The 57,671-nt window shown below is 37.9% G+C and carries 45 protein-coding genes and 1 tRNA gene (1 of these 46 only partly in view); 21 read left to right on the forward strand and 25 right to left on the reverse strand.

The window, feature by feature from the left end:
* Positions 1 to 857 carry the start of a methyl-accepting chemotaxis protein gene (locus H4J56_RS10940; protein WP_182230597.1) on the reverse strand. 1,171 nt of this gene lie to the left of the window's left edge, so only the first 857 of its 2,028 coding nucleotides appear in the window; its start codon is at positions 855 to 857; its stop codon lies off the left edge, out of view.
* An 825-nt stretch (positions 858 to 1,682) separates the two neighbouring features.
* On the opposite strand from H4J56_RS10940, the gene polA reads away from it, so the two are divergent.
* The gene (gene polA, locus H4J56_RS10945) at positions 1,683 to 4,442 is read left to right on the forward strand and encodes a DNA polymerase I (RefSeq protein ID WP_182215334.1); all 2,760 of its coding nucleotides are present in this window, start codon (positions 1,683 to 1,685) and stop codon (positions 4,440 to 4,442) included.
* Between the two features lie 301 nt (positions 4,443 to 4,743).
* Here the strand turns inward: polA and H4J56_RS10950 are convergent, their stop codons facing one another.
* Positions 4,744 to 4,926, reverse strand: coding sequence for a hypothetical protein (locus tag H4J56_RS10950; protein ID WP_220465239.1), 183 nt, complete (start codon positions 4,924 to 4,926; stop codon positions 4,744 to 4,746).
* 23 nt (positions 4,927 to 4,949) lie between these two features.
* A complete protein-coding gene (locus H4J56_RS10955; RefSeq protein ID WP_070375218.1) occupies positions 4,950 to 5,816 on the reverse strand; it encodes an SPFH domain-containing protein in 867 nt (288 codons plus the stop codon).
* Positions 5,817 to 6,427: 611 nt separating this feature from the next.
* Here H4J56_RS10955 and H4J56_RS10960 point away from each other — a divergent pair.
* The 3 genes from H4J56_RS10960 (at position 6,428) to H4J56_RS10970 (ending at position 11,724) form a co-directional block, all read left to right on the forward strand.
* Complete coding sequence (locus H4J56_RS10960) at positions 6,428 to 9,205, forward strand: pitrilysin family protein (protein WP_182215394.1); 2,778 nt, start codon at positions 6,428 to 6,430, stop codon at positions 9,203 to 9,205.
* 307 nt (positions 9,206 to 9,512) lie between these two features.
* The gene (gene greB / locus H4J56_RS10965) at positions 9,513 to 9,986 is read left to right on the forward strand and encodes a transcription elongation factor GreB (RefSeq protein WP_182242017.1); all 474 of its coding nucleotides are present in this window, start codon (positions 9,513 to 9,515) and stop codon (positions 9,984 to 9,986) included.
* Positions 9,987 to 10,188: 202 nt separating this feature from the next.
* Positions 10,189 to 11,724: a PAS domain-containing methyl-accepting chemotaxis protein gene (locus tag H4J56_RS10970; RefSeq protein WP_182215337.1), complete on the forward strand. Its 1,536-nt coding sequence runs from the start codon at positions 10,189 to 10,191 to the stop codon at positions 11,722 to 11,724.
* Between the two features lie 222 nt (positions 11,725 to 11,946).
* Here H4J56_RS10970 and H4J56_RS10975 read toward each other — a convergent pair whose 3' ends face one another.
* Together H4J56_RS10975 and H4J56_RS10980 are read right to left on the reverse strand one after the other, a co-directional pair.
* A complete protein-coding gene (locus H4J56_RS10975) occupies positions 11,947 to 14,223 on the reverse strand; it encodes an EAL domain-containing protein (RefSeq protein ID WP_182215339.1) in 2,277 nt (758 codons plus the stop codon).
* Between the two features lie 88 nt (positions 14,224 to 14,311).
* Positions 14,312 to 15,169, reverse strand: coding sequence for a peptidylprolyl isomerase (locus H4J56_RS10980; RefSeq protein ID WP_182215340.1), 858 nt, complete (start codon positions 15,167 to 15,169; stop codon positions 14,312 to 14,314).
* Between the two features lie 115 nt (positions 15,170 to 15,284).
* Here H4J56_RS10980 and H4J56_RS10985 point away from each other — a divergent pair, with 115 nt between their 5' ends.
* Positions 15,285 to 15,995, forward strand: a complete 711-nt coding sequence (locus H4J56_RS10985) for a DUF445 family protein (RefSeq protein WP_182215342.1) — start codon at positions 15,285 to 15,287, stop codon at positions 15,993 to 15,995.
* Between the two features lie 256 nt (positions 15,996 to 16,251).
* Positions 16,252 to 17,439 carry an amino acid aminotransferase gene (locus H4J56_RS10990; protein WP_182172491.1) on the forward strand — a complete coding sequence of 396 codons (1,188 nt, stop codon included), beginning with the start codon at positions 16,252 to 16,254 and terminating at the stop codon, positions 17,437 to 17,439.
* A 121-nt stretch (positions 17,440 to 17,560) separates the two neighbouring features.
* Here the strand turns inward: H4J56_RS10990 and H4J56_RS10995 are convergent, their stop codons facing one another.
* Entirely contained in the window at positions 17,561 to 18,172 is a 612-nt protein-coding gene (locus H4J56_RS10995; protein ID WP_182215344.1) for a DUF952 domain-containing protein, read from the reverse strand.
* Between the two features lie 213 nt (positions 18,173 to 18,385).
* On the opposite strand from H4J56_RS10995, the gene glpE reads away from it, so the two are divergent.
* A complete protein-coding gene (gene glpE / locus H4J56_RS11000; protein ID WP_083277969.1) occupies positions 18,386 to 18,715 on the forward strand; it encodes a thiosulfate sulfurtransferase GlpE in 330 nt (109 codons plus the stop codon).
* A gap of 13 nt (positions 18,716 to 18,728) precedes the next feature.
* Complete coding sequence (gene glpG / locus H4J56_RS11005) at positions 18,729 to 19,601, forward strand: rhomboid family intramembrane serine protease GlpG (protein WP_182215345.1); 873 nt, start codon at positions 18,729 to 18,731, stop codon at positions 19,599 to 19,601.
* Positions 19,602 to 19,942: 341 nt separating this feature from the next.
* On the opposite strand, the gene H4J56_RS11010 is transcribed toward glpG, so the two are convergent.
* Positions 19,943 to 20,335, reverse strand: a complete 393-nt coding sequence (locus tag H4J56_RS11010) for a flagellar basal body-associated protein FliL (protein WP_182215347.1) — start codon at positions 20,333 to 20,335, stop codon at positions 19,943 to 19,945.
* A 308-nt stretch (positions 20,336 to 20,643) separates the two neighbouring features.
* On the opposite strand from H4J56_RS11010, the gene H4J56_RS11015 reads away from it, so the two are divergent.
* Positions 20,644 to 21,252 carry a chorismate lyase gene (locus tag H4J56_RS11015; RefSeq protein WP_182259315.1) on the forward strand — a complete coding sequence of 203 codons (609 nt, stop codon included), beginning with the start codon at positions 20,644 to 20,646 and terminating at the stop codon, positions 21,250 to 21,252.
* Positions 21,253 to 21,289: 37 nt separating this feature from the next.
* The gene (gene ubiA, locus H4J56_RS11020; RefSeq protein WP_182215350.1) at positions 21,290 to 22,153 is read left to right on the forward strand and encodes a 4-hydroxybenzoate octaprenyltransferase; all 864 of its coding nucleotides are present in this window, start codon (positions 21,290 to 21,292) and stop codon (positions 22,151 to 22,153) included.
* A 103-nt stretch (positions 22,154 to 22,256) separates the two neighbouring features.
* Here the strand turns inward: ubiA and plsB are convergent, their stop codons facing one another.
* Positions 22,257 to 24,698: a glycerol-3-phosphate 1-O-acyltransferase PlsB gene (gene plsB, locus H4J56_RS11025; RefSeq protein WP_182245004.1), complete on the reverse strand. Its 2,442-nt coding sequence runs from the start codon at positions 24,696 to 24,698 to the stop codon at positions 22,257 to 22,259.
* A gap of 138 nt (positions 24,699 to 24,836) precedes the next feature.
* Here plsB and H4J56_RS11030 point away from each other — a divergent pair, with 138 nt between their 5' ends.
* The 3 genes from H4J56_RS11030 to H4J56_RS11040 all read left to right on the forward strand — a co-directional run bounded on the left by H4J56_RS11030 (position 24,837) and on the right by H4J56_RS11040 (position 26,898).
* Complete coding sequence (locus H4J56_RS11030) at positions 24,837 to 25,310, forward strand: NYN domain-containing protein (protein WP_182221539.1); 474 nt, start codon at positions 24,837 to 24,839, stop codon at positions 25,308 to 25,310.
* A 174-nt stretch (positions 25,311 to 25,484) separates the two neighbouring features.
* The gene (locus H4J56_RS11035) at positions 25,485 to 26,483 is read left to right on the forward strand and encodes a WD40 repeat domain-containing protein (RefSeq protein ID WP_182221439.1); all 999 of its coding nucleotides are present in this window, start codon (positions 25,485 to 25,487) and stop codon (positions 26,481 to 26,483) included.
* Positions 26,484 to 26,514: 31 nt separating this feature from the next.
* The gene (locus H4J56_RS11040; RefSeq protein ID WP_182221440.1) at positions 26,515 to 26,898 is read left to right on the forward strand and encodes a PAS domain-containing protein; all 384 of its coding nucleotides are present in this window, start codon (positions 26,515 to 26,517) and stop codon (positions 26,896 to 26,898) included.
* Positions 26,899 to 26,940: 42 nt separating this feature from the next.
* Here H4J56_RS11040 and H4J56_RS19910 read toward each other — a convergent pair whose 3' ends face one another.
* Positions 26,941 to 27,471: a type II secretion system protein gene (locus H4J56_RS19910; protein WP_182221441.1), complete on the reverse strand. Its 531-nt coding sequence runs from the start codon at positions 27,469 to 27,471 to the stop codon at positions 26,941 to 26,943.
* 259 nt (positions 27,472 to 27,730) lie between these two features.
* On the reverse strand, positions 27,731 to 29,173 hold the full coding sequence (locus tag H4J56_RS11050) for a response regulator (protein WP_182221442.1): 1,443 nt from the start codon (positions 29,171 to 29,173) through the stop codon (positions 27,731 to 27,733).
* A 286-nt stretch (positions 29,174 to 29,459) separates the two neighbouring features.
* Here H4J56_RS11050 and H4J56_RS11055 point away from each other — a divergent pair, with 286 nt between their 5' ends.
* Genes H4J56_RS11055 through H4J56_RS11065 form a run of 3 tightly spaced genes read left to right on the forward strand, consistent with a single transcriptional unit; the run spans position 29,460 to position 31,378 of the window.
* Complete coding sequence (locus tag H4J56_RS11055; RefSeq protein WP_182215360.1) at positions 29,460 to 30,068, forward strand: energy transducer TonB; 609 nt, start codon at positions 29,460 to 29,462, stop codon at positions 30,066 to 30,068.
* A gap of 9 nt (positions 30,069 to 30,077) precedes the next feature.
* The gene (locus H4J56_RS11060) at positions 30,078 to 30,674 is read left to right on the forward strand and encodes a sigma-70 family RNA polymerase sigma factor (RefSeq protein ID WP_182221443.1); all 597 of its coding nucleotides are present in this window, start codon (positions 30,078 to 30,080) and stop codon (positions 30,672 to 30,674) included.
* A complete protein-coding gene (locus H4J56_RS11065; RefSeq protein ID WP_182221444.1) occupies positions 30,671 to 31,378 on the forward strand; it encodes an energy transducer TonB in 708 nt (235 codons plus the stop codon). Before H4J56_RS11060 ends, H4J56_RS11065 begins: the two co-directional genes overlap by 4 nt.
* A gap of 150 nt (positions 31,379 to 31,528) precedes the next feature.
* Here H4J56_RS11065 and H4J56_RS11070 read toward each other — a convergent pair whose 3' ends face one another.
* Entirely contained in the window at positions 31,529 to 33,862 is a 2,334-nt protein-coding gene (locus H4J56_RS11070) for a fatty acid cis/trans isomerase (RefSeq protein ID WP_182221445.1), read from the reverse strand.
* A 354-nt stretch (positions 33,863 to 34,216) separates the two neighbouring features.
* Between H4J56_RS11070 and H4J56_RS11075 the strand changes: the two genes are divergently transcribed.
* Positions 34,217 to 34,624 (forward strand): GFA family protein, encoded by a 408-nt coding sequence (locus tag H4J56_RS11075; RefSeq protein ID WP_182215367.1) that lies wholly within the window; start codon positions 34,217 to 34,219, stop codon positions 34,622 to 34,624.
* A gap of 77 nt (positions 34,625 to 34,701) precedes the next feature.
* On the opposite strand, the gene H4J56_RS11080 is transcribed toward H4J56_RS11075, so the two are convergent.
* The 6 genes from H4J56_RS11080 to H4J56_RS11105 form a co-directional block, all read right to left on the reverse strand.
* A complete protein-coding gene (locus tag H4J56_RS11080) occupies positions 34,702 to 35,760 on the reverse strand; it encodes a WD40 repeat domain-containing protein (protein ID WP_182221446.1) in 1,059 nt (352 codons plus the stop codon).
* 13 nt (positions 35,761 to 35,773) lie between these two features.
* The gene (locus H4J56_RS11085; RefSeq protein ID WP_182215370.1) at positions 35,774 to 36,517 is read right to left on the reverse strand and encodes a S9 family peptidase; all 744 of its coding nucleotides are present in this window, start codon (positions 36,515 to 36,517) and stop codon (positions 35,774 to 35,776) included.
* A 149-nt stretch (positions 36,518 to 36,666) separates the two neighbouring features.
* A complete protein-coding gene (locus H4J56_RS11090; protein WP_182215372.1) occupies positions 36,667 to 37,311 on the reverse strand; it encodes an NTP transferase domain-containing protein in 645 nt (214 codons plus the stop codon).
* A 24-nt stretch (positions 37,312 to 37,335) separates the two neighbouring features.
* On the reverse strand, positions 37,336 to 38,358 hold the full coding sequence (locus tag H4J56_RS11095; protein ID WP_182215373.1) for an XdhC family protein: 1,023 nt from the start codon (positions 38,356 to 38,358) through the stop codon (positions 37,336 to 37,338).
* A gap of 90 nt (positions 38,359 to 38,448) precedes the next feature.
* Complete coding sequence (locus H4J56_RS11100) at positions 38,449 to 40,626, reverse strand: xanthine dehydrogenase family protein molybdopterin-binding subunit (protein WP_182215375.1); 2,178 nt, start codon at positions 40,624 to 40,626, stop codon at positions 38,449 to 38,451.
* A 1-nt stretch (position 40,627) separates the two neighbouring features.
* Positions 40,628 to 41,095 (reverse strand): (2Fe-2S)-binding protein, encoded by a 468-nt coding sequence (locus H4J56_RS11105; RefSeq protein WP_259364808.1) that lies wholly within the window; start codon positions 41,093 to 41,095, stop codon positions 40,628 to 40,630.
* A gap of 211 nt (positions 41,096 to 41,306) precedes the next feature.
* Between H4J56_RS11105 and H4J56_RS11110 the strand changes: the two genes are divergently transcribed.
* Together H4J56_RS11110 and H4J56_RS11115 are read left to right on the forward strand one after the other, a co-directional pair.
* Positions 41,307 to 42,290: an ABC transporter substrate-binding protein gene (locus tag H4J56_RS11110; protein ID WP_182259316.1), complete on the forward strand. Its 984-nt coding sequence runs from the start codon at positions 41,307 to 41,309 to the stop codon at positions 42,288 to 42,290.
* Between the two features lie 5 nt (positions 42,291 to 42,295).
* Positions 42,296 to 44,701, forward strand: coding sequence for an ATP-binding protein (locus H4J56_RS11115; RefSeq protein ID WP_182221447.1), 2,406 nt, complete (start codon positions 42,296 to 42,298; stop codon positions 44,699 to 44,701).
* A gap of 75 nt (positions 44,702 to 44,776) precedes the next feature.
* On the opposite strand, the gene H4J56_RS11120 is transcribed toward H4J56_RS11115, so the two are convergent.
* From H4J56_RS11120 to H4J56_RS11130, 3 genes are all read right to left on the reverse strand, one after another.
* Positions 44,777 to 45,814, reverse strand: a complete 1,038-nt coding sequence (locus tag H4J56_RS11120) for a GGDEF domain-containing protein (RefSeq protein ID WP_259368185.1) — start codon at positions 45,812 to 45,814, stop codon at positions 44,777 to 44,779.
* A gap of 117 nt (positions 45,815 to 45,931) precedes the next feature.
* Positions 45,932 to 47,941 (reverse strand): tetratricopeptide repeat-containing sulfotransferase family protein, encoded by a 2,010-nt coding sequence (locus H4J56_RS11125; protein WP_182259317.1) that lies wholly within the window; start codon positions 47,939 to 47,941, stop codon positions 45,932 to 45,934.
* A 130-nt stretch (positions 47,942 to 48,071) separates the two neighbouring features.
* Positions 48,072 to 50,726 carry a TonB-dependent receptor gene (locus H4J56_RS11130; RefSeq protein ID WP_182230588.1) on the reverse strand — a complete coding sequence of 885 codons (2,655 nt, stop codon included), beginning with the start codon at positions 50,724 to 50,726 and terminating at the stop codon, positions 48,072 to 48,074.
* A gap of 255 nt (positions 50,727 to 50,981) precedes the next feature.
* Between H4J56_RS11130 and H4J56_RS11135 the strand changes: the two genes are divergently transcribed.
* On the forward strand, positions 50,982 to 52,937 hold the full coding sequence (locus H4J56_RS11135; protein WP_182215383.1) for a choline BCCT transporter BetT: 1,956 nt from the start codon (positions 50,982 to 50,984) through the stop codon (positions 52,935 to 52,937).
* Between the two features lie 32 nt (positions 52,938 to 52,969).
* Here H4J56_RS11135 and H4J56_RS11140 read toward each other — a convergent pair whose 3' ends face one another.
* On the reverse strand, positions 52,970 to 53,473 hold the full coding sequence (locus H4J56_RS11140) for a MarR family winged helix-turn-helix transcriptional regulator (RefSeq protein ID WP_070375187.1): 504 nt from the start codon (positions 53,471 to 53,473) through the stop codon (positions 52,970 to 52,972).
* Between the two features lie 385 nt (positions 53,474 to 53,858).
* A tRNA-His gene (locus H4J56_RS11145) sits at positions 53,859 to 53,934 on the reverse strand.
* 234 nt (positions 53,935 to 54,168) lie between these two features.
* Between H4J56_RS11145 and H4J56_RS11150 the strand changes: the two genes are divergently transcribed.
* Entirely contained in the window at positions 54,169 to 54,726 is a 558-nt protein-coding gene (locus tag H4J56_RS11150; protein WP_182180442.1) for a DUF1285 domain-containing protein, read from the forward strand.
* A 49-nt stretch (positions 54,727 to 54,775) separates the two neighbouring features.
* Here the strand turns inward: H4J56_RS11150 and hemN are convergent, their stop codons facing one another.
* The 3 genes from hemN to yihI form a co-directional block, all read right to left on the reverse strand.
* Entirely contained in the window at positions 54,776 to 56,146 is a 1,371-nt protein-coding gene (gene hemN, locus H4J56_RS11155) for an oxygen-independent coproporphyrinogen III oxidase (protein WP_182221450.1), read from the reverse strand.
* 168 nt (positions 56,147 to 56,314) lie between these two features.
* Entirely contained in the window at positions 56,315 to 56,806 is a 492-nt protein-coding gene (locus H4J56_RS11160) for a DUF2489 domain-containing protein (protein WP_182244371.1), read from the reverse strand.
* A gap of 9 nt (positions 56,807 to 56,815) precedes the next feature.
* Positions 56,816 to 57,403 (reverse strand): Der GTPase-activating protein YihI, encoded by a 588-nt coding sequence (gene yihI / locus H4J56_RS11165; RefSeq protein WP_182244370.1) that lies wholly within the window; start codon positions 57,401 to 57,403, stop codon positions 56,816 to 56,818.
* Between the last annotated feature and the right edge of the window lie 268 nt (positions 57,404 to 57,671).

Here is a 57,671-nt window from a genome sequence, read left to right on the forward strand (position 1 = left end):
GCAGAAAGATAAGCTTCTTTTGCTTGATATTGTAGATTAATTGTTTGTAGTTGTAGTTGGTATAAACGACCTGGTTGTTGAATTGATTCTTGCATCAGCGTCAAGTTCTGCTTAAAGTCATTTAACAGTTCATTAGCATTAAGTGGCTCAGCTTGCTGGACTAAATAAGCAAAATTAGTTTCAATATTATTGATTAAAAAAATCATATCATCTTGGTGTTTAGTCACTAAGTCTGTTGATTCTATTCGGTCAAGCCCTGACATAGTGTTTTTTAAGCTAAAAAGTGAGTCATCAATGCGCGTACCTGTACCAATAACTTCATCAAGTAACTTCTCCTGACCCGTCGCTTCAATAATTTCTAAATCAAGCATATAGGTGCTTGCTTGATAACGCGCATTTTCAAAAGTTTTATAGTCAGCTTGGAAGTCTCTTTTTGCTTGCTGATGCCCTATTTTAGCTGAGAACATTGCTTGAATATCGGTTGAGTATTGTTGATATTGGACTTGTGCTTCTTCAAGAGCCGATTGCATTTTTGCTTGCTTAGTCACTTTCAGGCGTAATAGCTGAACAGTTGCTTGGTAATCTTTTTGTAGATGATTAAACTGCTCTAAACTTTCCTGTAACTCATTAGCATCGGATTGTGTATAAGCGACAGCCGCTTGCTTCATCATTTTCAGCAATTGAACTTGTAACGTGCCACTTTGTTTTTGCACAGGAACGGCTAATGTTTCAACATTATTATTGGCGTCAGAAATTTTACTTAATGAATAGTAAAAAAAGCTACTTGCCGTTAATAATAATAATCCAATCGTAGTAAAACCAAAGATGATTTTTTGTTTTATGGTGAGATTCAGCATTAATTAAGCCTTGTGTTACGTTGCTCATCCTTTAATTGTAATCCGATATTTACTTAATGTGATAAAGGTGTGCATTTATTATTAAAATGTCTTAGATAAAAGCGTTTTACCTAACAATTAAACCAAATTAAATTAAAGGGTGACCTACTGGCCTAAAAGACATCCATATCTTAAGTTTAATTACAGTATCACGGTAATCTTCTCTACTCAATAAAGGTATGACCAGATGGCTTAGCTAAAAACCTCCCGTAACAACATTAAAAATTAAATATTAATTATAAAAATAAAGCAAGAATAATAAAGCAATATTTTTGATGATTTATTTTTTGGTTATTTGAGCTTTTATTCAAATTAAAGATAAATTAATTCAGCTTTTTTTATCTTTAAAATCGCGCTAAGTCTTACTGTTATTCGCTTATGTTTTTTAGTTATTTAAAGCCGAAATATACCACTAAAAATAATTTAATAATTGTCTGGTATTGAGAGAAAATTCTGGTACTCTCTTACCTCGTTTATTTGAGCAGCACAAAAAACACACAATTAATAAGATGCTGAAAACGTACAGGATAAATTTTTATCCACATAAATAAAAATAATAATAAATATGTGAAAAAGGAATTTCAAACTACCTTTTCTCAATAAAAATAAGATGTTACCTACAAATTTACCGTAATAGCCATTTGGTTGTTATGGTTTTCTACGTTGTTTTCAACATACTTATCCACAATTTTTACGATCTTTTGCGACTAATTTTATAGATTAAGTGGAGAGAATGTACTGAGTATGGCATCCTTAGCCAAATTTCACTTCTAGTCACATATCATCATGACAAATTCTGCTTTATCGCCACTCATTTTAGTAGATGGTTCTTCGTACTTATTCCGTGCTTATCATGTTCCATATTTACAAGCATTATCGACAAAAGATGGTCAACCTACCGGTGCGATTACTGGCGTGTTAAACATGCTAAAAAGTCTGAAAAAAAATTATCCAAATGGCAATGTTATTGTGATATTTGATGCGAAAGGAAAGACCTTTCGTAATGACATGTATCCTGAATATAAAGCGAATCGTCCACCAATGCCCGACGATCTTCGTACTCAAATTGCACCAATCCATGAAATTGTTGCCGCTATGGGTTTACCGCTATTGGTGATTGATGGCGTCGAAGCCGATGACGTTATTGGTACTTTGGCAGAACAAGCGAGTAAAGCGGGTATCGATACCGTTATATCAACTGGCGATAAAGACATGGCGCAACTCGTTGATAAGCATGTCACGCTTATTAATACCATGACCGATGTAAAAATGGATGTTGATGGTGTTATTGAAAAGTTTGGTGTCCGCCCAGATCAAATTATTGATTACCTCGCGTTAATGGGTGATAAAGTCGATAATATTCCAGGGGTTAATAAGTGTGGTCCCAAAACAGCAGTAAAATGGTTGCTTGAGCACGAAAATTTAGAAAATGTGATTGCTAATGCCGGAAACGTAAAAGGTAAGATTGGTGAGTATTTACGTGAAGCACTTGAGTTTTTACCCCTCTCTTATGAATTAGCAACCATTAAACTTGATGTACCGCTTGAGCAAACCGCTGATCAATTACAGCCAGGCGTTGCCGATGTTGAAAAATTAACTGAGCTATACACTCGATTTGAATTGCGCCGGTTATTAGCAGACTTACAAAATGGTGAATCTGCTATTGCGGGTTCACCCGGACAGCAAACCTCAAGTGTTGACTCGATTGTAGAAGAAACACCTGCAGCAGATGATATTGAAACTGACTATCAAATTATTTTTAGCGAAGCTGAGTTTACTTCATGGCTGACTAAATTAAAAAATGCTGATCTCTTTGCCTTTGATACCGAAACAACCAGTGTCGATTATATGAAAGCAGAGTTAGTGGGTTTATCGTTTTCTGTCGAAGCTGGAACTGCCGCTTATGTGCCGCTTATGCATGATTATCCTGATGCGCCCAAACAGCTCGACCGTGACTGGGTCTTGGCACAATTAAAACCACTTCTCGAAGATAAAAATCAAGCAAAAGTCGGTCAGAACTTAAAGTATGATGTTAACGTGCTTTCACGTTACGATATTGAAATGCAAGGTATTACTTTTGATACCATGATCGAGTCTTATTGTTTAAACAGTGTTGCGACTCGCCACAATATGGACGCATTAGCGACTAAATATTTAGGCTACAAGACGGTCAGTTTTGAAGAAGTTGCTGGCAAGGGCGCTAAAAAATTAACTTTCAACCAAATTGAAATTGAAAAAGCGGGATATTATGCCGCCGAAGATGCCGATATTACCTTGCGCTTGCACCAAGCCATTTATGCTAAGTTAGAAAAAAATAAAGATCAATTATCAGTATTTACCGACATTGAAATGCCTTTGTTACCTATTTTAGCGCGTATGGAGCAACACGGTGTACTAATCGATTCTGATTTGTTGAATGAACAAAGCCATGCACTTGGTATGCGCTTACAAGAATTAGAAATTCAAGCACACGATATTGCCGGACAAACGTTTAACTTATCATCACCCAAGCAACTACAAAAAATATTGTTTGAAGAGTTAAAAATTCCGGTTATTAAGAAAACGCCCAAAGGTGCACCTTCAACCGCAGAAGAAGTGTTACAAGAGCTGGCGTTAGATTACCCTTTACCGAAAGTTATTTTAGAAAACCGAGGATTGAGTAAGTTAAAATCGACTTACACTGACAAGCTTCCTTTGTTAGTGTGCAAGTTAGGTCGAGTACATACCTCTTATCAACAAGCCGTTGCGGCAACAGGGCGTTTATCTTCGACCGATCCAAATCTTCAAAATATCCCAATTCGTAGTGAAGAGGGTCGAAAAATTCGCTTAGCTTTTATTGCGCCCAAAGATCATAAAATTGTCGCGATAGATTATTCTCAAATAGAACTGCGTATTATGGCGCATTTATCTGATGATCCAGGATTAGTCTCTGCCTTTTCAGAAGGGCGAGATGTGCATAAAGCAACAGCGGCTGAGATATTTGGTGTCGATTTGGCCGAGGTAACGGTTGATCAACGCCGTAGCGCTAAAGCAGTAAACTTTGGTTTGATTTACGGAATGTCAGCGTTTGGTTTAGCAAAACAACTTGATGTGCCTCGCCATCGCGCGCAAGAGTATATGGATAAGTATTTTGAACGTTACCCTAATGTTATGGCTTACATGGAGGACACGCGTCAGCAAGCTGCAGAGCAAGGTTTTGTGGAAACATGCTTCGGTCGTCGTTTATATTTACCTGATATTAAAGCTAAAAATGCGATGCGTAGAAAAGGCGCTGAACGTGCCGCTATTAATGCACCTATGCAAGGCACTGCCGCTGATATCATTAAAAAAGCGATGTTAGCTGTAGATGAATGGATACAAATCCAGCAAGACCCACGTATTCAAATGACAATGCAAGTACACGATGAGTTGATATTTGAAATTCATCAAGACATCGTTGATGAAACAACGGCGAAGCTTGTTGAAATTATGAATGATGCGGTGAAGTTAAAAGTCCCCCTCATTGCTGAGGCAGGTATTGGTGATAACTGGGAGCAGGCGCATTAACTATGCAATATTATTTTTTGGTGGTTTTAAAACTAAAATGTAATTTAATTACATAAAGCGCTTTACAAAAGTAGAATGATTACTCTATAATGTAGTTGTTCTTTTGTGAACGCTTGTTGTAATAATTTGTATATTCAAGCTCTCCTCATAGCTTATAAGCCGATGGCATTGTCATCGGTATTTTTTTGTCTAAAATTTGATAACTATATCTTATGTAATTATATTTCAGTATATGAATGATCGACACCACTTAATAACGTATCACTGTCGATCATCCGTTTACGGGTATTTAAAAACAAGATTAACTTTTAGGATCAATAATAGCCTCTATCGGTTTAGGCTTAGTTCGGCCAGACTTTCTTAAGGCATCACGCAGCACGTACTCTATTTGCGCGTTTAAACTGCGTAATTCATCATCAGACCAGCGTTGCATGGCAGAAAGAATTTCTTCATTAATGCGAAGAGGATATGCTTTTTTTGCCACAATATTTCTCACTCAATTGACGATTAGTATAAGCTGCCGGTATTTACTACAGGTTGTGCCGCTTCGTCGCTACATAGAACAACTAATAAGTTACTCACCATAGCGGCTTTTCTTTCTGCATCAAGTTCTACAATTTGACGCTCTTCTAATTTTGTTAATGCCATTTCTACCATACCGACAGCACCTTCGACTATGGTTCTACGTGCAGCAATAATTGCCATGGCTTGCTGGCGTCTTAGCATAGCGTTGGCAATTTCTGGCGCGTAAGCTAAATGACTAATACGAGATTCAATTACAGTGACTCCAGCTTTTTCTAACCGGTCTTGCACTTCAATTTTTAATGCTGCTGAAATTTGAGTCGGATCGCTGCGTAAAGAAATATCGTCATCTTCGTGATGATCGTACGCATAACTTGTGGCTAAATTACGTAATGCAGATTCACTTTGAATTGAGACAAAATCTTCATAATCATCAACCTGGAAAACGGCCTCAGCGGTATCTGTTACTTCCCAGACAATGACCGCAGCAATCTCAATGGGGTTACCATTTTTGTCATTAACTTTTAGTTTACTACTTTCGAAATTTCTAACCCGCAAAGAGACGCGCATTTTTGTGTAAAAAGGGTTAGCCCAGCGGAGGCCTGAATCATGAACGGTACCCGCGTACTTACCGAACAATTGCATAACCCGAGCTTCTTTGGGATTGACCATAAAAAAACCAAACCAGCAAATAAAAATAGCAAGGGTGACCAGTAAACTAATAATGGCAAGTGTGACATTGTTATTTATTATGTTATTAATTAACAAGGTGAAAGTACCAATCTGTAATGCCAATAAAACAAAAATAAACATAATGCCATTAGGCGCTTTGATTTCTTTTTCCGTAATCATATTATTCTCAGTAAGATTTTAACAAGTGATATCATTGTGATATCACTTGTTGTTTAATGCAAGTATTTAGCAGAGCAACATTCATTAAATAAGATATTTATAAAAGTTTAGGTGTTAGTAAAAGAATGAAGTTATTAGACGTTTGATGATTTTGATCAATTTTGGCGAGTTGAGGCTTAGCTATAATCTTACCAACATTATTCAACAGGAAAATACAATGGGATGTTGCGGAGGCTGTGGCGGCGAAGGTCATGAACCAGTGAAAACTGAAACAAAAGAACAGCAAGAACAAGATAAAAAACAAGATAAGAAACCAGAAGAGTAGTTAATATTCTTCCTGACAATCATTGAGACAACAGCCGTTGTCTTTTTTTTGTTCTAAATTTAAAAGTTAACAAATAAGTAACAAAGTATTGCAAAACAGAAATATCATTGGCAAAGCAAGTGAGCAAATCATATATTAGAGTTAGATACTGGCGCAGAAGTTCAGCGCGAGAAAATATATTTATATAAATAATAAAGCCACCAAGGAGCATAAATTGAAAAAATGGAGCATCCCATTGCTATTAACTTGTTTAGCAGCATGTGAACAAACCGCGCCAACCACCACCATGGCTGAAGTAACATTACCAGCAGGTGTGAATTTTGTTGAGCAAGTAACGGCAGAAGCGGGTAAAACTGTTATTCCTTATCAAAAATATACCTTAAGTAATGGTTTGACGGTTATTCTTCATAAAGATGCTTCTGATCCCTTAGTTCATGTTGACATGACCTATCACGTTGGCTCTGCTCGCGAAGAGTTAGGTAAGTCAGGTTTTGCTCATTTTTTCGAACATATGATGTTTCAAGGTTCTGAAAACGTAGCCGACGAACAGCATTTTAAATTAATAACTGAAGCTGGTGGTACCTTAAATGGAACAACTAACGGTGATCGAACTAATTATTTTCAAACGGTTCCAGCTAACCAACTAGAAAAAATGTTGTGGTTAGAGTCAGACCGTATGGGCTTTTTGGTTGATGCGGTAACGCAAGAAAAATTTGAAGTACAACGTGAAACTGTAAAAAATGAAAGAGGACAAAGTTATGATAATCGTCCTTACGGTTTATTAGGAGAGAGAGTTGCTGAAGCGTTATATCCGGCAGGGCATCCTTACTCATGGCAAACCATTGGTTACTTAGAGGATCTAGATCGTGTAAATGTTAACGACCTAAAAGCATTTTTCTTAAAATGGTATGGTCCAAATAACGCAACCTTAACCATAGGTGGCGATATTGACGCAAAAGAAACGTTAGCCTTAGTGGAACAGTATTTCGGGTCTATCCCACGCGGACCTGAAATCGCTATGCCTGAAAAACCTACATTCACCATAAACGAAGATCGTTATATTTCTATGGAAGATAATGTTCATTTACCTTTAGTGTATATGTCTTATCCAACCGTTTCTGTTCGCCATGCAGATGAAGCCCCACTTGACGTTTTATCAAGTATTTTAGGTGGCGGTAAAACATCTTTGCTTTATAAAAACTTAGTGAAAAATCAATTAGCGGTTCAAGCTTCAGTGGGGCATCCCTGTGCCGAACTAGCTTGTACCTTTACTTTGTTAGCGTTACCACACCCGGCTTCAGGAAAAACATTAGCAGATATAGAAAAAGTGATTCGCGACAGTTTAGTTGAATTTGAAGAGCGTGGCGTACAAGACGACGATCTAGCGAAAGTTAAAGCGAGTATGGAAGCAAGCTTCATCTTCGGTTTACAAAGTGTTTCAGGCAAAGTGAGTACACTTGCGGCTAATCAAACATTTAAGGGCGATCCAAATTACATCGAAAAAGATATCGCACGTTATGCCAATGTTACTAAGGCTGATGTTATGCGGGTCTTTAAAAAGTATATTAAAGACCAACATGCGGTGATCATGAGCATAGTGCCTAAAGGCAAACTGGATCTAATTGCAGCACAAGATAATTTTATTCCTGCACCGCGTAGTAAAGGTCAGACATCTGAAACCTCAGCAGAGAGTTTAGTGGTACGCAAAGCGCAAGATAATTTTGATCGCAGTAAAATGCCAATCTCAGCTGCCAATAAATCAGTCGCTGTACCACAGATGTGGAACAAAACGTTAGCCAATGGTATTAAAGTGCTGGGTACGCAAAGCATTGAAACTCCAACGACATCATTATTGTTAAAGATTCCTGCAGGTCATTATTATTCTGACAAAGACAAAGCAGGCGTTGTTTCGTTACTTGCTAGTGCATTAAATGAATCGACCACCAAACGTAGCGCCGAAGAAATGAGCAATGAATTACAAAAATTAGGTAGTTCAATCGCTATCTATGCAGGTAATCAATACTTGAATGTTAATGTCAGTACACTAACTAAAAATCTTGATGCGACAATGGCACTGGTTAATGAAAAATTAATGCACCCAGCATTCATTGAAGTGGAATTTTCACGCAACAAAAGTAATGCTATTCAGGGCGCAATTAATAGTAAGAAAGATGCAGGTTATTTAGCCTCAACAGCTTATCGTCAATTATTGCAAGCTGACAACATTGCAGCAACTTCAAGCCAAGGTACCGAGCAAAGTCTCAATAATATTACCTTAGCAGATGTTAAAGCCTTCTACGAACAGCAAGTAAAACCAAGTGATAGTCAGTTAATCGTCGTATCAGACTTGAAAGAAAAAGCGCTAATTAAATCACTTAACGTCTTTTCTAGCTGGCAAGGTAAAGGATCAAGCTTAGTGCTAACACTGGCTAAACCTGAGACAAAAGCGGGTGTTATTTATTTAGTGAATAAAGAGGGTGCCGCGCAATCCGCGATTCGCATTGGTAAACGCTCAATGACTCAAGATATTACCGGCGAGTATTACAAGTCTTATTTAATGAACTTCACCTTAGGTGGTGCATTTAATAGTCGTATAAACCTAAACCTTCGTGAAGATAAAGGTTATACCTACGGCGCACGTTCTGGTTTTAGTGCTGACAAATTCTCTGGTACATTTACCGCCTCTGCTGAAGTTCGTGCTGATGTTACCGATAAATCAATTATTGAGTTTGTTAACGAAATAAAAGGCTACAACGAACAAGGTATCACCGCGGAAGAATTAAGCTTTATGCGTAATTCAATTAATCAAAGAGATGCGTTGAAATATGAAACACCACGGGCAAAATTAGGTTTCTTAGCGCAAATCTTAGAATACGATTTAAAGCCAAGTTTTGTGCAAGAGCGAGCAGAGATTGTTGAAACAATCAGTGCAGAAGAAATAAATACGCTAGCAAAGAAACACTTAAACTTAGCGGAAATGTTAATGGTTGTTGTTGGTGATGCTAAAACATTGAAACCCCAACTAAAAGCATTAGGTTATGAAGTGATTGATTACGAAATCTAATCTGACTCATTGCTCTTTGAGTGATTGATATAAAGCCTTAACGATAAACGTTAAGGCTTTTTTATGTTCAGGATTAACGTTCATAACAGCTCTTAGGCATCCACGCCTTCGCTGCATTAGTACTTCTTACACGTCATTTTATTCTAGACAAATCATAGTCCTACTCCATGTAGACAATGTCGAGTTGCTACGGATTACAAAGAGCGATGATGCTTATCTTAAACCTGCTATCTTTTTATTGCTGAGTATGGCCAGATCAGCTTAATCCTGTCACAATAAATATTCTGCTTATCCGTGTTTAAAAAATATGAAACGAAGTAACTATATTACCCGCGCAGGCTGGGATCGCTTAGATAAAGAACTGAAATATTTATGGAAGGAAGAGCGTCCTCTTATCACTAAATCTGTCTCAGAAGCTGCTGCTCAGGGCGATCGAAGTGAAAATGCAGAATACATTTATGGTAAAAGGCGTTTGCGTGAAATTGACCGACGCGTAAGATTTTTAGTTAAGCGAACCGAGGACTTAACGATTGTCTATTATGATGCTAAGCAAGAAGGTAAAGTCTATTTTGGTGCTTGGGTCTCGCTAATTAATGAAGACGACAAAGAACTCACCTATCGAGTGGTGGGGCCTGATGAATGGGACGTTAAAAAAGGTGAAATAAGTCTTGATTCACCAATGGCAAGGGCATTAATAGGTAAGTGTGTTGATGACGAGGTCGTAGTACAGACACCCGAAGGTGAGCGTATTTTTGATATTTTAAAAATTTGGTATAAATAACCAGCAGACAAAAGTACTAAGGTTTATCGTGCTCTAACCATCGATTGCTCTATTTCCCTTTATTAAAACGCCAAGGTGGCTCAATTTCCTATTTTTTTATGTAATATCCCTTCAAAATCAGTATATTTTGTTGATATTGTTGATCTTATCATTTTATTAACTAAAATATAAAAACAACAAATTCATACAAAAGGATTTATCTATGACAAGACAAAAGCAATCGATTATTAATGAAGAAGTTAATTTTGAAAACGGTGTAGAGTTAATTTCAACAACAAATAAAAAGGGTGTCATTACTTACGCGAACCCAGACTTTTGTAAAATTGCCGGCTATTCCCTTGATGAACTCGTTGGACAAAATCATAGCATTGTAAGGCATCCAGACATGCCTAAGGCTGCCTTTAAAGATTTATGGACTAATTTAGAATCGGGCTTACCTTGGCGAGGTGTTGTTAAGAATCGCTGCAAAGATGGCCGTTATTACTGGGTTGATGCTTTTATTACCCCTATTTTTGAGTCAGGTCAGCTAGTTGGTTTTCAATCAGTAAGAACACGCTTAGACGAGAAAACTAAAAGTAATGCCATATTATCTTATCAAGCACTACAAGCGGGCAAGTCTTTAAATAAGTGGTACGAAAATGCCAGTATTAAAAATGCAGCCTACTTTGGCGCAAGTATAACAACATTGTTCAGTGCTCTTTATTATCCATACATGATGTTTTTATTACCTTTACTACCCTTTATAATTTATAAAAATGAAATTATCGATACGCCTAAATATTTCAAAAAACTCAGCAGAGACTATGACAGTCTTTCACGGTTAATTTATTGTGGAAGCAAACCTCAAGGTATTGCCGATTTTCATTTGAAAATGGCTGAAGGTAAAATTAAAACAATTTTAGGCCGTATTACCGACAGTAGTGATTTACTCAGTGCAGGCGCGAGTACGCTTGAGCAAGCGGCGAGAATAGCTAAAGAAGGTGTTGAACAAGAAACGGCTGAATTACACCAAGTCGCGACAGCTGTTGAAGAAATGGTTGCAACAATCGACGAGGTTGCCCAGAACACCACCTTTACTTCACAAAAAGTTAATCAAGCACATTCAGATTGTGAAATTGCCACAAAAGCCATGCACACCACCATGGAAACAGTCAATATATTGGCTGAAGAAGTCGCAAATTCAGCGTCTTCGGCAACAGAGCTCGCCAGTGAGGTTGAAAAAGTTGGCAGCATAATGCATGAAATACAAGGCATTGCTGATCAAACTAATTTATTAGCACTTAATGCGGCAATCGAAGCCGCACGCGCAGGAGAACATGGTCGAGGATTTTCGGTGGTGGCCGATGAAGTTAGGGCGTTATCAAGCAGAACCCATGCGGCAACAGAGCAAATACAAAGCTCAATATCAGAAATGCAAAATACACTTTTATCATGGGTGCAAACTATGACAAAAGGCAAAGAGTCTGCGGACAGTTGTGTGGAAAAAGCAACAGAAGCTCATGATGTTGTTGATAAGGTATATTCATTGATCACTGATATTTCTGATTTAGCCATACAAATATCGACAGCATCAGAAGAGCAAAGTATGGTTTCTCAGGAAATTAGCCGCAATATTATTAACATCAGTGATGCTTCTCAAAATAATCTTCAACAAACAAATACGGTTGAACGTGAGACGGTTAACATTAAAAAAAGAGCCAATGCGCTTAGCGCTTTAGGGCAAGCGTTTAACGGCTAAGGTAATGTTTAATCGTTATTAAATACAAATAAAATAGCGCCACTTTTATTGTTAAAACGTCTGGTAACGAGCTTTTAAAACGTAGTCTATTATTAAAGGCTGGTAATTTTTGTAGTTTACATTAGCGACCTAGATACCAGAATTATCGCTTCTATTGTAAAAATGCCGCTAAAAAAATAAATTTTTAGCGGCATTAATTTAAGTAGAATCAACAGCTATAAATCAGTGGGTGGTGTTAATAAACGGCTGGAGATGGTTAATATTAATTTTATGCCACGCTAGATAGTCACCTTTAGTCATAGGCTTAGCAATTAGATAACCTTGAATTGAATCAATATGTAGCGTTTTGAGTAACTCGTGCTGCTCTAACGCTTCTACACCCTCAGCAACCACGGTTATGTTAAGGCTTTTAGCTAAGGTTATTATCGTATTAACGATACTAAAGCCGGTGCCATTATCTAAGATTTTATCGATAAAGCTTTTATCAATTTTAAGTTCATTGACCGGGAAAGCACTTAAGTGTGTTAAACAAGAGTAGCCAGTACCAAAATCATCTATGGAAAAGGTAAAGCCTTTTGCTTTAATTTCTTGCATTTGTTGAATGGTATTATCAATATCTCCAGCCAACATCGACTCAGTAATCTCTAACTTAATCTGTGATGGTTGTATATCGAAGCCAGCCATGGCACTAAGTAACTCAGTTTTTAAAGTAGATGAGTTAAATTGGCAATGACTTATATTGATTGAAACACTGAACAACTCGTCAATCATATTATCGGTACGCAGTTGCGCAATTAATGTACAAATATCAAGTAAAACAATGTTTTGTAATTTTTGAATAAGCCCATATTGTTCGGCAATAGGTATAAATTCATTGGGTGCGATCAGCCCTTTACTGGGATGATTCCATCGAATAAGTGCCTCTGCTCCAATGACTTTACCCGAGGTGTTTACTTGCGGCTGAAAATAGGCACAAAATTCATCATTAGCTATTGCTCTAACAAGGTCAGTTTCGAGTTCAGCCTGCTTTTCTAGTAAGGTTTGTAATTCGGGATCATAGAAATTATAACTATTACCTTTTTTCATTTTTGCGCGATACATAGCGGTATCTGCAAACTTCAAAATGTTATCTACTAATGAGTTACCATTGTTAACTAGGCTAATACCTATGCTGCAACTGACCTGAAATGCTAATTCACCTAACTCAAATTTTTCATCGAATACGCTGTGTAATTTTTGAGCGACCTTTTCAGATTCTATAATGGCCTGCTCATTATTTTCACCGACATATTCCAATAAAATAATAAATTCATCGCCACCCACTCTAGCTAAAGTATCCGATGCCCTTATAGTGGCGCTAAGCCTTGTCGATAATTCGACTAAAATTTGATCTCCGGCGCTATGTCCTAGTGAGTCATTAATCCTTTTAAAGTTATCTATATCCAAAAATAATAAAGCGCCGGTCTTGCTTGAACGTTTTATTCTTTCAATACACATTGTCAATCTTTCGTTGAGCATTCGTCTATTAGGAAGGTTGGTTAATGGGTCAAAAAAGGCCAGTTTTTCAATCGCCTTTTCTGCCTCTTTACGCACCGTTATATCTCTAGCTATCCAGACGATATGCCTTTTATTAGGAAAGTTTGGCTGATAATGGTCAAGGGGGGCTGTTCTCCCCTCGAAAGTCATATTACCTTTTAGAACGTCAAGCTGATATTCAAAAATTTGCACTTCATTGGTGGCTAAGGTCTTTTCAATGACCGACATGATTGGCTGTGCATCTTTTTTAGGTAAGGCGTCATTTACATTTTTATTAATGAGTTTGTTAACTGAACCATATAACAATTCATCAGCTGAGCCATAAATATCAGTATATACGCCATCTTCACTCAATATTAAGGTTAAATCAGGCATAACCTGAGTAAAAGCTTGGAATTTTTGATTACTTTTTTGTAGATCCGCAATCAGTCGTTTGGCGTTAAGTGATTCAACATTTTTTTCTAAGGCGATGCTTGAAAAATGCACGAAGTAGTCGATTAACTCTAAATCTTTATCCGTTGGGGATTTAGAAGAGCTATGATAAATGGCAAGTGAACCAAGAGTTTTGGACTGTGTGGAAATAATGGCGGTTGACCAACACGATTTAAGACCATAGCTCAATGCGAGTGCTTTAAAGTCTTGCCATAACGGGGATATTGCGATGTCTTCAACAATGACTCGAGACTTTCTAAATGCTGCCGTCCCACAAGAGCCTACCTTTGGACCAATGCGTACGCCATTAATAGCCTGACAATACTTATCATCAATATTTGGCGCAGCGCAGTGAAAAAGTTGTTCGTCCTTTATCGATAATATTGAGCACCTCGCTGACTTGTCATCGAGAAGCTCTTCTATAGATAAACAAATATCATTTAGCACATCATTTAAAGGCCGACCTAAGGCAATTTTAGATAAGATATCTTGTTGATGAGATAATAGTTTTTTTAATCTAGCTATGTCCATATTTCACCAAGATTATTTATTACATTGCATGTTAATTTATAGCAAAACATTTTCAAGGTCAAAGCCATCCCCACCTTTTAGATAAGGTTTAATTAATTATCCGGCTTTTCACTGGCGTTTGGCAAATATCTAAAACGGGTGGTGGTTTTTTGTAGAAAAATGCATTTTCTCGTTTTTTCTGTTTTTCTATCATTTGACTAAAAGCGGGGTGCTCGGTATTTTTTACGGCTAATAAAATTTGTTGTTCTTTGGGCACATCACTCATCATTTTCATACTTGTCATGGTGGTATAATCTTTTTCAGCAACAGGCTTATCACCCTCAATAACCGATGTTCTAGTTATGGCTTGTACGTGGTTCATGCCATAAACCACACGACCAAAGATAGTCATAATTCGATCTAAATAGCGAGTGGCTTGACCATTAACAATATAAAAATGACTGGTGCCGGAGTCGGCGTCATTCCCCCTAGCCATTGCAATGACACCAGGGCAGTGCGTTAACCAAGCTTTTTTTTCACTCGGGTTATGAGCTAATGAAAATCCGTCTTTAAAACCTGTTTGTTCAGCGAATAAATCATTGTTTTGAATTTTAGTGAACTGCCAGTTTTCATCGGTAGTAAAGTCACCTTCCATGATTAATGTTGGTACTAACTTATCTTGACGACTGCCGTCTTCAGGACCTCCTTGCGCCACAAAACCGTCGATCACTCGATAGAACTTATTACCATCATAATGACCTGATTGGGTCAGTTTTATAAACTGTTCGACATGCTTAGGCGAAAACTGTGGTGCCAGTTCTATGACAACTTTTCCGTGTGGTAGTGTCAGTAATACGGTTCTTGCAACATCTAAAGCTCGCCATTCATCAGCTACTTTTGATGTTTGTGCAGCAGCGCTAAAAATAGTCAGTAATGTACTCATGGCTAAAATAAGTCTGATTTTCATGACGTTTCCTTAATCTTTATTGTTTACCCGCTACTATACAGTAAAAGAGTTGGCGCAAAACCATGCAATTGTTAATATAGCGCGATAGAAACCAACACTAATTTTGAGGTACTCAGTGAATAAAAGCTTTATGACTAATATTATCGCCTTGCTTGCTACTTTAGCGGGTTATTTTTTCGAGCAGTCTTTACTCTTTACCATAGGCTTATTTGCCTTGTCGGGGGCATTTACTAATTGGATTGCTATACATATGCTTTTTGAAAAAGTACCCTTTTTATATGGCTCTGGTGTTATTCCTGCGCGCTTTGAAGATTTTAAAAAAGCCATAAAAGAGCTGATGATGGAACAGTTTTTCACTGAAGAAAATATTGACCGATTTTTGTCGGGTGGTTCAGGTGGTTTAGTGTCTTTAGACTTAACACCCGTCATTGAAAAAATAGACTTGAATCCTGCTTTTGATGACTTAGTTGATGTTATTGAAAAGTCATCGTTTGGTGGCATGTTAGCGATGGTTGGTGGCAGCGAAGCATTACAGCCGTTACGAGAGCCGTTTATTGAAAAAATGAAAATCACCGTCGGTAAAATTTCACAAAGTGAAGAATTTAACAATATCCTCAAGGATGAGTTAGAGCAACCGAGTGTTATGGCGGATATGCGTGATAAAGTCAGTGAAATTATTGATCAAAGGTTAAATGAACTAACACCACAACTGGTCAAGGAAATTATCCAAGCGATGATCCGCAAACACTTAGGTTGGTTGGTTGTTTGGGGAGGTGTATTTGGTGGTATTATTGGCTTTATCGCCGCAGTTACTAATAATTTCTAAGATTTTATCAGCGATTATTTCGCAACAAACGCTGGATATAATTTGTTGCGAAACTTGTCATTACAGACAACAAGGTTATCCTTGTTATTCCTTAGTCCCTTTTGTGCTATTAGTTCCTGCAATTTTTTAGTTTAAACGCTTTAAATTTCACCTTATTGGGGCTATGCTTGCGCTTTAAACACAGGGATTTATTTCTCTTGTTGAGCGAAATCGCCCAATTAAGAACATCCCGTCATTGAATAAGGTAACCGGAGACATGTTTGGTAGCTTAAAGGCTTTGCCAGCCGATCCTATTTTAGGCTTGTTGGCTAAATATCGTGAAGATTCAAACCCACATAAAATTGATTTGGGTGTGGGCGTTTATAAAAATGAAGCAGGTCATACAGCGATTTTAGACTGTGTGAAAGCGGCGGAAAAATATCGTAACGATCACGAAGATACCAAAGTTTATATTGGTCCTACCGGCTCACCTGTATTCAATGAAGAGATGAGTAAATTAATTTTCGGTCACCATAAAGTGCTGCTTGAAAATAGAGCTCGCACGGTTTCTACTCCCGGTGGAACTGGGGCATTACGTGTTGCGGCTGAATTTATTAAGTCTTGTAAAGCTGGTGCCACTATTTGGGTGAGTAACCCAACATGGGCAAATCATACCGGTTTGTTTGAAGCCGCTGGTTTAACCGTTAAAACCTATCCGTATTACGACCACGAAAACAAAACGCTTGATTTTGATGGCATGTTAGCGGCATTAAAAGAAGTCAGCAGCGATGATGCTGTGTTGTTACATGCGTGTTGTCATAATCCCAGTGGTATGGATTTAAACAATGAGCAGTGGCAACAAGTTGTTGAAGTGGCTAAAGACATTGGTTTTTTACCCCTTATCGATATGGCATACCAAGGTTTTGGTGTTGGTTTAGACGAAGATGCCTATGGTTTGCGTTTAATGGCCGAACACGCGAAAGAAATGATTGTTTGTAGTTCATGTTCGAAAAACTTTGGTTTATACCGCGAACGTATTGGCGCTTGTACTATTATTGGCGAAACATCTGCCGCAGTTGATGTTGCACAGTCCGTATTACTTTATGTGATCCGTGTTATTTATTCTATGCCTCCAGCACATGGTGCCGCATTGGTTGAAACAATCTTAAGTTCTGATGAACTACGTACCCAGTGGCATGTAGAATTAAAAGAAATGCGAGACCGTATTAATGGTAACCGTCAACTATTGGTTGATAAGTTAGTCGAAAACGGTGTGACTCGTGACTTCAGCTTTATTACCCGTCAAATGGGGATGTTTTCATTCTTAGGTATAACCCCTGAGCAAGTGCAACAGTTACAAGATGAATATAGTATTTATATGGTCGGTTCAAGCCGTATGAGTATTGCGGGTATTGCGAATAGTAATGTTGATTACTTAGCAAAATCTATCGCGAAAGTTCTATAGGCGCTAAGATTCGTTAACAGCTTTAGAGCTTAAGAAAGAGTTAAAGCCAAAACATCTCGGTGTTTTGGCTTTATTGTTTTTGGTTAACTAGCCAATTGATAATGTGAGTAAGCGGCTATCTTTAGAGGTAAAAATTTCCATCCTCATTAAGTGATATTTTTTCAACCCGAGTGACCGCATTGATGTTTAATGGACCATATATATGAGGATATAAGCCACCGCTTGCAGGTTCCCATTTTATTTCTGGTATAACTAACTCTTTATCAACAATCAAAATAAGTGGCTGCTCTTTGTCTTTATAATATTTATTGGCAAGACGGTTTAACTGACTTTTTGGCGTCGCATGAATAAAACCTTCGCTGGTTAGCGAATCACGCGTTAGCTTACCTGCACTTAGTGCTTGTTGATATTCAGCATTTGATGAGAGTAAATAGATAGACGGATCATTTAGCCCTGCATACATGCGAATAAAAGTATTCGTTAGTATTTGTTGCTCATCTTTCTGGTAAAGGTAGTCAACACGAAATATCCCTTTAATATTGTTATTTTCAATAGCCTGACTTACAACGCTTATTTCTGCTCGAGCAGTCCAGTCAGTACCTGTTAACCATAGAGGAACATTGTCAGCAAGATGCTGATGGCCCTTTCTCTCAAAGGGATAGGTTTTTCCACGTACTAACTCTGCGTAATTATCTGAACGGAGAATTGAATTATTTGCTATTTTAAAGCCCATGGGTTTTCCTGTATTAAATTGTTGTTAGCGATAAAGCTATTAATTGTCTATGTTACCGATAAGTGCACATGCTTTAAATGGTAAACAACAAAGAATATATTTGTTGTCTTATCGCTATTACCAATCAATATGTATTTTGCTGAGTTTTGAATGGTAACGTCTAGATGTAAAATTATGCTACATTAACGGCGTAAATTTTTAGGGAAATAAAAAATGACTGAACAAACCAATTTCAAACATATGCAACTGGCCACCTTACACGAGAGTTTAACTGATAAAACTCATGTCATTGTTGATATTCGTGACGCGGCTTCTTTTCAAGCAAATCATATTCCTGGTGCTATTCATTTGAGTAATGAAAACTTTGCCGACTTCATTCGTGAAGCCGACTTAGATGCCCCCGTTGTTGTTTGCTGTTATCACGGTATTTCTAGCCAACAAGCTGCACAGTTTCTTATTAGCCAAGACTTCAGTGATGTTTATTCACTCGATGGCGGCTTTACTGATTGGCAATTACGTTTTCCACAAGATATAGAACACTAAATAGTTGAGCATAATGTCGGAATATAATTCAGCAAATGAGCTAAGTCCCTTAGTACAAGTTAAACAACATAACATTGCCTTGTTGTTTGCGAATTATTTAACCAGTTTAGATATCGATGCTAAAGTGCAAAAGGATGACAGCGACTATGTTATTTATTGTGCAAGCCATAAAATAGCTCAAGCAAAAGAAATTTTTGCTGAATTTATTGCCGACCCTTACCAAGAAAAATATCAACAAGCTGCATGGCAAAGTGGACAAGTTTCACAAGTTCAAGACAACTCTCCGTCATTAATAACAAGCTTTAAACAGCAGTTTTTGGCTCATGCCGGTGTGGTAACCTTAACTGTTTTTGCTTTGTGCTGGTTAGTTTTTATCGCGAGCTTGTTGGGTTTCGCTCGACCTACTTTTGAATTATTACATTTCTATCCTAAGTTAACGATGGAGGCCTTTTTTGATTCTCCATTACGTCTTTTAGGGCCCGCCCTGTTTCATTTTTCATGGTTACATATTGTCTTTAATACTATGTGGTGGTGGCAATTAGGTGGCAGTGTTGAACGTACTTTAGGGAAGGGGGCGTTAATTAATTTATTTTTGATCACCGCACTGCTCTCTAATCTCGGGCAGTTTATGGTTTCAGGTCCTAACTTTGGCGGCCTGTCTGGTGTGGTTTATGGCTTAGTGGGTTATGTTTGGTGGTATGGCTGGCTAGCACCTGAAAAAGGTTTAATGATCTCTAAGCCCATTATTGGCTTTTTACTATTTTGGCTTTTACTGGGCTATGCCGATGTTTTACCGGTTAATATGGCAAATACTGCGCACTTATTAGGCTTAGTCAGCGGCTGTTTGTTAGCGGCAGTCAATGTGTTATTGATGAAAAGGCATTAGTTTTGTATTAACAGGGCTAGGCTAATGTTTTGCCGGTTAATATGATGGCAAATACTGCGCGCTCATTCGGATTAGGATTAGTCAGCGGTTGTTTGTTAGCGGCAGTCAACGTGTTATTGATGAAAAAGCATTAGTTCTGTATCAACAGGGCTAGGTTCTGGTCTAGGCTAATGTTTTGCCGGTTAATGTGATAGCAAATACTGCGCGCTCATTCGGATTAGGATTAGTCAGCGGCTGTTTGTTAGCAGCAGTCAAGGTGTTGTTGATGAAAAGGCATTAGGTCTTTATTAAAAAACCGTAGGTTGAGTTTTACCGACCTACGGGGATCTTTTAATATACTGTTAGTTGTCTAGCCACTGGGTAAATAATAATTTTTTAATTAGCGGCTGACCTGTTTCTTGTGTCAAAAGACTCTTCACTTTTTCTTCACATAAACGCTGGATTTCGTGGCGACCATTAATCGATTTTACTTTTGCTTCAGGTTGCTGACCAATAATAGCAATAATAGCATCGCGCAATAACGGTGCATGATGCTCAACCGTTTCATAATTTGCCGAATCTTCAATCATCAATTCAACGGTGAGACGAACATAGCCTAGTTTCTTTTTTACCGCTACATAGTTAGTGATAATAGCGGGTTCAAAACCAAAGTAAGCATAGTCCGCCGCTTTTACTGAAGATAAAGGAAAAGAGAACGACAATAATGTCGCTAATATTAATAAGGTATTTTTCATTTTGCCGCTCTATTTAACTGGAGAATTGAAAAGACTATCGACTATATTACAATGAATCATTAGCTTTTATTAGCAAATTTGTTCGCTTTATTTATTTTTATAACGCTAAGCGCTAAAACCCCCTCAAGGATAACCCGTTTGATAGGCTAACTTATTTCGTGTGGCCTATTGATGCGAGCTCGTCTACCTTTGAAATCACCACTTGAATTTGGTCGGCAAGGTGTACCAAATTACCAGCGGCATAAATTAAACAATACTGATATGATATGCAGGTTATTGTCTAATAAAATAGTTATTAATTAGTTGTTATGACCCAGTCGCATCCATTATTTCCCATTACTATCGATACAGCATGGCAGTCTCCTTTAGGAGTATCGCTTAATGAAACGCTATTAAGTTGGTTACTCGACCCAAGCTCGTTGACTGCTCGATTAAGTCAATGTTGCCAACATTTTCGTGTTGAAGTATTAGGGCAAAAAATTCAGCCTTGCACAAGAGAAGAAGCAACGGCAGACATTAATGTAGGTGAACAAGTGTTAGTGCGTGAGGTGATATTATATTGCGACAATGTGCCACAAGTCTTTGCCCGCAGCTTACTGCCTTTAAAAAGCTTAACCGGTGAAGAGCAGCAGTTAGCACACTTAGGTAACCAATCGTTAGGACAGGTGCTGTTTAGCAAAAAAGAGTTAACCCGTAAATGCATTGAAATCTCGTCTTTTTCTCCAATATCTACCGTATCAGCATTAGCACAACATCTTAAATTACCAGTTAAAACCGAGCTCTGGGGACGCCGTTCAACGTTTATGCTGCATGATAAACCTTTATTAGTTGCTGAAATATTTTTACCGAATGCCTTCGCTTATCAAACTAATCAAACTAATCAAACTAATCAAACTAATCAAACTGATCAATTATGATAAATAAAAAAGAAATAAAAAATCTTCAGGAAAATACATGACAAATTCTTTTGCAGATAAGTGGCAAGGCATTGTAAAAATTACTCGCGCCGACAAGCCGATCGGTACCTACTTACTATTATGGCCAACATATTGGGCATTATGGATAGCCGGCGATGGTTTTCCACCCTTACATTGGCTAGCTGTATTTACCTTAGGTGTTTTTGTTATGCGCAGCGCAGGTTGTGTTATTAATGACTGGGCAGATCGTAAAGTAGACGGACAAGTAAAACGTACCCAGCATAGGCCATTAGTTACTGGCATATTAACGCCAAACGATGCGTTATCGTTATTTGGTTTGTTGATTGGCATCGCGCTCGGCTTAGTTTTAACCTTAAGTTGGTTCACCATTCAATTGTCAGTGGTTGCGGTGTTACTGGCAGCAAGTTACCCTTTTATGAAACGTTATACCCAGTTACCCCAAGTGGTATTAGGTGCAGCGTTTAGCTGGGGGATGATTATGGCGTTTGCCGAAGGTATGGGTGAAATCCCCACAGTTGCTTGGCTACTTTTTAGCGCTAACTTATTATGGACGGTAGCTTACGATACTATGTATGCGATGGTTGACCGCGACGACGATTTAAAAATTGGCATAAAATCAACGGCCATTCTATTTGGTCGCCATGACAAACGTATTATTCTATTTCTTCAACTGGCTACACTAGCTTTGTTAATGAGCGTGGGTGAAATGCTCGCATTTGGTTGGCCTTATCAACTGAGTCTTGTTATTGCGGCCGGATTTTTTTGTTATCAACAAATTTTAATTGTCGATAGAGAGCGTGATAAATGCTTTCAAGCTTTTTTGAATAATCATTTTGTAGGTTTAGTGATTTTTATTGGCATATCAATAGAGTACCTCTAGTTACTACGGGTCCGATAATCATGAGATCCAACATTATGCTTGTGGTGCGTCATCCTGATAATCGTTCAGGATGACGATGTAGCCCGTTTTATTCGTGCAAGAGTTAACGAATAATACTCTGTAAAACTTCAATATCTATCAGTTGAGTGACCGACGACTTCAACAAACCTAAAGTACTGCTGTCAACGAGCTGGTCGTTTTCATCTTTATTAATATAGCCTTGCTCAATCATGGCTTTAATTAAAATTCCCTGGGCTTTTTTATCAATAAACTCAGGAGCATTAATATCATTTAATACCGATAAGCGCTTAGCAATAGCAACAACTTTGTCTTCAAGGTCATTTTTACTAATGGGTGATAAACGATGTGTTAATGAACAGATAATGGTAAAACGTTGTACGGTTTCATTAATACATTCGCCGATTAAGCGAATATTACTGGTCTGTTCAACGTCATTTACCACGCTTAAAAAGCCACTTTTACTTTTTCGAATAAGACCTTCGGCCATTAAAAATTTTATTATTTGCTCTGTTTGTTCCACAACATCACTTTCGCTTTGCCATAAAAATAAATCAATTTTCACTAAACTGATGATCCGTTGCACCTGTTCTAATAAAGTGTCGATATCTATTTTGCTATGGCGTTCCAATATCCGGCAAATGAGCGCAGGTAATATATAGCTATGTAAAATATTATTACGGTAATAACGCATTTCTAAAATGGCTGTTTCAGATAATGAAATAATGTCGCCGTAACTGTCTTGATTTACGGTGACTTTATTAAGAGAGATAACCTCTTCAAGCAGTTGCTGGCCATCTTCACAGGGGATGGTCAACTGCTGACTATAAGGCGCATTGCGCTGTAAGTTTAAAAATAAATCAAGCTGGCTTATTAATTCTGTTTTAGCGAGTGCTTTATTATTACAAGCATGCAGAATAAGTGCGACTAAAGCCGTACCATTAATGGCGGCGCTTTTATTGATATGCGTCATTACTTGATCAGCCAGAATATTAACACTTGGTGTCAACCATGTTGGCTTTTGTGGATCAATAGGGTCGATATCGTCTTTCCAGCTAGGGACCTGTTTATTTAAGAACTGGTTAATATTGATAGGTTCACCAAAATTAACGTAACCTTTTCCATAATTTCGTAAATTTTTAATCGCTTTAATAACACCAAAGATAGATTCATTTTTCTTCTGGCTACCACTTAATTCTTTATGATAGGTGCCGACTTCCATAACATGCTCGTAACCTAAATAAACTGGCACTAAGGTTAATGGACGATCAATGCCACGAAGCAAGCTTTGTATCGTCATGGCAAGCATACCCGTTTTAGGGGGTAGTAAACGGCCAGTTCTACTGCGCCCGCCTTCAGAATAATATTTTACTGAGTAGCCACGTTCAAATAATAAGCCTAAATACTCGCGAAAAATGGTGGAATATAAGCGATTGCCTTTAAAGCTACGACGAATAAAAAACGCACCGGCTTTGCGGAAGATAGGGCCTGCTGGCCAAAAATTTAAATTAATACCAGCGGCTATTCTAGGAGTCACTAAGCCTTCTTGGAAAATGACATAGGTAAGTAGTAAATAGTCCATGTGGCTTCGGTGACAAGGCACATAAATAATTTCATGGCCTTCTTGAGCGAGATCTCGCAGCACTTTTGCATTATTGATGTTTATACCGCTGTATAAGCGACTCCACAGCCAAGTTAAAATACGTGCGCCTAAGCGAACCATAGAGTCACGGTAATCACCGGCAATTTCATCCATGATGGCGAGGGCTTGTTTTTTCACTTGCTCTTCACTAATCGCTTTGCTTTTGGCTTCGTCGCTGATTAAGCGTTTTATCGATGGATTAGCAAGCAGTGTCGCAAACATTTGTTGACGGTGCATTAACCTTGGGCCCGTTACTGCAATCGTTTGGCGGTAAAAGTGAAAACGAGCAATACGCATTAATTTTTGTGCACTTGCTTGCGTAGTACCATGCCTGTCTGCCATAAGACGAAAAGAAATCGCTTCACTAAATCGGACAATAGAATTACGCCCTAAAAATAATACAATGAAAAACTTACGTAACCACGAAGGTGATTCTTGATCCGCTAAAACAGTACCTATATTGGCATTATTATGTTCTTTGGTTGGTGTTCTGCCCCAAATAACATGAGCAGGTATGAGCTGAGCATCTAATTTTTCGTCGATGCTGTGCTGCTTTAATAATTCGAAGCCTTGGGTAATCGCTTCGGTATGACCTGCTTTTCGCCAACGAAAAAGCGGTGTAGGTTTTTCTAAGCACAATAAACGTGAAAAACTTTGCCCATTAACAGTTACCAGGCTTAGTGGATCGGGTAATTTTAAATTTTTACAGGCCTTTCGTAGGGCAAGTAGATCACTGGCAGATTGATGACGAATAACATAAAACTGTGGCTGTTCAAGTTTTACTTCTTCTGACTCTAAATAGTTGTCAGGAACAATTTTACTGCGAACAAGCAATTTTATCGGGAAACGTAATAAGAAATAGAATAATGAACGTATGGCTGACATCGAATTTTCTCTGAATTATTATACTTTTAGACATGTTTTTAATAGTAGCTTTATTGTAGCATGTTGCCTATGGTTTTTGGTAATGGTGGCCATCACCAACACCCTTCCTTTATCATCGAGTAATAAATGACAAGCCAACTGAACAAAATAGCTATATTTGTAGATGTACAAAATATTTACTATACCACCCGTGATAGCTTTCAAAGGCAGTTTAACTACCGAAAGTTTTGGCAACAAATTAGTGAGCAGGGCGATATTGTTATCGCCAATGCCTATGCCATTCAACGCAGTGACGATGCTCAACATAAATTTCAAAAAGCGTTAAAACATATTGGATTTGAGGTAAAGCTTAAGCCGTTTATTCAACGTCGAGATGGCTCTGCCAAAGGTGACTGGGACGTCGGTATTACCATTGATGTCATGGAAAGTGCCGGCGATGTTGATACCGTTATATTACTATCTGGCGATGGCGACTTTGATTTACTACTTCGCAAAGTTAAAGAGCGTTATGGAGTAACTACACATGTTTATGGTGTATCAGCTTTAACCGCTAACTCATTAATTAACGCGGCGGATGATTATTTTCCGATTGATGACTGGTTACTAATGTAACTTTGCTTGTCGAAATAACAGTCAGCCTGTGGTCGTCAATGATTAATGGCCATATCTTAATGATTGCTAATGTTGCCATATACCCTTGATCGCCAGTGAACAAAAATCATCCGCTTTTTATTAAATATGTGCGATAGTAGCAGTATCATACAGATGAAATAAAATGATTAGGCAATGAAAATTCTGATATTACTGATGCTTTCTTTACTTGCATCAGCCTGTAGTCAACAAGACGTCTATAATTCTGCAGCGGTTAGCAAAAGCAGTTACAGTAAATCAGCGATAGCAACCACAGCACTTTCAGATGATGGTAAGTTAACGGCGATTATTAATGGTAATGGAGTCTGTCTTTGGCAAAACAGTCAGCAATCAATATTACCTAAATGCCTTCCCGCGGATCATGCACAACATATTGAAATCGCTTATATCAGTAATAACAATCAGTTCTTATATCTTTCTAATCGTGTGTCTGTAAAGCAATATACTCTTGATAATCTTGAAATAGTCGGTGAGTGGCAAGTCGCAGATAATATAATTAATGATATGTCAGTATCTAAAAATGGTCAGTTACTGTTATTAGGATTTCGTAGCGGTAAAGCCAGTATTATTGATACCAAAGCGAATAAGGTCACTACTTTTCAAAAACATCGTTTAGATATAAACGCGGTGAGTCTGTCTGAAAACGGTCAAATTGCTTTTACCGGCTCAAGCGATAAAGTGGCCCAGTTATGGAATACTTCAACGGGTAAAACCCTGTTTGAATTTAGTCATGCCAGTCGAGTTAATCATGTTGATATCAGTAGCGACGGTTTGGTTGGCTTTAGCATTGACGCGGTTAAAGATCGCAAGTTTTGGAACCTACAAACAGGCCAGCTCATTGCTGAATTAGATACTTATTTAAAATTTATGGAAGTGAATGACTCTGTTTTTTCTGCCGACAAACAACTATTTTTAACTGGCTCACCCAGGCAAGTATTACAGTTATGGCGAGTGGCTGATGGCGCATTACTTGCCCAGTGGCAATCAGTCATGGAAAATGGCCGAGCATCGGTATTAAGTGTCGCAATGAATGATGGGGATAGCGAAACCATCAAAGATGCCAAAACGATCAAGTTTATTAATGCCAGTAATAGTGATGGCGTTTTAGAGCTGTGGCATTTTCCTGTTTATTAATTTTATAACCTTTTAGGTTAGAGGTACTACTTTGTTTAAGCCAATTCCAACAACATCTTTTGATCTGTTACCACTGCCTATTATGGTTGTTGAGCTTAATAAAGAAGCGCTAAATCATACTATTGTTTATTTGAACCAAAGCTTTACTAACATCATTGGTTGGGATTTAACCGATATACCGGATAAAAATCACTGGTGGCAAAAAGCCTATCCAGATCCCCATTATCAGAAGGTCGTTGAAAGCTTATGGGAACTGAGTATGGAATCAATAGATGCTGAAAAAGATAGCTTTGTTACGGTGACAGTGAATATTCAGACCAAGGCCCATGGCGTTAAGCGATTTAAAGTTTATACCGAATTGAAAAGCGCGCTAATGGACGGTTATTATGTGGTCGCATTTGAAGAAATTAATTAATCAAATGCATAAGTGAATTATTGAGTCTACTGATTGCCTAAATTAGCAACCGTCAGCAATAATATCGTACGCCGGACCTATTGCTGCAGATTGCGCTTGGGTATATCTAAAATAGCAATTATCGTCACTGACTTTATTGTTGCCATTGACATCGTAACCAATAAAGACGAAGTTTGCGCCTTGCTCTTCGAAAACCTTGCCCCCCGAGAGCTTAAACTCCTCAGAAACATCAATCTGCTTGTAAATTTCATGATTATCAATGTAAGAGTGCAACAGCCTTAAATCAACGCCATTAAGATCAATAACGCCATTACGGTCTATATCTATATCAATTAAATCCGCGCGGCTAGGAACTGGAAATGTAGAATAGCTTGGCATCTTCGATTTTAAAAAGATTAAATTATTAGCGGCTTTTACGCTGACACTAAACTGGGTTAAAACGGCTATTTTTGCGTCTTTTGATATGCTGATAAATTTAGGTAATGCGGTGGCAGATAATATGCCCAATATCACGATGACAACGACCAGTTCAATTAAAGTAAAACCTTTATTACGATTACGACTACGACTCATCGACTGCACACACATAAATTATATTTTGTTGTTTAACGTTACTTGTATAAACGTTAAGTGGTATTAAAGAGTTTGCACTTTAACAATATAGCAACATAAAATAAACTATTTTAGCTATTTGTTATAAATGTTGTCATCAAAATATGGTGATACCGTTATAGTAAAATCAGAGTGGGTTGTCGTTGTTCGTTGATAATAAATAGTAAAATAATCAATTTATTACTTTACTAGCAAGAAGATTAACGAATAAAGCCATAAGCTAATGATATATTTCACCTAAATAAAATGTCTTTTTGGGAATTTTAAAAAAATGTACGTCGCCACTATTTTCATGATGAACCCCTATAGAACCATCGTATTCATTGATAATTTTTTGGCAAAGTAATTGATTTAAAATAGGTGTTTGTATTAGACCTTCAGGGGACTTTTCTATTCCTACAGATGACAGCGGATTGGCTTTATCTAAAGGTGAGGCGTCTTCTACTTCAAAAACAATATCCTCATTTTTTGTATAAAGTCGAATTTTAAGTTCACCACCGTTTTGTGACCGCATCACGGCATCATGAGTCAATTGATTGATAACTTGACCAATTTTTTCAGGAACACATAAGTTTTTAATGTCGTCATCAAATGATTTTTTGACAATAATATTACGCAATTTATCTCTGCTTGATTCAAGGTATAGTTGTGTTGCTATCATTGATTGCAACGAAGATGACTTTAAAGCAGAGCTTTGCATATAGTTAGAAATGGCAAAATAATTTAAAAAACTGTCAAAAGTACGGGTTAATTTTTCTTTGGATAACTGGCTAAGTTCTTTAAAATTTTGGTATTGTGCCTTACTGACTTTTCCCTCTAATAAACAATCGTTCACCGTTGTTAACACGTAAATAGGGTCAGAAATTTCTTTAGTCATATTATTAATGATTTTTTTATAGTCGTTGAGAGTACATTGATCTTTATTCATTTTATGCGCATTAAAGATCAGTCTTCTAAGCGTTAAGATAAAGAGTTCATTATCGATTGGCTTAATAAAAACATTATCAGCACCATTGGCTAAAAATTTAATCGCACCATTTCTATTACCGGTTAAGCCAATAAAAATAAAAGATCGATCTACAAAAGTTTCCTTTATTTCTTGCATTAATTCACAGCCATTTTTAGAGGGCATTTCATAATCAAGAATCAGAATATTAATTGTGGGTGTTAATCTTAAACGCTCTATTACTTGCTCGCTATTAAGCTCAGTGTCGTTATGAATAAACTCACTACTCAAAATATTGGCAACAATACGGCTATCAACTCTTGAGTCATCCACAACCAGTGCGTGTTGAAAACGATAAATATCGTGTTGTCTAATAAAACCGTAAATAAGAGAGCTTAATTCGCTATCATTTTCATTGACCACCATATCAATGTAATGTTCTTTAGCGGTTCTTTCCATTTCAAAATTAAGAAAACGGGTTATCAATAAAGTGGGTACATTTTGTTTTAATTTAAGTCTGCTAATACTTTCTTCATCAATTTTTTCAATATAAAGAATGAGATAATCAGTGTGTGTTATAGCAACTTTTAGAGGTTGGGTTAGGTCATCAGCTATGAATGATTCAACATGTCCTAAATTTTCGCCCTGTAATACGGGAAGCAAACTTTTAGAGACCTGATCGGGTAGGTTTACTAGGAAAATATTTGAATTCATCATAACTGCTCCTTGTCTTAAATAAAGCGCTTTGGTAGATAAAAGAACAATAAGCGCTCATTAACTATACTCTTTATTTCTATTTTGAACAGTAGCTAATGTAATTTTTATGGAACCAACCAACCTCATTTTACAATATAGTTAATGATGAGTAATCACCAGGTTATTTATAAATATCCCTTTAGTTAAAAATAATTTAACCCCTTTTACTTTTTCCAAACGTTTTACCTGTATAAGTCGCAATTTAGCGCTTATATCTGTTTTTTGTTTGTTAAATAAAGGAATTACTATGGCTAAATTATTATCTTATATCAGCTTGGCAGTTATTATTACTTTTAGTTTATTTGCTTTTATGGCGTATTTAATCAGTAGCGACAGTGTAAATATTACCAAGCCATTAACCGATGTTATTGTTGAAGTGGCACAATTACCTGAAGATTCAAAAGTTATTGAAATCGATAAGGTAAAGCTTGAACCACCAGCACCACCAGAGCCTATGCCAAGAAATGTTGTGACGATTGATGTTGCAAGTGACACGCACAATTTATCCTACCAATCAGCTCCAATCTCAATGACGGGAGGTAGTACTGGCTTTAAGCAATACCAAGGTATGAATAATAATGAGGCTCGCCCCATCGTGCGTGTTAATCCTAAATACCCAATAGAAGCCATGAGAAAAGGAACTGAAGGCTGGGTGCAATTAGCTTTTGATATTAATGAAGTCGGTAAAGTTGTTAATATCTCAGTGATTGACGCTCAGCCAAAACGTATTTTTGATAAAGCGGCTAGACATGCTTTAAGAAAATGGAAATATCAGGCAAAATCGGTTGATGGAGCAGCGGTCTATCAAAAAGGTCGTACCGTACAATTAGATTTTTCTATGGACCAACAAAGTTAGGATGCGCCTTTGAAGTTACCTTCTATGGTTAAGGGTTGGTTTAATCCAACTATCAGCCCTGAAATATTAATAACGCGTTATATTGCCACCAGCAAAGATAAATATTTTACTTTGCTGGTTAAGCAATTTAATCAGCCAATTTATCATTATCTATTGAGCCAATCTGATAAAGAAACCGCTGAAGATATTATTCAGTCGATGTGGTTAAAGGTGATGAACATTAAGGCGAGCCATCCAGTACACAGCAATGTTAAAAGCTGGTTGTTTACCATTGCTAGAAATACCTTAATTGATGAATTAAGAAGGCAAAACCGTTGGCAAACACAATCCCTTGATGAGCAGGGTGCGGCCACAGATATACAACTATTGTCGCAGACCAATAATCACTCACTGGAGCAACAATTTGAGTATATTGATAGATTAGCCCTTTTTAATCGAGCAATTACCTTATTGCCTTTTTACCAGCGAGAAGCTTTTATTTTTCAACAAGAAGGTTTTTCACTTGAACAAATTGCCGAATTAACCGGTGAAAGCTTTGAAACGATTAAAAGCCGTTTGCGTTATGCCAGAACTTATATTAAAAATTTATTGGAAGATAAATCATGAAACACCCATCCTGTGACGAAGAGATCGCCTCACTTTATCAACAAAGAAAGCAACAAGTCATTGCACCAGAAATTCATTTGTCAGCTTTGCAAAAAAGTAAAAAATCGCGATATACGCTGATGCAGTTATTGAGCCTATTATTTTTAGGAGCTGTGGCTTCATTTAGTATTTTAGCCGTGATAAGTCATTTTTCTAAGCAAGCGAACCTCCAAACAGCGCCAAAATCGCCAATAGAGCTGAGTGTCGTTGAATATCAAGAAATAACCCCAGAAGATGAATTTATTGCGGTTGTTATACCGCCATTAGCACCGAAACAACCTTATGTTGTTCCTGCTCAGTCTGAGAATGAAATTGCTCTGGGAGCTAATAATCGACCGGAGACGTTAATTGTTTCACTGCCTATTGATGTTGTCACTGTTTCAGTGACCGCCGATATTAAACCACCCACGTTATCTTTGGTGCCACTCTATCAAGAGCAACCAAAATATTCGGTTGACGCAATTAGAGCCCAACAATCAGGTACCGTAAAGCTGGCTTATAGTATTTCGCCACAAGGTGAAGTTTTAAATATTAGCACTGTCGAGTCGAGTGTTAATCGCGAGCTTAATATCTCTGCTAGAAAAGCGTTATCAAAATGGCGTTATCGTCGAGGAATATACAGTGAAGAGGGCTATGAAATTATTTTTGATTTCACGCTGAAATAAATAAATAAATAATTTATTTAAATTAATTTGAACTTATCAGGCAATAGGGGCTCTTATTATACGAGAGTTTATTTCCCTTAGTGTTTATGTTTTTATAAAGCGTTTCTTGGTTTCAAGAAACGCCTTTTTTTTGCCTTTTTTTCAGTGCTATTACTTATTTTCCAAACGATTGTAATCTAATAAACCAAACTCAATACCTTGATCATTGTTTAGTTGCTGATGTAGTTTGTCGGAAAACGTCCAAAAGTCTGTATTGGTACGTCTGACCGCATAACGACTTTTCAAATTAAAGTAATCATCTTTTGTTTTCATATTTTCTATTGCAACAATAAATTCAGCCACTTCTTGCTGACTAATATTAAAAAACGCTTTCGGGTAAGTCCCTATGGCGCCTCTGGCTACGGTGAGCGTATCTTCTGCTTGTAGCCGACGCTTTTTCTCTGCAAACAAATGCGCTACATTACTATGGGCAGAATTTCTTAACAGGGTAAATACCTGACTTGTGTTGCTATCATTTACGACAACAAAGCTGACTTCTGGTAGTAAAGAAACACTTTCACCAGTTAAATTTTCCAGGCGTTTGAATTTATAGTCATTAATTGACGACGTTAATTGATGACTATTATTGTGTGTTGTTGCGGTATGCTCTTTGAGTAGTTGGTATAACTCTGCTTGGGGTTGGTCAGTTTGGTATTCAATCCCCGAATCGGGCAAATCAGCGAAGTTAGCTAAAAAATTATAGTCATTAACATCCGAACTTGTCTCGCGATACCATAGGTCGTGGGTCTCTTTTCGAACTTTCTGGGGCAATAACATTAAAAAAGCTGATTCACCCTCCATACGTAAAAAGTCCATATATAAACGGGTTTTTAATTGATGAGCAACATCGCCATAAACATCAAATCCAGCAACTAATAAGTAATGAATGCGCTCAAGTAGTGGGTAACCAATCACCCAGGCAGACTTGGGTGGCTTGCCAACAAAACCTTTAACCACTGAAGCACTGTCAAAATGCCGGAAAATAGTCAGTGCAGCGTTAGGATTATTTTCACCACTCCAAATTAAATCAAGGTCAATATTGCCAGCTCGCAGATCAAGGCTTTCAATAAAGGCTTTTTTCGCTGCGACATATTCTTTTTGTCGACTGGCATATTCGCGCCAATCTAGAATCGATAATACGCTGCTGCTGGTTGCTGCTGGAAATTGTAAGAGTTTGCTGTGTTCAACTAAAAACTTGTTAATACCAAACATATCAATATTCTCTGGGTTCTCAAAAGCCACCCAGAATTGATCTTCAATAACATTCAGGGCAATTTGACCTCGGCAAACCGGTCCTTTAATGAAATTCATAATTGAAAATTGCGCTTCATCAAGCAAAAAACGATAACGAGATTCAAGAGGCAATGCCTGAAAGGTAATAAAAGGGTTTGATGCATATTTTAGTTTATAGCCAGGGAGTTTCTCTACCGTGTAATCGGGGCTAAAAAACAGCGCTTTATAGCGAGTAAGTTTCGCTAAATCAAAACGGTAAGGCATATGACGTTTTGCTAAAACGGTGGCTTGTTTTTTCTGTAAACGGTAATAAACGCGCTCAACGTTAGGGTCTTCAAATGGGCGACGAGTGGTAATAATTTGCACCGCTTGTGTGGGTGGTGTTTTTGAACGAACGATATTAAAAAAGCTTTGCTGGCTAGCGTCAAAATATAAATTGGCTAAATATAAGTGTTCGTAAAGATATCGGCCAACGAGCTGTTCTTTTTTAGAGTCGCCATTTAAAAAAGTCTCCCATTTTTCAACCATAACAAGCTCAGTCGCACTTGGTGCAGTAGGCGCAGGCATTTTTGCACCTTCAGCTAACCATAGCGTTAACTGTTGGTATTCATCATCAGGTAAATTAGGTAAAGCGTAAGGCATGCCACCTAAAGGGTTATTTTCTTGATAATGTTTGAATTCATCTATGGTGGGGCATTCTTGCTGGCGGTTTAGACTAACATCAAATGCTTTCGATAAAATCACCTCGTCAGGTAAGGGATTATTACGCTTTAGCTGTAGCATTTGATACATCAAGCTGCTGGCTAAGTTGGCTTGTGGTGATTGCTGGCGTTCATTTAAAACAGGATAAAACTCTTCATTACGCCATTGGTCAATTGTTTTAGGATTACCTTGGATATTAGTTACCGGGATCGCTTGTAAACGGGCACCATCATAAACAACAGTTTTATTGGCGCCTCGTTCAATACCGGCAATAGATTCCATTTTTAATTGGCAAGGTGCATCGTAACAGCCATGACAAACAATACAGCGATTTTCTAAAATTGGTCGCACTTGATTATGAAACAGCTCGCTTTGTTGTGGCGTTATAGCCGTAACATTGCTGCGATGAATTGGGTTTGAAAAGCCGTAACGGTCATCAAGCTCAACATAAGTGATCGTTGCACAACCTGAAATAAAGATGAAAAGTAGTAATAATTTAAAAAAACGCATTAAAATCCTAAAGCATAAAACGTGCAGTCAATCGCTGCTTAAGCTAACAATTTTAATATAAATAGCCGATAAGGTTAAGTGCTTTTTTATTAGGGCATTTTTATGCATTAACAAAGCACGATGAATAATGCGCTATTTGTAGCCGTGTTATTTATGAGGAGGTGAACCCTATCTGTGGTTTATATCGGTAATAATAATCAGATAATTACTGGGTTTGGGATAAAGCGGCCCATTTATCTATATTGCTTGTTTTTTAGATGATAATAATCACAACTTATTGATAGAATCTATAACGATTGCCAAGACTCAAGGCGAATGTAGTGTCTTATAAAAACAAACCAAAGGGTGGATTATATGTATTTAGGTCAGTGCTTGTGTGGCACGATAAACCTTAAAATTAGTGGGGCAATAAGTGATATCATTCACTGTCATTGTTCATTATGTCGAAAGAATAGCGGGACGGCTTTTGCTACCAACGGTTTTATTAATACCGCTGATTTTGAGATCACTTCAGGTGAAGCGTTTTTAACAACCTTTGCCTTCAAGCCTGGTAGAAACCGTCACTTTTGCTCAAAATGTGGTTCGCCTGTTTTTAGTTCAAATGAGCAAGACCCAACAAGGCTGAGACTTCGTTTAGGTATAGTTGATTCTGATATTTCAGAAAGACCTATTTCGCATAACTTTGCTACCTCAAAAGCAAACTGGGAAGATCTTGATGAAAACCTTCCAAGATACGATGCTTTTGAACCTAGCCGAAAATAATCTCTATTTTGAAGGTTAAGTCCATCGCTAAATCATAATTGTGCAGTGTGATAAAATTTTCATATCACACTGCCTTCTCAATAATAACGTTTTAGCAATGATGTTGTATCCCAAATCACAACTTTTCCATCCGCGCCTGAACTGATCAACACTTTACTGTCAGACGATAGATTTACATTACTAACATCGTTTTTATGGCCATTAAGTCTTTGTATTACATTCCCTGTTTTAACATCCCAAATTCGAACGGTAATGTCATTTTCATCAGTCTCGTATGCCCATTGATATTGAAGAAATTCACTGAACATGCCTTTGTCGCGACCACCGCTTACTAAAAAGGAGTCATCATGACTAAATGTTAAGTCGTAGATAGAATATGAATCGTCTTCTAATGTATTGAGTACTTGCCAATTAGTGGTATCCCATATTTTTATCGTATAGTCATCGCCGCCGGAAGCTAGAAGCTTACCGTTGTGACTAAAGGCTAAATCTAAAACCGCTTGGTTATGTTCTTTTAATGCTCTTACATGCTCACCAGTGAACGCATTCCACACATTAATAATGTTATCTTCGCCACCGGTTAACAGAGATTTACTATCAGGAGTGAAGGCCACGCCCCATACATCGCCTTCGTGTGCAGATAAGGTTTTTGATTCACCAGACGTTAAGTTCCAAAGACGGGCGGTATCGTCAGCGCTTACACTGGCTAAGCTTTTTCCATCGGGGCTGAAGGCTAATTTAACGACCATGCCCTGATGACCAGAAAATGTATTAAGTAACGCTCCGCTGGAAACTTGCCAAATTCTTACGTTATTATCATAGCTGCCAGTAGCGAGGATTTTGCCGTCATGACTAAATTTAACGCTAGGCACTCCTTCTGGGTGTTTAAGCGATTGTAATACTTTGCCGGTATATCTATGCCAAATTTCAACGTTAGGTCCTGAACTTCCTGTGGCAATAAGTTCGTTATTTGGGTGTAAATCAGTTTTACAAATACTGTTTTTATGAACAACGCACTTGGTGTATTCTTTAACGCTTTGACTCGTTAAATCTTTAGCTGTGGTGTTGTTACTGCATCCAACTATCAGTGTTATTCCAACGATAAATATCGTTATTTTTTTTAAAGTTGTTGTCATAATTATTCTTAAGCTATTTCACTAAATTACTATCTAACCAACTCACCATATAACTGGCTAGTTGCGTATCACTGTCAAGTAAAGGGTAACCATGTGCAGACCCTTTATAAGCAATAAATTTACTATTCATGCTTTCAGACGCCGTAAATAATTTTTGCGCACTAAGGTAAGTGCCGGTATCCATTTCTGAAGCGATGATCAGAGTAGGTTTGTCCGCTAGCATCTTTTTATAGCGCGTAATGTTTTCATCAGGCTGACCTGATGAGAAAAAACCAATGAGATTTACAGGATTATTTTCTGCTAAAATAATGGCTTGAGAGCCACCACAACTTGCGCCAACTACACCGACTATACCTTTGTCTGACATTTTACTTTTCAAATGGTCATAAGCGAGTTGAACATCACTAGGCCAATGTTTAGACACCTTTTGCCAAGCGGCACTTCGTGATTCTCTTGGTAATGCTTGAACCTTTTGAACACTAAATTCATCGTTAGCACTGTCACCAAAGCCTCTGAAATCTAAACTCAAGGCATGAATGCCCTTGTCTGATAATTGCTGGCCGATGTCGTTATACATGGTTCTATTGTAATTACATTGGTGCAATAACAATACCGCGCGATCACTGGTTTTATTACTCGGGTAATAACTCGCTTTTAATTCAAAGCCTTGGTCGGTGGTTAACGTAAGGTCAGTTGCCTGACTTGATGCGGTAACTGCAAATAACGCGGCAGACATTATTTTTATAAAAGTGTTCATAAATTTTCCTGTTGTTTTGGCTGGCCCGTTAATTAATCGGTTTACTCTAAACTAACCAATAGATGAGTTTATTAAAACAGCAAAGCGTTAAATTGTCGAAAAATTAGGCTTATATAATGTAATAGGTTGTGTTTTAAATATTAGAACGTTTATGTATTGCTATACCAATCAGCCAAATCTTGCTGGGTATCGATATCTTTTTCGGTATGAGGAAGGTTTACTGTTTGAAGGTTTTCTTTATTAGTATATAAAACAGACTTAGCGCCTTTATCACCCTTTAAGAGCATTAAGTCGGTAAAATAAACTGAGGGGAAAATAGCTGGTGGCATGAATTCTTGCCCTGCTTTTGCACAAACTAACGTGTTTGGTAACGCTAAAGACTGTTTTATTAATGCGATATAGTCATCTGCAGTTAAAGCAACTTGATCAGCCAATGCTATCAAAATATGGCTGATGCTACTTTCATCATCCTGTGCATCATTTAGCATGTGTTCAACAGACTGTGCAATGGTATGACCTAAGCCTAAATGTGCCGCTTCGCAATAATATAAGAGGTCGGGGTCGTCTAATAATTCGCTTATTTGTTGATGATAACGCCCTGTCGCGACACCAATATTTTTGTTACTGATATTCAGTGTCTTAAGTGCTAAAAACAGTTGTTGTAAAGCATGTTCGAGTAAAGTTATTGACGTTTCTTGTCGCTGTACTTTTGCGAGTACCTTAATACCGTTAAAGCGTTCACTTTTACCTGCCGCCAGTAGCACTATTTTCAAGTTATAATCGGGGCGTTTCATGGTGTTATTGTTCGATGGCGACGACTAAAGTACATGGCTAATCGACTGAGCACTTTTGTTAAATAAGCTGGCATGGCACTCGGCAAGTATCGATAAGGCTATGCTCTCAGGCAAGGTTCCACCGATTTCAAGACCCGCAGGGCCGGCGAATGTAAACGATAAAGATTGCTCGACAACTTCAGCCTGAGTAATAACTTGCTGTTTTCTATTGTTTGGACCAAGCAAAGCTAAATATTGAATATTGGTGTTAGCTAAAGCTTTTAGAGCCTGTGCATCAATCGAGACATTATGGCTCATCAATATGGCGGCGTTAACATCTTTTTCTGCAGCAAAGGTGGTCAGTACTTCGGCTTCGCCTTTTATAATATGGCTAACATTTGAAAAATATTCTTTTCGAGCATTGGCGGGACGTGGATCCCACAACGATACTTTCCAACCTAACTGTTCAGCCATATTGACCAGCGGACGTGCGTCAATACCTCCGCCAACAACAAGCAGATGAGGTTCGGGTACAATCGGGGTTGCTAACCAGTTTGTTTTGTCATCGTTATTTAAGGGGGAGGGAATTAATGTCGCTGTTGCCGCTATATTCGTGACTTTTTTCGCTTCGAAATAAGCTTGCGCATCATTGCCTTGCTCGACAATACTTTGATAAAGGTAGCCAGAAATACGATGCTTAAGTGCGTCGTAAACTTGCGCCAATGATAAATAGTCATTAGCGGCATGGACTTGCTGCAACATTATATAAATCGTGCCGCCACAACCAATACCCAGATGAAAAGATAAATCATCTTCGTCAGTTCCATCATAGCAAACCAACATTGACTTGTTTGTTTGCATAACTTTTCTGGCATTAACACCGATATCTGACTCTAAACAGCCACCACTTAGCATACCTAATTGATCACCTTGGCTACTAAATAACATCATAGCTCCGGGTTTTCTGTAACACGGGCCTTCGGTCTGGTAAATAGTAGCAAGTACCCAATCAGCGTTATCTCGATGCGGGTACCATTGCGCTAATAAGTGCGATAAATGATTGCTCATAGGAAAAAGTCCTTGCTGAGCAATACGTGTTGTTGCTCGAAATTGCTACAACAATATAAAAAAATTAACAATAAAACGTTCATTTAATCCTTACACTGACATCGGTTTAAAAGGTAAATCTCTATAGCGCTTACCTGAAGCGGCAAAGACAGCATTGCTTAATGCGGGTGCAAAAGGAGCAACACCGGGTTCGCCTAATCCTGTTGGGCTTTCATCTGAATCAGGAATATGAACCCTAACATTTGGCATATCGGTAATACGCATAACGGGGTAATCATGAAAATTTGAATTAACCACGGCACCTTCTCTAAAGGTTATCTCGGTGCTTAATGCTAATGACATGCCCATAACAACGGCGCCTTCCATTTGCGCTGTTGCGCCATCAAGGTTAAGTACTTGGCCACAATCTATCGCACAGTCTACATTTAATACTTTAATATCATCACCGTTGACTTCAACATGTACTGCCATGGCAACAAAGCTTTGAAAACTATAGTGCACCGCTAAACCAATAGCTTGGCCTTTTGGTAGTGATTTACGGTTCTCCCAGCCTGATTTCTCAGCAGCAATGGCGAGAATATCTTTAGCTCGTTTGACGTTTGCTTGCTGTTCTTTATTTTTATTGTTATCAAAAAGTTGATTAACAAAAGACAAAGGATCTTTATTTGCTTTGTACGCTAATTCGTCGGCAAAGGTACTAAAAGCAAAACCATAGAAAATAGCATAAACTGCCCGGTACCAACCAATACGCGTATGAGCTTTGGCATCGCCTGATTCGACACGACAATTCTCAATACCAAATAAATGATTAGTAATATCTTCTAAACTATTCGCCGGTGTTCTAACTAACGAAGGGTCAAATAAGGTTGATATTGAAGGAAAGGCGGCGCGATGTAACCAACCGGTCACGTTTCCTTGGTCGTCCATAGATGCTTCAATGTGTTGGGCATTTATCGAGTGATAATAGCCCGTACGCATATCTTCTTCGCGGGTCCACGTTAGCTGAATTGGCACACCAGTCTTTTCTGAAATAACAGCGGCTTCATGAACGTAGTCACACTTAAATTTACGACCAAAAGCACCACCGGCCATTGCTACATGCACCACGATATCTTTTGGCTCGCGTGTTAAGTATTGCCCTAATACTTTTTGAATATCGGCAGGGCTTTGTGTTGACGCCCATACTTCACAGGAGTCTTTTTGCACCCATACGACACTCGCATTAGGCTCCATCGGTGCATGTGAAAGATGTCCTCCGGTATAAGTGGCTGACATTTTATGTTTTGCTGCGCCAAACGCTTTTTCAATATCACCACGTTCAGCGGCTAACGTTGCTGGTTTTTCAACATTTTTAACCAGTTGCTGTTTATATTCTTTGGTGTCGTAAATAGCATTTTCGCCTAAATCCCAAGTTATTTTTAACTTTTTCACCGCTTGTTGTGCCGTCCAGCTATTGTCAGCCACTACGGCAACACCGCCAATAGAACCAAACGGGATGTTAAAACGTGGAATTTCGATAACGTCAATAACACCTTTCATTTTCAAAGCCTCGGTTTTATCAAGGCTTTTTAAGGCGCCGCCTAAAACAGGACAATGGATCATGGCCGCATATTTTAAGCCGGGTAGTTTAGTATCGACACCATAAATACGTTTACCGACCACCACTGCTGCCTGATCATGACGAGGTAATTCTTTACCTATGTAATTAAAATCACTTTTCTTTTTAAGCACAGGTTTTTCAGGTATCGGCATATTGGCAGCAATACTTGCTAATTCACCATAAGCGAGTTTTTGTTGATTAGTTTTATTAATAACAAAATGTGCTTGAGCAAAGCAGTTTTCAGGAGAGGTTTTCCACACTTTTGCTGCTGCGGCAATTAACATCGCTTTTGCTGTCGCTCCAGCTTCACGCATAGGCTGGTACATTACGCGGATACTCGCTGAGCCACCTGTTGCTTGCGGACCATATTTTTCGTCGGCGTCACCTTGCTTTACCGTAACACGCTGCCAATCAGCTTCCATTTCATCAGCGACAGCAGAAGGCAGGGCAGTACTAATACCTTGGCCCATTTCGCAGCGGCCACAATAGATAATAGTATCGCCATTTTCAGCCAGGTGAATAAAAGCGTTAAGTCCATCACCACTGTCTTTGATAATGCCCTTTTCTGCTAAGGCATTCATCGGTAAAGCAACACTTATCATTAAACCACCGGTGGCTAGACCGGCTGTTTTTAAAAAATTACGACGGCTTACGTTTGAAATGGTCATACTAAACCTCCTTACTTAACGTGTCAGCAGCTTCAACGATGGCTTTTTTAATGCGTTGGTAGGTACCGCAACGACAAATATTACCTTGCATTGCCGTATCAATTTCAGCTTCAGTGGGGGAAGCATTAACCGCTAACAAGCTCGCCGCATTCATAATTTGTCCGGCCTGACAATATCCACATTGGGGAACATTATTATTTAACCAAGCTTTTTGTAACGGGTGGTCACCCTTTTCGGATAGTCCTTCAATGGTGGTGATTTTTTTATCAACCAAGGTACTTACTGGAGTAATACATGAACGTATGGCTTGGCCATCAACGTGAACGGTACAAGCACCACACAAACCACTACCACAGCCGAATTTGGTGCCAGTGAACTCCAAGTTGTCTCGAAGAAACCATAAAAGTGGCATATCACCATCTACCGTAATTTCATGGGCTTTTCCGTTGATTATCATCGACTGTTTCATAAGTACTATCCTATTTTTGTGTGATCCTAGATTAGCTTGATATGGCCCATTACACAAAAGTAAAATCGGCAAACAATCAAATATCTACGACCAAAGACAGATTGTGCTGTTATCAGCGCTAAAAGTCAGGTTTTCACATAATTATTGTCTATAATTTATTGAAAACCTGTCTATAGTTAGTGCAATATTAAAACAAAACTCTAAGGCTCACATGTGTAGCAAGAAAAAACTAATACTGTTGTTATTCATTATTTTTAACCTACTGACGTTTACTTCCTCACAAGCGCAGACCCTTCGTAATGACGAACCGATAAAAATTGTCTTAAACGATTGGACAAGTCAGTTGGTTTTATCTCATATTACAGCCGAATTATTCGAGGGCATGGGCTACTCTGTTATTTTTTCAAAAAAAACCACAGGTGCTCAATGGGGGGCACTGCAACGTGGCTTAGCACATGTACAAATGGAAGTGTGGCAAGGCACCATGGAGAAAATGTATACCCGCATGATAGATGAAGGTGGCATTATCGATGCAGGTTCTCATGATGCGAAAACGCGTGAAGAATGGTGGTTCCCTGACTATGTGCTAGACCTCTGTCCGGGCTTACCCTCTTGGCGAGCGTTAAATAGTTGTGCGCACTTATTTGAAACTAAAGAAACCTCACCGAGGGGACGCTATCTTGGAGGACCTTGGGAGAAACCCGATGGGGCGAAAATAAGAGCACTAGACCTTAAATTTAAAGTAGTTACTGCTAACAATAGTGATGAGCTTTGGGAAATACTCGATAAAGCGATACGTAATAAGCAACCCATAGTGTTATTTAATTGGACACCTAATTGGATTGAAGCAAAATATAAAGGTCAATTTGTTAAGTTTCCACGCTACCACTCTGACTGTGAAACAAAACCTGAATGGGGCGAAAATAAGAATTTTTTGCACGATTGCGGAAATCCTACCGATGGTTGGTTAAAAAAAGTCGCTTGGCATGAAATGCCAATAAAATGGCCGTGCGCATTCGAAACACTCACTAAAATTAACTTTAGTAACGCAATGTTAGCTAAGTTGGCGTACGAAGTAGATGTAAACAAATTGACCTATCAAGAAGCCGCAACACAATGGCTGGCAGACAATCAACAGCTTTGGCAGTCTTGGATTTCACCATCGTGCCAAATAACAAATAAAATAACAGGTTAATTCGAGTGAAAAAAAATAAAATTTCAATTAATCATTCCATTGGTTTTACTCTACTACGTGGTGTTTTTTCTATTTATATTATTGTCGCGATTGTTGTCACTTTGACACATATGACAATAGAATATTTCAATGTAAAACAAATGATTAAAAATGATCTCGTGCTTTATCAATCCACTTACGAGCAGCCTTTATCTGATGCTCTGTGGGATCTTGACGAAGACCGCATAAACACCATCATCGATGGCGTTATTAAACTGCCTTCGATAACATCGGTGCAGATATTTGATACAAACAATAATATTATTGCTCAACGAACAAGTGACGTTCATCTTGCTTCTAACGAAATCATTGCGGTTGATTTTTTAATCGATCATTATTTTGATATTGAATATCGTCGTGAAGACGAAAATTCATTGGTGGGTGTTGGCGTATTCTATTCAGATAGAGATGTCATACTGAGCAAGTTAAGTACTGGCTTTACGCTAATCATTATTAACTCAATTATCAAAACGCTGGCGCTTTGGGGGATATTTCTTTGGTTAGTAAGACCCATGTTAATTAAACCCCTTGAAGAATTTAGCCATGCTGTAGAAAAATTAAATGTTGATGATTTAGACGACTTTAAGTTGAAAATAGACTCTCCTAAACGAAATGAATTACATGTACTTGCCGATAGTTTTAATCAAATGGCTTTTCGCCTTAACGGTTCACTTCAAGAGATAAAAGCAAGTGCCTTTGCACTTAATCATGCAAATAATTACCTAGAACAATTACTGTTAAGTGCCCAAGAAATGATGCAGGTAAATGACAAAGAAGCGTTATTTAAGCAGTATGTACAGTTTTTACACAAAGGTGTCGACACCTTGCAATCTAGTCAGTTAACGATTACTTATTTGAATCGGATCACTAAAAGTGCCAATGAATTTACTCATGTAAATTATCAATTAAGCGCTGAAGTGATAAAAGGCCATTCATTACTTCATTTTATTAAATGTAGTGAAGAGACCACTGATCAACTGCCTGTAAAATATCAAGCGTTAGCAGCAAAGGCCTTTATGGTGAGAAATGAGATGTCGTCTGAGCTTGTTGTTCCCTTAATGTCAAAAAACCAGCTATTGGGTGTCGTCACACTAGGCTTATTAAAAGAAACCCCACTATCTTTGGCTGATCACTCATATATAGAAACCTTGACTCAACTTTTGGTGCTAATTTTTACTCAGCTTGATAATCAACAATATTTGGAATTTCAAGTAAAAAAACGTACCTTGGAACTTGAACGTTCATATCAAGAAATTGAACAAAAAGCGTCAGAATTAGAAAGGGTAAGTAATTATAAATCACAGTTTCTAGCAAACATGAGTCACGAAATACGTACTCCAATGAATGGTATCTTTGGCTCGCTGCAGATTTTACAAAACTCTGTCGACAATGAAGAATCACATGAGATTATTTTAACCGGATTGTCATCTTGTAAAAGCTTGTTAACCATTTTGAATGATATTTTGGATTTTTCTAAAATTGAGGCAGGCAAAGTAGAGTTTGAGGCCAATTCTTTTGACTTAAAGGAACTGCTCAACAATCTTTATAATGAATTTAAACCGATAGCGGTCGAAAACTCAATCACATTAGCATTGAATTTTGATGATCATTTTCATCAATATTGGCTAGGTGATGTAACGAGAGTAAAGCAGGTCTTGATTAATATTATCTCTAATGCACTTAAGTTTACTCATCAAGGTAGCGTAAATATTAATATTAGTGGCTCACAAGAAGTCGTTATTAAGGTGATCGACACGGGCATAGGCATGTCTGAATATGCATTGAACAGTATTTTTGACCGTTTTGAACAAGCGGATAAGTCGACGACCAGAAAATACGGTGGCACCGGTTTAGGTGTTAATATCGCTTTGAATTTAGCTAAAATGATGGGGGGTAATATAGAGGTACAAAGCAAGCTAGGTGAAGGGAGTTGTTTCGTTATTTCTTTACCTTTGACTCGAACAAATAAACAGAAAATATTGAAAGAAAAAGCACTTTTGGCGACACCGCAATTAAAAAACATCACTATTTTACTTGCTGAGGATACTGCTATTAATCGCACCATATTTAATAAGTTAATGGCGCCAACCAGTGCCAATATATTAATGGCGAAAAACGGCGCTGAATGTATCGAGCTGTTTAAAACTCATCATCCTAAGGTTATCTTTATGGATATTCAAATGCCGGTAATGGATGGTGTTGAAGCCTGTAAAATTATTAGAGCAAGCTCTAATATTCCGATCGTTGCGATAACGGCAAATGTTATGAGTGAAGATGTTGAGTTATACAAAGAGATAGGCTTTGATCGCGTGCTAAGTAAACCTGTACAGCTACAAGAGCTTTACGAGGCTTGTACTAAATACATTGTATGATGGGCATATTTCGATTTTAAGTTATGTTGAGCAGGCGCGATAATCCTTTGATTATCTTGTGATAAAACAGCAAATTTAAAACTTTGGAAAAATTTGATTTCTGCCAGCATTTTTCGCTTGGTAAAGCTGCTTATCTGCACAGTTGATCATTTCATCAATGCTTTGGTTGTCTTTGAATTGCTCAATTCCCATACTCATCCTGACATTAATATCATGGCCTTCATAATGAACAATATGGTGTTGGAGTTTTTCTTGGATTTTTTCTGCTAAAACATGGGCACTTTTGGCTTGGGTTTGCGGTAAAATAAATAAAAACTCTTCTCCACCCCAACGAGCAATACAATCTTGCTCCCTCATACCATTGGTAAATATTTTTGCCAACTCAATTAATACTGCATCACCCGCATTATGACCGTACTTATCATTAATTTTTTTAAAGTGGTCAATGTCACATAAAATAATAGATAAAGATTCTTTACTTCGAATGACACGTGCTTGTTCTCGTTTTAACAGAGTAAGCGCAGCACGGCGATTAGATAATTGGGTTAGGGGATCTAAATGCGCCAAGCGTTGATATTTTTCACTTAGTTTTAAGGTGTGCTGATAAGATTGATCTCTTGAATATTCATATAGAGCAGAAAGAAAAGTCACGGTTAAAAAAGAGTATAATAAGCGTAATTTAAATTCAGTACTGTAGGCAGTATGAGGAATGATTTCCGTAGGTATGCTCATGATTGCAATAGATATTATTACAAAGAACATAATCTCTATCAGACCACGTTTTAGGCCATGAACAAATACTGAGACAGGAGCAACAATAAATATCCATAGTGGACCTGTATTCTCAACGCCACCAGTATATATAAGGTAAAACATTAATATATATAAAGAATATAAAATGATTGCAGAACTTAATTTAACATTGTTAAATTTTTTGTGTGCATAATAGCCGATGAAATAAATGAAGCTGGCGATGAATAACGATATCGCTAAAACAAAGTTTTTGTTAAAAAGACCAACAATTCCCATAACAGCCGTTATCGACATACCTACTAATGCAAATAATGAAATGACATGAGGTTGATGAAATTTTTCGTTATCAAAGTGGTTCATTTTAGCTTATTCTCACAAAATCCTTTTTAGCGAAGGTGTTATTTGGCTGTTTATTTGTTCACTATAACAGTTTGTATAATGGTTTTAAATATTTACTAATCTCTTAATAACAACCGTTTATTCGATGTTTAATACTTTTTTTAATGGCGCTAAGTAAGGTTCAAAGTGACGCCATTGCTCGGTAGCACTTTTATAAATCGGCTGACGGACTTGCTCAGAGCTTGGCGTTTTAATGGTGCGTTTGGTTTTATGAAAATCAACACAAGATTGTTCAAAGCTTAAGCCACAAAAATCAAGTATTCTTCTGACCTGCTTTTCTAAGTCATCAACAACATCTTCGTGATTAACCGTTAAAACAAATCCCGGCAGTACTTGCTGCCAATGAGCCATTAATTTCAGATAAGCCAGGTAGTAACGGCCAATGTCTTCAAGGCGGTAACTGAAATCTTGTCCTTCGGCAAATAATTGCTTAAAACCACTAAAGCAACAAGCCATTGGTTGGCGTCTTGCATCAATAATTTTCGCGTTTGGCAGTATTAATTTAATCAAACCTATGTGTAAAAAATTGTTGGGCATTTTGTCAATAAAAAGGGGTGCCTGTTCACGATAGACACGTGTTTCATCAATAAATTGTTGACCGAAGCGTTTAAAATATGTCGGATTAATTTCAGCTAAATTTTTGGGGTATTGGCTTTCTTTATGGCTTTCCTGCTCATTTTTATTATTCTCGCGCCCGCGTAACCTCGACGCTAAGCCTAAAATGTTGTGCAGTTCCATCGTGCCATCAACTTGACTGTGTGAAGCCAGTATTTGTTCAAGCAGGGTTGAACCTGCACGGGGTAAACCCACAATAAAAATAGGATCAGGTGAGTTAAGGCCTAAATTGCGACGAACTTCAAATAACTCGTGGGTACAGTATTTTATTTGTTCAGCGACTTGTTGTTCTATTTTATTAATGTCAAAGCCATTGCTAGCATGCTGTAATTCATTACCTTGCTGATAAGCTTCAAAGGCTTGCTGATAGTCTTCTCTGTCTTCAAAGGCTTTACCAGTAGCAAAATGTAATTGCACTTTGTCGGTTATCGCCAAATTCTCATCCGTACGCTGGTGTTGCATTTTGGTGATTTCTTCATCACTAAAGCGGTAGGTTTTCGTATTGGCTAAACTCCAAAATGCATCACCGTAGCTGGGGTTTAATTGATAAGCTTTTTGGTAAGCAGTAACCGCTTTTTTGATATCGCCTTGAGCTTTTAGCGCATGACCAAGTTGTAAATAGAAACCGGGGATCTTGCTATCTTGTCTGATGGCTTGCTCAAACAAAGTTATAGCTTGTTCTATTTTACCTAAGCCGGTCAACGTATTGGCTTTGGCGATCTTATAGCTAAGATTGTCTGGTTGTGTCAGTAGTAATATTTCAACCTGCTGCTCTGCGGCTTTATATTTTCCTAAACGGATAAGAAGGTTTAGATATTGAGAGCGTGCATGAATATGATCAGGGGCTAATTCAAGGGCGCTAGCCAGCAAAAATTCAGCATCGTCATAAACTTTTAGCTCCATACCTATTTCAGCAAGTAGGCACATGCCATCGACATGACGCTTGTTGTTCTGTAAAAAATGTCGACAAATTTGCTCTGCCTTTAATAATTTCCCTTCATACATTAATTCGGTAACTGCCAGTAATGCCGGCGGTAATTTTTTCAATTTTTCGAGATGGTTAGCTGCCTTTTGCACTTGTTCTTGTTGACTGTCTTGTCGATAAAGTTGAATTAGCTCATGCCAACTACCCACTAAACTTGGATTAAGTTGTACGGCCTTTTCAAAGGATAATTTAGCTTGCTTAACCTTGTTTAAGGCTAAATGCGTATAACCTTGTTCTTGATTTGCTCGGCTGTGCAGGGCATCAAGTTTAAGTAACGCGTTAATACTGGTGAGTGCTTGGGTAAACTCTTTGCTATAGCGCTGGGCAATAGCCATTAAATACCATAATTCAATGTGGTCTTGCTGTTCGGTGACTTGTTGTTGCAGTGCTTTACTTTGTGCAATCGCTTCGCTAAATTTTGCCGTTTGGATTAAGGTTTGAATCGATTTTAAGTGTGTTTCAATCGGGGGGACAGTTGTGTTGTTCAACGATTTTGCTCCAAGGCAGTTTAACAAGTGGTCTTGCTCTGATGAGATACTCTATCAATAAAAAGCCGCTTGATACAAAGTTCAAGCGGCTTTATTTAGTTTTTAGTTAAAAGTTAATTAACATTAACGCTTAATAAAAATCATACGAGAATCTAAAACCTACAGTACGAGGTCTGTTAGAAACAACTTTTGGCGTATATTGTTGTGTATCTACGTATAGAATGGCACTTTTATCAGTTAAGTTATCGATAAAAAATTCTGCTTTCCATTCGTCGTTAGTCACACCAAAGCTTAAGTTGGCCAAAATGTAACTATCTTGAATGTAACGGCCACCGGCAAAGGTTTCTCCGTTACTACTTTGATAGTTAACACCTTTATAGACATCAGCTTCTTTTTGAATACTTAAACCTGAACCTGTGCCATAAACTAAATTAGTCGCATCTTCGACCATGTAAGCATCCATCGCCATACCCGCAAGTCTTTCGCCGGTATAACTGATTGAACCGTTAATATAACCGGTTAAATCGCCAGAGATATTATAGTAATATTCTGCTTGTAGGTTGCCTGAAAATTTAGCTGAATAAGGTAATCTACTACCAACACTTGGTGCAATGCCATCAAGTACGTCATTAACTGATGTTAATTCAGTATCAATTAAGCTGAACGCGCCCGAGATAACTAAGTTGTCAGTCACTACCCAGCTAAAATCACCATCAATACCTTTGATCTCTGCATCACCTACGTTATCAGTAAATACTAAGAAACTGATATTGGTTGGGTCATAGCGTGAGGTCTGTAGATCAGATATTTTTGAATAATAAGCTGTGGCATTAAAGCGTAGTGATTGGTCAAATAAGGTTGATTTAAAACCAACTTCAATGTTATCTAAGCTATCGGTAGTTGAGTATACGGGTATACGGAAGCCTTCAAAAGCGCCTTCTTGGTTTGCAGCAGAACCACCACCTACACGGTTAGTAACCGGCGGTCTAAAACCTTCTGAATATGAGGCAAAGACCATCACATCGTCCGTTACTTTCCAATCAACAGAGGCTTTGATAATCGTATCATCTACGGTTAATTTACCACTATTATCAAGTAAACTTGTGTCTAACTGACCGCTAGCAATAGCTTCTTTAATGGCCGTTGCTTCTTCTTCACCAAAAAATTCGTTTAAGGCAGCGTCACTTCCGTCACCAAAGGCACGTAATCGACCACTAACATCAGCGGTTGTTGTCGACCCTTTATAAATGTCATCAATTTGATACCAACGGGCACCAAAACTTGCGGTAACTGTGTCGGTTATGTCATAAGCAAACTGACCAAATACCGCGACTTGATCTATCGTGTGGGTAACATCATTAACAAAGCTGACTTCAGCAGGGAAAGGCCCACCATTACTGTTAATACCTTCACTACCAACAAGAGTTCTTTGTAAATCAGGAAAAAGTTCAGTATTGGCTATTTTAAATTGACCCACTGATGATACTTCTTGCGTGTCATAAAAAACACCAGCCGTAACACGCCAGTCTTTATCAGCAGGCGTATTGAAACGTAGCTCATGAGTCATACGAGAGGTACTAGTTTCTTCTTTGTAATACTTAGTTGGGTCAAGACACTCTTGTGCTTCAGGTGCACTTGCATAGTTACAAACATAATAAGCTGAAAATTGACCACCATTGGTATAACCGGTGTAATCAATCGTTGAATTAATATCTCTGTCTAAGTAACCACCAGTATAAACGATATCAAGTTGCTCAAGGCGACCTTCTAGTGTCCAGGTGGTTAAACCAAAATCATCATTATTATTTTCTGGTACAAAACGGTTTGTTGATGTTTGACCTTCAAGATTTGGATCATAAGAAAACACACCTTCAGTATCGAGAGACTGTTGAGTGTGTTGAACTAAAAGGTTCCATTCGTCATTGATCAAGTATGAGGCACCAAAACGTGCACCAGCATAATTAGCAGTGTTAAAGTCGTCTTCTACTAAAGCATCGTTTTGTGGTGCGGTAGTTGGAGTATTTTCTGGATCAGCTAGTTTAGCAAAATTAGCTGAAATTCTATCAATAACTACTGCACTACCGTTGTAACCACCTTGACCAGGGACATTGCGAATATTATCTATCCAACCGCCTTGGTGATCATTGTAAGTAGCAACACGAACAGCAAGTGAATCTGTTAAAGACATATTGAAATAAGCTTCAACAGAATTACTTAAGTCCCCACCTTTTGTGGTACTTGTGCTGGTATCAAAACCGGCAGAAAAACCATCATGGTTTGGTTTTTTGGTAATCAAGCGAACTGTGCCCGATTGCGAGCTAGCACCAAAGAGTGTGCCTTGTGGCCCAGGTAAAACTTCTATACGTTCAACATCAGTCGCGTAAACATCTAAGTTACGTCCTTGCATGGAAACGGGTTGTTCGTCTAAGTAAAAAGCAACTGACGGTTGCAATGCCTGTACTGACGAGACAGATATGTTTGTTTGTGCGGTAGCTGCACCACGGATATATATTTCATTTTGTCCAGGGCCAGTGCCCTGAAAAACAACATTAGGTAAAAATTCTACATATTCGTCAAAATTTGACACCCCAAGTTTTTCTAAACTAGCACCCGTTAAGGCGGTAACGGTAACAGGAACATCTTGAATAGACTCTGTGCGTTTAGTTGCAGTAACTTCAATAACTTCTATCGTTGCTTTTTGTTGCTTTGTGACTTCTTCAGCAGAGAGAGCGCTCGATGCAGCTAGTGCTGTAAGCACAGCATAATGCAACTTAGTGAATTTCATATTAAGTATCCCTTGGTGTTTAATTATGTTTTGAGTTGATATTATTAGAGTTCTAACTATATTTATTCGCGTATAGCTTAACAAAAAATAGGACTTATAGATAATTTTTACAAATCTTTATATATTAGTTGGTGTATTTGTGTTTCTAATAGAGCATTTGTTCCTCTTTAAATTTTCTTGTGTTGTATACAGAATTGTTTACAGCATGGCTTAAGTCGATATAATATCAATACTAATTAAAATCAGGGGAAGAATTTGCCTACAACCGTTAAGAGTCAATTAAACAAGAAGGTATTTGGCAGTGCCTCCGCTATTATTATTGCCTTGTTAGTTTATACCGCTGCACTACCTCAACAGGCGCAAAGTTTATTCACACTTATTCAAACGAGTATTATTGAAAATGGTAGTTGGTTCTATGTACTGACTGTCGCATTCATCTTCTTTTTTGTTATCTTTTTAGGCGTTTCTCGTTATGGCGATATTCGCTTAGGTCCAGATCATTCAACACCTGACTACACCTTAGTCTCTTGGCTGTCGATGCTCTTTGCTGCTGGAATGGGCATTGGCTTAATGTTTTTTGGTGTCGCAGAACCCTTAATGCACTATTTGTCACCACCAACAGCAGAAACAGGTACGGTTGAAGCCGTGCAAGAAGCAATGAAAATGACATTTTTTCATTGGGGACTTCATGCCTGGGCTATCTATGCCATTGTTGCCTTAGTATTAGCCTATTTTAGTTATCGTCATAACTTACCATTAACGTTACGCTCTGCGCTATATCCTTTGATTGGAGACAGAATATATAAATGGCCAGGACATTTGGTCGACATTTTTGCTGTGGTGAGTACGGTCTTTGGTGTTGCTACTTCGCTGGGCTTAGGTGCCTCACAAGTTAATGCGGGTTTTGGTTATTTATTCGGTATTGAAGTCTCAGTCACTAATCAAATAATTATTATGTTTGGTATCACGTCACTTGCGGTTATATCAGTTGCCACAGGGCTAGATAAGGGCATTAAAATACTTTCTGAAACCAACATGGTTTTAGCGGTGATCTTATTATTTTTGATTTTTGTGCTCGGTCCAACAGTCTTTTTATTACAAGCCTATTTACAAAATATTGGTGATTATTTAGCGGATATTGTTCATAACACCTTTAATTTATTCGCTTACAAAAAGACTGACTGGATAGGTGGCTGGACAATCTTCTATTGGGGCTGGTGGTTGGCGTGGGCACCTTTTGTTGGTTTGTTTATTGCCAGAATTTCACGTGGCCGTACTATCAGAGAATTCATTATCGGCGTTATGCTAATACCCACGGTCTTCACTTTATTTTGGATGACTATTTTTGGTAATAGTGCGATTGATTTGGTTTATAATCAAGGCATTGTCGAATTAGGAGAGATGGTCAGTAAAGACTCATCCGTTGCCTTGTTTGTCTTTCTTGAAAACTTCCCATTATCTTCGGTGTTGTCATTCTTTAGTGTCTTAATGATTGTGATATTTTTTGTCACCTCCTGTGATTCAGGCGCTATGGTCGTTGATATGCTTTGCTCGCATGGCAAAAATGATACGCCGCTATGGCAACGTGTTTATTGGGCGGTAGGTATTGGTATCGTTGCGGCAATATTATTATTGGCTGGTGGTCTTAATGCCCTCCAAACCATGACTATTGCCAGTGCTCTACCTTTTACTATCGTATTATTACTGGCCATTGCAGGCTTGATTAAATCGTTAAGAGTTGAAGCTTTTAAGCAGGATAGTCAGCTAATTACAGCAATACCTCACTCAGGTAATGAGAATAGTGATAGTTGGCAAATGCGCTTGAAGAATGTTGTCGATTTCCCCAACAAAGCTAATGTCAGTAAGTTTGTTACGCAGACAGTCGTTCCAGCATTTGATTCCGTCGCTAAAGAGCTACAAGCTAATCAAATCAATGTTGAAATCTCACACGACGATGGGCTGACGTTAATTGTTGACCATGGTGAAGCACAAGAGTTTGTTTATCGGGTGTTAGCTCGTAAGTACTCTCAACCTGACTATGTTATTGAAGCCAATGAAGCGGAAGATGAGCAAAGTTATTATCGTGCTGAAGTTCACTTGGGCGAAGGTGGTCAAGACTATGACATTATGGGCTGGTCGAAAACGGCAGTGATCAATAATATTATTGATCAATACCACAAGCATTTGCATTTCTTACATTTGTTACGCTAATAGACAACAGCTCGGGTTAAACCGAGCTGTATTTACTTATTAGATGCGTCAGCTTTACTACTACTGCTGGCGCTCATCGCATCAAGCTCTAATAACGGAGCCGCATCTATTTCATTTGCATCCATCATTCCAGCCAATCGTTCCATAGATGAAAGCAACTGTGATTGCTCCCATTGCGCTAAATTCGAAAATTTATCAATAAAATGCTCTTGCAATGCTTGGGGGGCATTGAGTAAAAGTGCTTTACCATCCTCGGTTAAATATAAGCTCACTCTACGTTTATCTTGGGTACTACGTATTCTTGAAACTAAGCCTTTATTCTCTAGCCTGTCCAAAATATTGGTCACGGTAGCAGCACTTAAATTAACATTTTTGGCTACTTGGCTTGAATTTATACCAGAAACTTTATCTATTTCTAGCATAATTAATAATTGTGGACTGGTTAAACCCGAAGTTTTATTAAGGTGTTTTGAATGTAAATCGATTGCCCTGATGACTTTCCTTAAGGCAATTAATAATTGTTGATGTTTTTCCATTACAGTGTGCTTCTTACTTTAATTACTATTAGTTTAATCAAAAAAAACAGCAACACCTAGACAAATTACCTAAATAGGCGTTATTAGATGGTTTTAAAGAGAAATTTAGAAAAACCCTATAACTAAAGGGACTTGAACCCACGGTAAGCGAAAATGGCATCACTGATGGTTTTATTTAATATGTTATAGGTGTGCTTATACAGAAATGGGATGTCTAAAGGGACTTGAATCCACGGTAAACGAAAATGGAATCACTGATGGATGTGTGTTTTCTTTGAGATAAACTTATAAAGAATGGGGTGGCTAAAGGGACTTGAATCCACGGTAAGCGAAAATGGAATCACTGATGGATGTGTGTTTTCTTTGAGATAAACTTATACAGAAATGGGGTGGCTAAAGGGACTTGAACCCTCGACAACCGGAATCACAATCCGGGGCTCTACCAACTGAGCTATAGCCACCACTGATATTACTTGAAGCGCCCAGTGATAAGGCGCGGAGAGTATATTGTATTTTTAAGCAGATTGACAAGAAAAATTTTTGCTTTTAAGCGTTTTATGGGCAACATTCTGCTTAACTGTACTTTTTGCTGATTATTAACTTAATTTTAGATGCTGTTTTACTAATGTCTCCTCATACTGTATTTTTACCTTAGGTATTAAAATTACTATCCAGCGGATAATTTGGCGGTATAAATGTCACTAGACAAAATTTCTGAACAATTAAATAAGCTAACACCAGGTAACACTAAAAAATTACCGCCGATAGAATCATGGAACCCACCGTATTGTGGCGAAATTGATCTACAGGTCAAAGGTAATGGTGACTGGTTTTATGGCGGCACAATATTTAAACGGTTATCGTTAGTTAAACTTTTTGCTTCTGTTTTATTAAGAGAAGTCGCTGGTGATCGCGACGAGTACTTTTTAGTGACACCCGCTGAAAAAGTTAAGATTATCGTTGAAGACGCCCCTTTTGTATTAACGCAATGGGCTTGGCAAGATGATAACAAATCAATAATGACGGTTAGTACCAATGTAGATGACGAGTTCGTGCTTGATGAAACTCATCCGTTAACGATGAATGCTAACGGCGAATTATATGTATTAGTGCGTCGTAATTTATTGGCAAAAGTTCACCGTAATGTTTATTACCAATGGGCCGATTTAGCACAAGAAGAGGTTACAGAAAAAGGCGTTGAATTAATTTTTTCAAGTGCTGACCACAAGTTTAGTTTAGGAAAAATTGATTAAATTTCTCACCTTTATAGTTATTTATTATTTATAAAGGTGAGAGTTCCGCTTAAATTACCCGCGAGAAGCGCTGTTGGTTAACGTGTTGTTTCATATAAGCATCAAAACTCATGCAAATATTACGAATCAACAAACGCGCTTTCTGATCTACTTTAATAAAATCAGCCGTATTTTCAACCAAACCATCACTGATAAAAGTTTTCAGTAGCGGTAAATCTTCAGCAAAATATTCTGCAAAATCGATATCGTACTTTTTACTGATCTGATGTTTATCAATATATAAATTACACATTAATTCACGAATAACTTCGCCACGGATCACGTCATCTGTTGATAAGCTAACCCCTTTCACTTGTGCATTTTTTCTAGTATCTATCGCTTTATAATAGGCTTGCAATTCTTTAATATTTTGACTGAAAGAAGTACCGATATTACTAATAGAAGAAACACCTAATCCTAACAAGTCACAACCACCCTTTGTAGTATATCCTTGGAAATTACGGTGCAGGGAACCCTCTTTTTGTGCAATAGAAAGTTCGTCATTAGGTTTAGCAAAGTGATCCATACCAATGAAATCGTAGCCAAATCCACAAAGCTTTTCGATGGCAAGTTTCATTAAGGCAAATTTTTCTTGCACGCTGGGTAACCATTCGTCACGTAATTTACGTTGGGCAGCAAATCGGTTTGGAATATGTGCATAGCTAAACAATGAAATACGGTCGACATCCATCTCATGAGCTTTGTTAAGCGTTTTTGTAAAGGTTTCTATAGTTTGGTGAGGCAAACCATAGATCAAGTCGATATTAATTGATTTGAAGCCCACTGCCTTTGCATGGGCAATAAAGTCGCTAATAAATTCGGTTGATTGCACACGATTAATTGTTTCTTGTACTTTTTTGTCAATGTCTTGTACGCCAATACTTAGACGATTAAAACCTAAATCAAAGAGGTGTTCGGCAAGGTTCATTTCAATTTCACGCGGATCAATTTCTATACTCATTTCTACATGTTCAGCAAAAGTGAATTTTTCTTTTAATAAAGAGACTAATTTTGTGATTTGGATATGGGTTAAAAAGCTGGGTGTGCCGCCACCCCAATGGAGTTGTTTAACGGTGTATTCAGTAAAAAATTCAGCTCGTGAACTAATTTCTTCCGCTAAAAACTCTAAGTAGGTATCGGCCTTGTCACGGTGGCGGGTAATAACTTTATTACAACCACAGTAGTAGCAAAGGCTATGGCAAAAGGGAATATGTACATACAAGGACAATTCACGGTTGGGTGAATCTTTCACTGCTTGGATGAAATCTTGTTCAGAAAATTCATCATGAAATTCTAATGCCGTTGGATAAGAGGTATATCTAGGTCCACTGGTATTATATTTAGACAGTAATTTAGGGTCAAAAAATTGATTTGCTTGCATGGTTGGTTACCGAGTTAGCCATTACTTATATACGCGTTATCAATCAAAATATAGATTGAATGGTAACGGGTATATGCTAAGCAACAGTTTAACAATGCAAACATTAACAATATTGATCGAGCGCAACAAAGCGTTATTAACTTAGTAAAAAGTTAACTTGGTAAAAAATTAACTTGCTAGCGCACTCATACGTTCTTGGGCATATTGATGCAAAGAGATAACGTCAATATTTATCTGTGCGGATAAATCGCTCTCTGCTTTCATACGTTCAAAATCAAGTTTCATACGCTCATTTTTGGCAAGTTTCTTTCTTGCATCAAGAATAGGCATATGTTTAATTTTATCATAAAGTTCAAAGACTGCAGGAAACTCTGCTGATAAACCACTGCTCAACTTTAAAGAATCGAGCAATACACTCAATCGCCAACAACCCTCAGCGATATCACATTGCTCTTCTTTCATTGCGTGGGCAATAATCACGACACTACTAAGGATCTTACTATCGTGCTTTGCTAAGGCAATTTTTTTATCTTGCTCTGCCTGTTTTATTTTAGCTGTTTGCGCTTTTAGCTGGTTTAATAATTTCACCGCATAAAAAGCAAGCGCAGCAATAATAATTACTCCGCCAACTACTATATAAATCCAAGGAGTTGAAAACATGATAAAGCCTTATTCGAATTTTGACAGGTCACTGTTGTCAAATTTATCCCAAAGATCATCACCAGATTTTGCTTTGCTTGTCGTTTCAGGTGATTCGTCGTCGTCATCTTCATCTTCTATGCCGAGTATCTCACGTAGCTGTTGATGACGTTCCATTTTTTCATTGAAATAATCAACATCTTCGTTACTTAGCGAAATATCTTCATCTTGCTGGGCAAGGATACTTTGCAAGCGGCTATCTTCTTCAATAGCGAAGAGTTCTTGTTGCAATGAGGTATCAGCTTCAACAACACGAATAGCAGCAATTGGAGAGTTATCTGCTTTTACTTTGTTTTTGGCTTTAAAAGGTTGCACCGCCGCTGTTACCGGTCCGCCAAGATCTATTGGTTTTTTACTACCAATGCGCGGATCTTTCTTTTCTGTAGGTAAGTGAGATTCTTTACCTGCATCAAAAGCTTCTTTTTGTCGGTTGCCGGCTTGCTTTCCTGTTTTCTTCTTTGGTTTTCTATCAACAGGAACTAGGGCTTTTTTCTTATCATCTTTTACTGCGCCGATAGGACCATTGCCTTGTTTTCTAGATTTTTTGGTACGAGACATAAAATAATTTCGTTTTTAAATTCAATGGTTCTATTTTACGTTATATTGTAGGAAACAGCGATAGTGTTTTTCATGATTAATTTTCAGACATAAAAAAACGATGAACAAGTCATCGTTTTCATCAAACTTTAAGTGGTTATCCTAACCTATTAGCAATTCCGTTTATAAGCTTTAACGTATTATTATTTTTTATGTTGCGTTAAATACTCGGTTCATTTTTTATCGGTCATCCTGACACTTTATTGGGTTGTCCTTATCGGTCTATTGA

It is taken from the genome of Colwellia sp. BRX8-4, assembly GCF_014077345.1.
Classification (GTDB): Bacteria; Pseudomonadota; Gammaproteobacteria; order Enterobacterales; family Alteromonadaceae; genus Colwellia_A.

Bases quoted from the DNA above. Each gene is read 5' to 3' on its own strand.
- H4J56_RS11105 (WP_259364808.1), bottom strand. From the start codon at position 41,095: ATGAAACAGTCGATGATAATCAACGGAAAAGCCCATGAAATTACGGTA.
- H4J56_RS11055 (WP_182215360.1), top strand. From the start codon at position 29,460: ATGGCTAAATTATTATCTTATATCAGCTTGGCAGTTATTATTACTTTT.
- H4J56_RS11035 (WP_182221439.1), top strand. From the start codon at position 25,485: ATGAAAATTCTGATATTACTGATGCTTTCTTTACTTGCATCAGCCTGT.
- H4J56_RS11050 (WP_182221442.1), bottom strand. From the start codon at position 29,173: ATGATGAATTCAAATATTTTCCTAGTAAACCTACCCGATCAGGTCTCT.
- H4J56_RS19910 (WP_182221441.1), bottom strand. From the start codon at position 27,471: ATGAGTCGTAGTCGTAATCGTAATAAAGGTTTTACTTTAATTGAACTG.
- ubiA (WP_182215350.1), top strand. From the start codon at position 21,290: ATGACAAATTCTTTTGCAGATAAGTGGCAAGGCATTGTAAAAATTACT.
- H4J56_RS11120 (WP_259368185.1), bottom strand. From the start codon at position 45,814: ATGAACCACTTTGATAACGAAAAATTTCATCAACCTCATGTCATTTCA.
- H4J56_RS11065 (WP_182221444.1), top strand. From the start codon at position 30,671: ATGAAACACCCATCCTGTGACGAAGAGATCGCCTCACTTTATCAACAA.
- H4J56_RS11015 (WP_182259315.1), top strand. From the start codon at position 20,644: ATGACCCAGTCGCATCCATTATTTCCCATTACTATCGATACAGCATGG.
- H4J56_RS11140 (WP_070375187.1), bottom strand. From the start codon at position 53,473: ATGGAAAAACATCAACAATTATTAATTGCCTTAAGGAAAGTCATCAGG.
- H4J56_RS11070 (WP_182221445.1), bottom strand. From the start codon at position 33,862: ATGCGTTTTTTTAAATTATTACTACTTTTCATCTTTATTTCAGGTTGT.
- H4J56_RS11090 (WP_182215372.1), bottom strand. From the start codon at position 37,311: ATGAAACGCCCCGATTATAACTTGAAAATAGTGCTACTGGCGGCAGGT.
- plsB (WP_182245004.1), bottom strand. From the start codon at position 24,698: ATGTCAGCCATACGTTCATTATTCTATTTCTTATTACGTTTCCCGATA.
- H4J56_RS11010 (WP_182215347.1), bottom strand. From the start codon at position 20,335: ATGAAAAATACCTTATTAATATTAGCGACATTATTGTCGTTCTCTTTT.
- H4J56_RS10980 (WP_182215340.1), bottom strand. From the start codon at position 15,169: ATGAAAATCAGACTTATTTTAGCCATGAGTACATTACTGACTATTTTT.
- hemN (WP_182221450.1), bottom strand. From the start codon at position 56,146: ATGCAAGCAAATCAATTTTTTGACCCTAAATTACTGTCTAAATATAAT.
- H4J56_RS10955 (WP_070375218.1), bottom strand. From the start codon at position 5,816: ATGATTACGGAAAAAGAAATCAAAGCGCCTAATGGCATTATGTTTATT.
- H4J56_RS10995 (WP_182215344.1), bottom strand. From the start codon at position 18,172: ATGGGCTTTAAAATAGCAAATAATTCAATTCTCCGTTCAGATAATTAC.
- H4J56_RS11150 (WP_182180442.1), top strand. From the start codon at position 54,169: ATGTCACTAGACAAAATTTCTGAACAATTAAATAAGCTAACACCAGGT.
- H4J56_RS11080 (WP_182221446.1), bottom strand. From the start codon at position 35,760: ATGACAACAACTTTAAAAAAAATAACGATATTTATCGTTGGAATAACA.
- glpG (WP_182215345.1), top strand. From the start codon at position 18,729: ATGTCGGAATATAATTCAGCAAATGAGCTAAGTCCCTTAGTACAAGTT.
- H4J56_RS11160 (WP_182244371.1), bottom strand. From the start codon at position 56,806: ATGTTTTCAACTCCTTGGATTTATATAGTAGTTGGCGGAGTAATTATT.
- H4J56_RS11085 (WP_182215370.1), bottom strand. From the start codon at position 36,517: ATGAACACTTTTATAAAAATAATGTCTGCCGCGTTATTTGCAGTTACC.
- glpE (WP_083277969.1), top strand. From the start codon at position 18,386: ATGACTGAACAAACCAATTTCAAACATATGCAACTGGCCACCTTACAC.
- H4J56_RS11110 (WP_182259316.1), top strand. From the start codon at position 41,307: ATGTGTAGCAAGAAAAAACTAATACTGTTGTTATTCATTATTTTTAAC.
- H4J56_RS10960 (WP_182215394.1), top strand. From the start codon at position 6,428: ATGGCTGAAGTAACATTACCAGCAGGTGTGAATTTTGTTGAGCAAGTA.
- H4J56_RS11095 (WP_182215373.1), bottom strand. From the start codon at position 38,358: ATGAGCAATCATTTATCGCACTTATTAGCGCAATGGTACCCGCATCGA.
- greB (WP_182242017.1), top strand. From the start codon at position 9,513: ATGAAACGAAGTAACTATATTACCCGCGCAGGCTGGGATCGCTTAGAT.
- polA (WP_182215334.1), top strand. From the start codon at position 1,683: ATGACAAATTCTGCTTTATCGCCACTCATTTTAGTAGATGGTTCTTCG.
- H4J56_RS10990 (WP_182172491.1), top strand. From the start codon at position 16,252: ATGTTTGGTAGCTTAAAGGCTTTGCCAGCCGATCCTATTTTAGGCTTG.
- H4J56_RS11075 (WP_182215367.1), top strand. From the start codon at position 34,217: ATGTATTTAGGTCAGTGCTTGTGTGGCACGATAAACCTTAAAATTAGT.
- H4J56_RS11100 (WP_182215375.1), bottom strand. From the start codon at position 40,626: ATGACCATTTCAAACGTAAGCCGTCGTAATTTTTTAAAAACAGCCGGT.
- H4J56_RS10975 (WP_182215339.1), bottom strand. From the start codon at position 14,223: ATGGACATAGCTAGATTAAAAAAACTATTATCTCATCAACAAGATATC.
- H4J56_RS10970 (WP_182215337.1), top strand. From the start codon at position 10,189: ATGACAAGACAAAAGCAATCGATTATTAATGAAGAAGTTAATTTTGAA.
- yihI (WP_182244370.1), bottom strand. From the start codon at position 57,403: ATGTCTCGTACCAAAAAATCTAGAAAACAAGGCAATGGTCCTATCGGC.
- H4J56_RS11130 (WP_182230588.1), bottom strand. From the start codon at position 50,726: ATGAAATTCACTAAGTTGCATTATGCTGTGCTTACAGCACTAGCTGCA.